The sequence below is a fragment of the Acinetobacter sp. B51(2017) genome, assembly GCF_003711395.1.
In the GTDB taxonomy this organism is placed as follows: Bacteria; Pseudomonadota; Gammaproteobacteria; order Pseudomonadales; family Moraxellaceae; genus Acinetobacter.
In genome coordinates this window covers 57672-110787 of sequence record NZ_PJRJ01000007.1, presented here as the reverse complement: position 1 = coordinate 110787, position 53116 = coordinate 57672, and the positions used below count along the sequence as shown (strand labels likewise).

Below are 53116 nucleotides of genomic sequence, written 5' to 3'. Positions count from 1 at the left end.
CAATTACTGACAAAAAATTTGCTCAAATAAACTTCGAGAAATTCTTACCAATTATCAATGAAAATATATTCGATTGATCAACCAGTAAAAATCCACACAAGTTGTTCTTCATAATCTCTTAATGATTTTCTTACTTCTTCGTCAGAAGTAAGACGGTTAGCAAATCTCGTTCCTACCGATGGATGAGCATTATAGAGAGATTTAAGGAGCTTGCAAGACACGCACACAAAAATAATCACTAAAACACGAATGAGTGATTAATTATTAATCAATTTAGCGTTTTTTCGATTTTTTAAGGCTAAAAATTGTAAATATCTTACTCATAGTACTTATGAAAAGTAGAAAAGTAGAAAAGTAGAAAAGTAGAAAAGTAGAAAAGTAGAAAAGTAGAAAAGTAGAAAAGTAGAAAAGTAATGCAAACAGGTTTCATTAAATTTTAGGCATAAAAAAACCGCTTAACGCGGTATCTTTTATTCTGACCATTAAAGTAAATGGTCGGAGCAGTAGGATTCGAACCTACGACCCCCTGGTCCCAAACCAGGTGCACTACCAGGCTGTGCTATGCTCCGTTTTTCAACTTTAAAAGTTGGGGTGAATGATGGGATTCGAACCCACGACAACCGGAATCACAATCCGGGGCTCTACCAACTGAGCTACATCCACCATCATGTGATGCTATTTACTTTTAAGACATAAAAAAACCGCTCTATGCGGTATCTTTTATCCACCACTTTTTAAGAGTGGTCGGAGCAGTAGGATTCGAACCTACGACCCCCTGGTCCCAAACCAGGTGCACTACCAGGCTGTGCTATGCTCCGTTCTTCAACTTTAAAAGTTGGGGTGAATGATGGGATTCGAACCCACGACAACCGGAATCACAATCCGGGGCTCTACCAACTGAGCTACATCCACCGTCATAAAAGCTTTCAGATTCTATACATCGAGCGACCAAATGGCGCGCCTGACAGGATTCGAACCTGTGACCATCCGCTTAGAAGGCGGATGCTCTATCCAACTGAGCTACAAGCGCTTAACTGATGTTACCATCATTTGGCCTTGAAGAATTGGTCGGAGCAGTAGGATTCGAACCTACGACCCCCTGGTCCCAAACCAGGTGCACTACCAGGCTGTGCTATGCTCCGATTCATCTCAGCTTTTGTATCGAACTTATCGTTCGGTACGGTGTGCATTTTAGGCGTGACGCACAGGTACGTCAACACCTATATTTAAAAAAAGTTAAAAAAACGCATCAAACGTATAAATAAACATCATTTATACTATTTTTTAAGCATTTTTGTCTAATTTTCAACGTTTTAACTGAGCACTAAAGGCCAACATTCGATCAAGGGGTAGCTTAGCGCGCTCTGCTAAAGCAGGATCTACATGAATTTCTTGGTCGCCTCGTTGTAAAACCTCTAAAATTCCATCAAGTTCGTTCATTGCCATCCAAGGACAATGTGCACATGAACGACAAGTTGCGCCCTCACCTGCAGTTGGTGCCTCAATTAAAATTTTGTTGGGCACAGCTTGTTGCATTTTATAGAAGATGCCACGATCAGTGGCTACGATCAGACGTTCATGTGGCAAAGTTTGTGCAGCTTTAATCAGTTGTGAGGTACTGCCTACAGCATCGGCAACTTCTACTACAGAAAGTGGCGACTCAGGATGGACTAAAACTGCCGCATCTGGATAAAGCGCTTTCATATTTTCGATGCCACGGGCACGGAATTCTTCATGCACAATACAAGCGCCATCCCAAAGCAGCATATCTGCACCAGTTTTATGCTGAATATAACGACCTAAATGTTGATCTGGTGCCCAAATAATTTTTTCACCCAGACTATCAAGATGTTCAATAATTTCTACTGCACAGCTTGAAGTCACGACCCAATCGGCACGCGCCTTCACTGCAGCCGAGGTATTGGCATAGACCACAACGGTATGATCAGGATGCGCATCACAAAATTCAGCAAACTCTTTTTCTGGGCAACCTAAGTCCAAAGAACAGGTAGCTTCCAAAGTGGGCATTAAAATCGTTTTTTCAGGCGATAAAATTTTTGAGGTTTCGCCCATAAATTTAACCCCAGCCACTACCAGAGTTTGTGCAGCATGATCACGACCAAAACGTGCCATCTCTAAAGAGTCAGATACGCAACCACCGCTCAGTTCTGCTAACTCTTGCACTTCAGGATCACAATAATAATGTGCCACTAACACTGCATCGCGCTTTTTCAGCTCAGCTAAGATCTGTGCAAATTTTTCTTGCTTCACTGATTCAGACATGTGTGCAGTTTTTTGCTCTCCTAAACGATCTAAATGTGCCTGTACGATACTTTTCGCTTCATTGGCAATTAAATTAGTCGCATTATTCATTGTGTATTCCCTACATCCACTTGCAGTATCTGATCAAAATGGCGTTGTGCTTTTTTGACCAGAAAGTAAAAAAACAATACTTACAAAAAAGCCTCACGAATGAGGCTTTACAAAAAAATCTTGAATTATGAACGATAGTCAGCATTAATCTTGACATAGTCATAAGATAAGTCACAAGTATAGACCGTATCTTTAGCATCACCACGTCCAAGCGCTACACGAATGGTAATTTCGGTTTGTGCCATCACGCGGGCACCTGCTTCTTCGGTGTAATCTTCTGCTGCACCGCCATCTTTACAGATTTGTACATCATCTAACCACACTTGGATTTTTTCCACATCTAAGTCTTTAACACCCGCATAACCAATCGCAGCTAAGATACGTCCCCAGTTTGGATCTGAAGCAAAGAGTGCTGTTTTGACCAATGGTGAATGCGCAATGCTATAGGCAATATCACAACATTCTTGCGTATTGGCACCGCCTTCTACGGCAACGGTAATAAATTTAGTGGCACCTTCACCATCACGCACGATTAGCTGTGCTAAACGCTTCATGACGCGAGTCAAGACTTCAGCCACTTGGGCAAAACGTGGATCTTCAGTAGATGTGATTTCTGCACCGCCCGCTTGACCAGTCGCGGCAAAGATACATGAATCATTGGTGGAAGTATCACCATCAATGGTGATGCGGTTAAAAGACTGATTTACAGCAGTCGATAACATTTGCTGCACAAGTTCACGCGCAATTGGCGCATCGGTTGCAACAAAGCCGAGCATGGTTGCCATATTCGGACGAATCATGCCTGCGCCTTTGGAAATACCCGTCATGGTATAGGTCACACCATCAAGCTCAAACTGCTCAGAAGCACCTTTTGGGGTGGTATCTGTGGTCATAATACCTGTGGCTGCATCGACCCAAGCATCATTGCTTAAGCTGTCTAGCGCGGGTTGTAAGCCTGACAATAAACGCGGCATTGGCAGTTGCTCACCAATGACCCCAGTCGAGAATGGTAAAATTTCTGCTTTGCTCACGCCTGCTAATTCAGCTAATTTTTCGCAAGTTGCTTCGGCATTCGCCATACCGATTTTACCTGTGCCTGCGTTGGCATTGCCGGTATTAATCACCAGATAACGAGGATTACCTAACTTTAAATGCGCTTTAGAAATATGCACAGGGGCAGCGCAAAATGCATTTTGGGTAAATACACCCGCAACATTCGTTCCCGGGCTAAATTCAAAAATGACAAGGTCACGTCGATTCTGATAGCGCACATACGCTTCAGCTGAACCAATTTTCACCCCTTGTACCACATGCATCTGTGGCATCGTTACGTCACCAACTGCCATTTTTAAACTTCCAATTTGATTTTATATAAAAGAACAGCTTATTAGATATTGATAAAAAAATCGAGCCTAAAAGGCAAAATGCTAAGTTTTTATCCAAAGACAAAAAAACCAGTCAACAGACTGGTTTTACTCAGAAAGTTAGCCGTTATTTGGCTGCCTCTAATAAAGCTTGTTTGGCTTTTTGTTGGCTTTCTGCTGAAACTGCAGGATTGGCTGCCACAATACGCTCTGCATTGGCACTGTTAGCAGCTACAATCGCCTGTGTTTGTAGCACAATGGGTTTATTTTCATTATTAAAGGTATAGCTAATACCAGTACGCGGGCTAATCACCGTTACTAGATTATCTTTAACAATTGCTTGAGCTGTTTGTGGGCCAAGCGCGGCTTTTACTTTTTCTGGTGTGGTGGTGAGTTGCTCTGCCATCGCGAATGTAGATACTGTGCTTAAGGCTACCAAACCAATTTGTAATGCTTTTTTCATTGTGTTGTCCATAAATTTCTTGATGAGCAACTAAATAACATTGAATAGCAACAACTGCAAATACTATTCACACAACAATAAAAAAGCCACTCAATCGAGTGGCTTAGGCTTGAGTAAAACTTAGATTTTACCGTGACATTGCTTGTATTTAAGCCCCGAACCACATGGGCACGGTGCGTTACGACTCGCAGGTGGCTCAAACTCAGCTGTTGGCTGCACAGCATCAAACTGAGCCTCAACCACAGGTGCTTGTTGTACTTCAGCTAAATTCAGCTGTAATGCTTGCGCTTGTGCCTCAGCTTGCGCTTGTTTTTGCGCTTCCATTTCTGCGATTTCTTCTGGCGTTGGAACATGGATCCGTGATAGATCCGTCACCACATCCGATTTAATCACCGCAAGCATGTTGACAAATAAGTTAAAGGCTTCTTTTTTGTATTCTTGCTCAGGGTTTTTCTGCGCATAACCACGCAAGTGAATACCTTGGCGTAGGTAATCCATGGCAGCCAAATGTTCTTTCCAATGGCGATCAAGCGAACTTAAAGTAAAGTGACGCTCTAGCATGGCTGCCGATTCACTGCCCATTTGTTCACGGCGTGCATTATAACGACCGACCACTTCATCCGTAATACGACGCGCTAAGCCTTCTTCATCTAAACGACGGTCTTGCTCTAACCATGCATGAATCGGTAAATCAATCGAAAATTCTTCACGTAATGCTGCTTCTAAACCTGGCACATCCCATTGGTCATGAATCGACTCAGGTGGAATATAGGTTTCAATCACGCCTTTCATCACTTCACGATGCATTTCTTCTAAATAATCGTGTAGTGAGCTTTCGGCTAAAATATCATCACGTTGTGAATAAATGATCTTACGTTGTTCGTTGTTGACGTCATCGTATTTCAACAAGTTTTTACGAATATCAAAGTTACGTGCTTCAACTTTACGCTGTGCATTTTCAATTGAGCGTGACACCATTTTGTGTTCGATCGCTTCATCTTCAGAAAGCCCCATCGCTTTCATCATATTGACAACACGGTCACCCGCGAAGATACGCATTAAATCATCTTCAAGTGACAGGTAGAAACGTGATACACCTGGGTCACCTTGACGACCGGCACGACCACGCAATTGGTTATCAATACGACGTGATTCGTGACGTTCTGAACCAATAATGTGTAAACCACCCGATGCCAATACCGCTTCGTGGTTTTTCTCCCACTCGGCTTTTAAACGTGCTTCGTCATCTGCTGTTGGATTTTCAATTTTAGCCAGTAATGCTTTCCAGTTACCGCCCAATAGAATGTCGGTACCACGACCTGCCATGTTGGTGGCGATGGTCACAGCTCGCGGTGCACCTGCTTGTGCAATAATATCGGCTTCACGTTCGTGTTGTTTAGCGTTGAGTACTTCATGATGAATACCTGCCGCTTTTAATTTTTCAGATAAAATTTCTGAGGCATCAATGGTTGCTGTACCAATTAGAATTGGCGCGACACCAGACTCATGCACGCGCTGAATTTCTTGAATAATAGCGTTATATTTGCCTTCGCGATTTAAATAAATTAAATCGTCATGGTCTTTACGTACCATTGGGCGATGCGTTGGAATTAAAACAACATCTAAACCATAAATTTCTTTCATTTCCGCAGCTTCGGTATCGGCAGTACCCGTCATACCCGAGAGCTTTTTATATAAACGGAAATAGTTTTGGAAAGTCGTGGTTGCCAGTGTTTGATTTTCAGGCTGAATCTCTAAACCTTCTTTGGCTTCTACCGCTTGATGTAAACCCTCTGACCAACGGCGACCTGGCATGGTACGACCGGTGTTTTCATCCACAATGATGATTTCACCCTCATGAATGATGTAATGCACATTGCGTTGATATAAGAAATGCGCACGAATCGCTGCCGAAACATGATGTACCAGATTTAAATTAGCTGCCGAATATAAGCTTTCGCCTTCAGCCAATAAACCCATGGCAATCAATTCTTGCTCAACCGTTTCATAACCAATTTCGGTCATTTCTACTGAGCGTTGTTTTTCATCAATCCAAAAATGTCCGCCATCTGCGACTTTTTCTTCTTTTTGCGGAGTCAATTTTGGTGGAATAGTATTGATTGCTGCATAAAGCTGCGATGAATCATCCGATTGCCCTGAAATAATCAATGGCGTACGCGCTTCATCAATTAAGATCGAATCGACCTCATCAATAATGGCATAAGTTAAACCACGTTGTTTTTTCTCTTCTAAAGAAAACACCATGTTGTCACGAAGATAGTCAAAACCAAATTCGTTATTGGTACCATAAGTGATGTCGGCACGATATGCTTCTGACTTTTCGGTTGGATCTTGCATGGAGTAAATCACGCCAATGCTCAAACCTAAAAATTCAAATAATGGACGGTTTAACTCAGCATCACGCTGTGCCAAATAATCATTGACGGTAATGACATGTACACCTTGACCACTTAAAGCATTTAAATAAGATGCTAAAGTACCCATTAAAGTTTTACCTTCACCGGTACGCATTTCTGCGATTTTACCTTCGTGCAAGGTAATACCACCAATGAGCTGTACATCATAATGACGCATGCCCATAATACGTTTACCTGCTTCACGGCACACCGCAAAAGCTTCAGGCAAGAGTTGGTCTAGGCTTTCACCATTGTTATAACGTTGTTTGAATTCTTGGGTTTTTGCAGATAAGTCTGCATCGTTTAAGGCAGATATCGTCGGCTCGAGCGCATTAATCTTATCTACGATTTTACGCATGCGTTTGAGTTCACGCTCATTTTTGGTACCGAAGATTCCTCCGATCAGACTTGCCAACATGAATAGACTCTCTAAATCTTGCTTGTCAAAAGAAAAAATTTGTTCTTGGTTGTTATTATGGTGCTAGAAATTTCAAGTACAAGGCTTTTAAGCAGTTCACTGTAAAAAAAAGTCATTCTCAAGCCGTGTGGCACTGGTAAGCTATTGAGCGACAGCTATCATCTTACGCCCAATCATTTAGCATTTTTACTCATAAAAACATCTTAAAACACTATTTTTAATTATATAAAAACTGCGGCATAGTCATTGGTATAGACAACAAGATTAAAATTTATTGAGGTGAGTATGAGTTTACGTTTAGGTGATATCGCCCCTAATTTCCAACAACAATCGAGTGCTGGTTTAATTGATTTTTACGAGTTTTTAGGCGATAGCTGGGGAATTTTATTTTCACATCCTGCCGATTACACCCCTGTCTGCACCACAGAACTTGGCTTTACTGCCAAACTCAAGAGCGAGTTTGAAAAACGCAACGTAAAAGCCATCGCACTGTCGGTGGATGATGTGGATTCTCACCATGGTTGGATTGAAGATATTAATGCTACGCAAAATACCACGGTGAATTTCCCCATTATTGCTGATGAAGATCGTAAAGTGTCGACCTTGTATGACTTTATTCATCCCAATGCCAGCGAAACCCTCACGGTGCGTTCTTTGCTGATTATTGATCCCAATAAAAAAGTGCGTTTAATTATTACTTACCCTGCGTCTACAGGACGTAATTTTGATGAAGTGTTACGTGTGGTAGATTCACTGCAACTCACTGATAACTATAAAGTGGCCACGCCTGCCAACTGGCAACATGGTGATGATGTAGTGATTGTGCCTTCATTACAAGATGAAGATGAAATCAAACAACGCTTCCCTAAAGGCTATAAAGCGCTGACTCCCTATTTACGCCTGACGCCACAGCCTGAGCGAGGATAAAACGGAACATCGTTCCGTCCGAGCGCAAGATTCACAGCTTAGCTGTGAATATAAGGATAAGGGAAGCACTGCTTCGCCCTTGTGCAAGACGAGAAGCTATGCTTCGAGTGGCAAAACCCAAAGCACTGTCTTAGTTTGGCGCAAGACAAGCGCAGCGCGTAGTGATATAAGCAAAACTCTGCTTGGTTCGTGCACAAGATTCACAGCTAAACTGTAAATGTAAGGATAAGCGCAGCGCGTAGCTATGCGATGGCTAGCAAGTTTTGTACACGACAAATAAAAACAATCACTCCAAAGACTAAAAATATAACCATAACGCTTTACGTTCAGCTCATCTTTGGATGGGCCTTTTTTATGAACTAATGCAAGCTGCATAAAAAATGGATGCCTGTTTAGCATCCATTATTCTTTTGATGAATCAGATTAGCGTTTATCTAAAGGTACCCAATCAATTACCCATGCTGACTTGGTATTTAAGCTTGGATCAGAATTGACTTTTTTACGTAGATCGTCAGCAGCTTCGCGGCTCTTGGCAGGTCCAACCATAATCCGTACCCCTTTAGAAGTTGGACTCTTGGTGACCTTATAGCCTTGGGAACGTAGTTTAGCCGCGATTGAATCGGCATTGGCTTGGTTAGCAGCTAAAGCTACTTGTACCATCCATTGTCCATTTGGTTTGCCTTCTTTTTTCACTTCAGCCTTGGCTTCTTCGGCTTTTTTCTTTTCAGCCTCTAATTTACGTTTTTCCTCAGCTTTTTTAGCTTCTTCGGCTTTGCGTTTCTCTTCGGCTTTTTTCTGTTCGGCAGCTTTCTTCTCAGCTTCTAATTTACGTTTTTCCTCAGCTTTCTTGGCGTCTTCAGCTTTCTTTTGCTCAGCAGCTTTTTTCTCAGCTTCAGCCTTTTTTGCGTCATCGGCTAAACGTTTTTGTTTGGCTTTTTCATCTTCCACTAATTCAGGTGGAATGTTGTCAGAGCTTTGCTGACTAGCACGGTGCGCATTTAAAGCCGCATATTCTTCAGCTGCTTTACGTGCTGCTTCTGCCTCAGCTTGTTGCTGCATGGCTAAAAATTCTGCGGCACGCGCTTCTTGTTCAGCTACTGCCTTTTCACGGGCACGGCGTTGTTCTTCTAATAAACGTTGTTCCGTGGCAACATCGACCGTGAGCGGTTGCAGTTGCATTACAGGTTCAGCTTCGGGTTGTGGATTTTTCTTTTGCTGTTGCACTTGCTCCACTAAATCCGAACTACGAATGTTATTTTGGTGAATTTCTTCTTTACCTTTAAGTAATAGCGCAGCAAGTAATACCCCACCACCTAATAAAACAACACCACCCATCCAACGTTGTTTGCTATTCATTAACATGCTTCCAAATACTCCCATACCGCTTCTAAGGTATGAAACGAGCCACATACCAAAATCAGCTGATTATTGTTTGTTTCATCGAGCGCTGATTTAAAAGCGAGTTTTACACTGTCAAAATGCTGCACGTTCTGATTACCCAATGCGACATCGAGCTGCGTAAGGGGTGCAGCACGCGGTACATCAAGTGCTGCAATTTTCCACAAAGCGATATGATCTTTCAACATATCACAGACAGATTTAATGTCTTTATCGGTCAACATTGAAAAAACTGTGACCACTTCTGTGTATTGCGGATGATGGCTTAAGTATTGTTGTAGCTGCTTGAGTAAAAATTCCACGCCATGTGGATTATGTCCCGCATCAAAAATGACGGTTTTATCTTGAATTTGACGGATTTCAAAACGACCCTGTAATTTGGCATTTTGAATCCCTTGACTTAGAGCTAATTGGCTAATCTGTAAATCACTCACCAATACAGCAGCTACTGCGGTTGAAATATTGTCTAAAGCTAAACTGCCTGTCGGGAGTTTTAAGGTCGTGGCACTAGAAGCAAAATTCCATGTTTGACCGTTGTTATCAATTTGGTAAAAATAATCATGATTTAAAGCATAAAGTTTAGCATTGCACTCAGCTACTTTATGGGCAATAGCTTGGGGTAGTTGTTGTTGCCCGCCAAAAATTACTGGAATATTGGGGCGAATAATTCCTGCTTTTTCAAAAGCAATCTTTTCAATGCTATCGCCTAACCAATCGGTATGATCCAGTCCAATATTGGTAACTACTGCAATATCTGGATTGACCACATTGACCACATCCAAACGTCCACCTAAGCCAACTTCTAACACCCAAACATCGCAATGTTTGTGCTTAAAAATCACAAATGCCGCAAGTGTAGTGGCCTCAAAAAACGAGAGGCTTAAACCACATTCGCGGCGTGCTTGATCCACTTGTACAAACGCATCAATTAAGCTTTGGTCATCTACCTCAAGCCCCGCAATTTTTACGCGCTCGTTAAAACGGTAAATATGCGGAGATTGATATAAACCGACATGATAGCCAGCGGCATTTAAAATGGCGGCTAAGGTGGTGGTGGTAGAACCCTTCCCATTGGTGCCCGCGACAGTAAAGACTTTGGCTTGAGGATGGGTAACACCCAGTTTTTCAGCCACTGGAATGACACGTTCTAAACCTAAATCAATGCCTGTAACGTGAACATGGCCCCAATAATCGAGCCATGTTGCTAAAGAATCTGTTGCAAGTGGAGCTTGTGTGTTCAAGGTAAATTCATTAACTTGGTGATGATGCGATATACAGTATCACGTAATGCATGACGATGAACAATTTGATCGACTACACCATGCTCAAGTAAGTATTCCGCACGTTGGAACGGTTCTTCTAACTTTTCACGCACAGTTTGTTCAATCACACGCTTACCAGCAAAACCAATCATGGCTTTAGGTTCAGCAATATGTACATCACCAATCATGGCAAGCGATGCAGTTACACCACCGTAAACTGGATGCGTTAACACCACGATATACGGTAAACCCGCATCTTTCATGCGTTGAATCGCTGCTGAAGTACGTGCCATTTGCATTAACGACAACATACCTTCTTGCATACGTGCACCACCTGATGCGGCAAAGCATACTAATGGTTGACGCTCTTGAATGGCTTTTTCAGCCGCTTGCACAAAACGGTCACCAACAACCGTACCCATTGAGCCGCCCATAAAGTCAAACTCAAAGGCACATGCGATTAATGGTAGGTCTTTTAATAAACCTTGCATCACCACTAAAGCTTCAGTTTCACCAGTTTTCTTTTGTGCTTCAGCCATACGCTCTGGATACGCTTTGCTATCCACAAAATTGAGTGGATCTTTGGCTTGGAATTCTTGACCCAGTTCAGTTTGCACTTGATCAAAGAACCAAGTTAAACGATCACGCGCTTTCATGCGTAAATGTTCATCACATTGTGGACACACATAAGCATTAAAGCTCATTGCAGTACGTGTGACCAAAGCATGACATTCGGTACATTCAACTGTAGGTTCAGTTGAAGTCGCTTTTAATGTTTGTTGTTCATCGGGAACTTGGATACCTGGTACGCCGCGCTCGGTCCACGGCGTCGATGGGCTCAGAACTTTCCCTGCTTTCACTTGTTGATTCATACTAACTCATCGAGCGCAGCTCGAAGCTCCTTGACTTTATTAACCGTTTCAATCACGGCTTGTTCTGGTGCTAAAGTGGCAAATTGTTTAACAAATGCACTACCCACAATCACAGCATCAGCTGCTACACCCATCGCTTTGGCAGAGGCGGCATCGCTGATACCAAAACCAACGCCTACAGGTACATCTGTTACTGCTTTAATTTTTTGGATACGTTGTGCCGCTTCAGAAACATCTAAAGTTGCCGCACCCGTTACCCCTTTTAACGACACATAGTAAATAAAGCCACGCGCTTGCTTGGCGACATGCTCAATACGTGCGTCGGTTGAAGTCGGTGCAAGTAAGAAGATTTGATCCATGTCGTATTTTTTCAATACTGCATTAAAATCGCTAGCTTCTTCTGGTGGTAAATCCACCAACAACACACCATCTACACCACATTCGTTGGCAATAGATACAAATTTTTCGTAACCAATGACTTCAACAGGATTTAAGTAGCCCATTAACACCACTGGCGTGGTTGTATCTTGCTCACGAAACGCTTTGACCATGTTTAAAGCATCCAAAGTATTGGTGCCCCCTGCTAAAGCGCGTTCTGCAGCTAAAGCAATCACTGGACCATCTGCCATAGGGTCGGAAAATGGCAAGCCTAGCTCAATCACATCCACCCCAGCAGCCACCATTTGATGTAATAAATCAACCGTGACTTGAGGATGCGGATCTCCTGCCATAACATAAGAAACTAAGGCTTTTTGCTGTTGTGACTTAAGCTGGGCAAATCGGCTGGCTAAACGTGACATAGGGTTGCACTTTCCTTGAATATTAAAACGGAGACGTTAGTTTTGTATCAATACAAGACCCAAGCATTGTAACGCTATTTTTTACTCATTGGATAGAGTACAAATCAAGCAACTTTGTTGGGTCTGTTTGCGGGTTTAAATCAGAACAAACCTATGCCCTACATTTACTAATATTTGCTTTTTTTTCTCAATGATCAAAGATTCCTAATTTTAGCTTTAAAAAAATTGCCTTGAATTAGACCAACTTAGTTTAAATTTTAAAAATTTGATATAAAAAGCCAAGTTAGCATTTACATTTAAACTTGGCCTAAATTGCAAAAGCTGCATTATACTAGGCATATTCTTGTATATTTTTTATCTCCCTATGACTTTTGATGCAGCTCAGAAAGTGCAAGCCCGTATGCTTGCGCTGTTGCCGCTTATTGTTTTTTTAGCCATTTTTTTAGGCAGCGGCATCTATCATACTCTTATTGGCACTGAGTTTGCCTTTTATCAAATGAAAGCGCCTGTCGCTGCAATTCCTGCTGTTATTTGTGCAGTATTGCTGTATCGCGGCAAACTGAATGATGGTATTGATGCCTTTTTAAAAGGTGCTAGCCATCCCAATCTCATTTTAATGTTTATGGTGTTTATGCTGGCAGGTGCTTTTGCCAGCGTTAGCTCCACCATTGGCAGCGTGGATGCCACGGTACAACTGGGTTTATCGGTGATTCCACCTAGCTTAGTGTTGCCGATGCTGTTTTTGATTTCAGCTTTTATTGCCACAGCGATGGGCACCTCAATGGGCACCATTGCAGCATGTGCCCCAATCGCTTTTGGCTTTTCGCAAGCGACTGATATTGCAGCAGTGTATGCTATTGGGGCAGTCGTTGGCGGTGCCATGTTTGGCGACAATTTATCTATGATCTCAGACACCACCATTGCCGCGACCAGCAGTCAAAAAGTACAACTACGCGACAAATTTCGCGTCAATGTGTGGATTGCAGTGCCTGCAGCGTTCGCTACGGTGGTGATTTATTTTTTACTGACCAATTCATCTCAAGCGATCAGCTCTCAAGCGTTTAATGCGTGGCTTATTCTGCCTTATGTGGCAGTTTTTATTTTAGCTTTTAGTCGTTTACATGTCTTGGCTGTTTTGACTATAGGTGTATTACTATCAGCATTAATGGGATTATGGGCAAATCCAGAATTTAATCTACTTAAAATCAATACAGCAATCTATGATGGCTTTGTTGGGATGCTGGAAGTGGCTTTATTGTCGATGTTCTTAGGTGGCTTATCGGCAATTATGCAGCGTGAAGGCGGCTTGCAATGGTTGATTGAACGCATTTATAGCATTACCCGTTTATTTAAAGTAGGACGGCAACGTGCCGGTGAAATTGGCATTAGCTTCTTAGTGGTTTTCTCGAATTTATTTGTGGCCAATAATACCGTGGCGATTATTTTATCAGGTGATATGGCGCGTGAAGTCGCAAAAGAATATGGGGTTGATCCTAAACGTGCTGCGGCATTAATGGATATTTTCTCCTGCGTGATTCAAGGTTTAATCCCTTATGGTGCGCAATTATTATTAGCTTGCTCAATTGCCAAAATGTCACCAGTCGAGCTGATTAGTAGCGTGTATTATTGTTGGGTGTTGGCACTCATGGCAATTATCGCAATTGTACTGCGCTATCCGCGTATTCGCACAGTCTAAGCAAGCTAAACAAAGCCTATTCAAAAAGCGACTTCAAGGTCGCTTTTTTTATGGCGATTATAATTTTCGTGCGTGTCGTTCAAAGCTACCATATTCAGCATTCAGTTGAATACAGCGCTCTGCTAAACGGATCGTGCCAGAAATTTTACTCAAATACTGCTGGAATTGACTGCCACTAAAACGGAAATTAACTTTTTCTGCGCGTGACCATTGTGGACAGATCGTTAAGTCAATATGACCATCTAAAGAACGTACACGCCATTGCTGTGCCTCAATGTGTTCAAAGATAACGTCACCTAAAGCATAAATGACTCCATCAAGCCATAGGCTATTTTCTGCTTGACGATGATCACCTGCAGCTAGATTTAAACCAACCCGATGCTGACCCTGTAGCCAAAAATTACAGCTTAACCAATACCATGTGCTTTCAGGTTTAAAAAAACCACAGGTATCATCAAGGCTGGCAAAGCTCTTAGCATTAAACTGAATCGTTTGACCTTTTTTATTAATAAAATAACCTTCACAACCCAATGTCGTGAGCTTTTGGCTATAAATCCAACCATTTTTACCCACAGGAACACAGCTACTTAGAGGATCTGTGCCAGCACAAAAAATTCGCGCACTGAGCTTCACCTCACCGTATTTGGTGGCACGTAAATAACGTACCCCATGGGCATGATCAATAGTCAATTCAAAAGGTGATTTTTGGAAATTACTATGATTAAACAAGGGCTGTTCATCAAGCTCAGTATTGCGCGCCAATAAAGTAGAGCCCTGCCACTCTAAAACTTCACCGCTTTCATGATCATAAATATAAATTAAACCATAGCCAGCCCACGCTAAGTCCGCAATTGCAAGACCAATACTGTAATGTTGATGCTGAATGCTACAAAATTTAAATTTTTTATATTTTAATCGTTTACGCCAACCGAGCAATTCAATCCCCTGCTCAGTTTTATATTGAAACAGCTGATAATTGATTCGAGTGGGAATCGTATTAAAACGGCCGTACTGTGGCTGTCCATTGGACTGAATTAGATCCATTTATCCCCACTCATTTAAAGACGCATTATCTTAAAGTATATTATGCCAATAAAACTTAACCTGCATAGAGGTTGTCCATTTTTTATTTGATGCAATACTAATCAACACTTAAAGGCAAATAGGTATTTTCCCAGCGATTAGAACTAAACTCACCAGCCACCAATTGTACATAGCGTCCATGCACATGATCAATGGCAATACAATCATCAATATCTAACACACGATCGGTGTGTTGTTTTTGCCAACTTGCTGCAAAATAATTTTTGCCACGTTGCTTGGCCACCATGGCATTTTGTGCCACCACCAATACATAACGATGTAATTCGCCAAATTCACGCGGGCTATAACCACCTAAATTAATTAAATACAGTTTATCGTCACTTTGCTTAGGCGCAGCATCGGTAAATTGGATTTGATAAGATTGTCCTTCAAACTCAATGCCATTAATTTGTGCCCATGAATCAATATGTAAACCTTTTTGTTCACCAAACCATGCATTTTTGAGTTGTGGGTAGGTCTCTTTTAAGTCTTCACCGACCGCTAAGACCACATCATGCACTTCGGTATTGGCACGCGCATGGCGACCACCTAACATCACAATAAATAAACTTGGCATAAGCAATCCTTTGAGCGAGTTAAGATCATCATAACGAGATATAAGCCAACTGTCGTCTAAACACTTCAGCTTTTTACGACTTTATTTTTATAAATAAAAAATCGCACTCAATTGCTTGAATGCGATTTTTTAAGTTTTAACCTCTCCCAAACCCTCTCCTATTAGGAGAGGACTTAAGAGCATTTACATCTCAACCATTTCTACGCCATCAATATGCGCAACGGTCATTAAATCTTTATCACCACGACCTGAAACAGTGGCAATAATAATTTGATCTTTAGACATGGTTGGCGCAAGTTTGGTCACATACGCCATGGCGTGTGAGCTTTCAAGCGCAGGAATAATGCCTTCAATTTGGGTTAAATCACGGAAACCTTGTAAAGCTTCAGTATCATTAATTGGCACATATTCCACACGGTTCATATCTTTTAAGAAACTGTGTTCAGGACCCACCCCCGGATAGTCTAGACCAGCAGAAATCGAATGCGTTTCAATGATTTGACCTTGCTCATCCGACATTAAATAAGTACGGTTACCGTGTAAGACACCCACATGACCTGCATTTAAAGGTGCTGAGTGTTTACCTGTTTCAATACCATGACCTGCAGCTTCTACGCCATACATTTTCACATCTTGATGGTTTAAGAATGGATAGAACAAGCCCATCGCATTTGAACCACCACCCACACAAGCCACCAATGCATCTGGTAAACGACCTGCTTGGGTTTGAATTTGTTGACGTGCTTCACGACCAATGATCGATTGGAAGTCACGTACCAATTGCGGATATGGATGTGGGCCTGCCACGGTACCAATCACATAGTAAGTGCTATCAACATTGGTGACCCAATCACGCATCGCTTCGTTCATGGCATCTTTTAAGGTTTTAGAACCACTTTCCACCGGTACAACAGTTGCGCCCAATAAACGCATACGGTACACGTTCATGGCTTGACGTTTGACGTCATCCGCGCCCATATATACCACGCATTCTAAACCTAAACGTGCAGCGATGGTTGCGGTTGCGACCCCATGTTGACCCGCGCCAGTTTCGGCGATAATACGCTTTTTACCTGAAAGTTTAGCCAATAAAGCCTGACCAATAGTGTTATTCACTTTATGTGAGCCAGTATGGTTTAAGTCTTCACGTTTGAGGTAAATTTGCGCACCGCCAAGGTGCTTCGACCATCGCTCAGCATAATATAAAGGACTAGGACGACCTACATAGTAGGCGAGATCACGGTCGAATTCTGCCAAAAACTGAGCATCATCTTTCATACGGAAATAGAGTTGCTCTAAATCCTGTAAGGCTGCCATTAGAGTTTCTGACACAAAACGTCCGCCATGGATACCGAAATGCCCACGCGCGTCGGGGAATTGGGTATAGTCAATCACATTATTTTGCTGATCCACGTTGGACTCCTTGCATAAAGTGTTCAATGAGTTGTCGGTCTTTAATACCTTTTGCGGACTCTACGCCTCCGCTAACATCCACCGCATAAGCACGGGTGATATCAATAGCGTGTGCAACATTGTCAGGGCTTAAACCCCCTGCCAAAATTAAAGGAATATCGAGTTTTGGGAATTTTGTCCAGTCAAAGGCATGCCCTGTACCACCTTTTAAGGTGGGATGCCATGCATCAAGTAACATCGCACTTGCACCTGCTGCTTGATAACTTTTTATCACAACCTCTATATTCATATCAGATTTAACCTGAATGGCTTTATACCAACGTCGCCCTGTCGCTTTGGCAATCGCTTGACATTGTGCAGGGCTTTCATCGCCATGAAACTGTAATACATCGAGTGGAACTTGTTGTAAAGTGGCTTGAATCTCTTCAAGCGAGGCATTTACAAACAAACCTACTAGTTGTACATAAGCAGGAATATGTTTTGCTAATTCAGCAGCTTGGGCAATAGTCACACTTCGAGGACTCGGTGGATAAAATACCAAACCAATGGCATCAGCACCGCTATCAACAACGGCTTGAATGTCTTGACTTCTGGTAATACCACAGATTTTGGCACGCGTTCGCATATCTGGTTCTGGCTTTAACTCATCCTGATTTATAGCCAATCTATAAATTCTAACAATCCGCATTGTAAAGCAATTTTGCGATGTTGCGTAAAGTTCATCCAGATAATTATTCACGCGCATTGTTTAAGCAATAGGCAGACCGTATACTCTGCCGCACTTGCACATTGGTTAGGGAAGTTGGTGCGAAACCAACACTGCCCCCGCAACGGTAAAATGAAAAGCATATCTTTATAAATCAACACGATTTACACCACTGCATCTGATGTGGGAAGGTGGATATGTAGCATACGCACATTTAAGTCCGGATACCTCGCCTGTGCCCCACAACTCAATCATTCACGGGGAAGTGAATGTATGGAGCCTTTTATGTCAAACTTTCAGCCTGCAGCACTTGCGGGTGCTATTGCTCTCGCCAGCAGTTTTTCTGTATCTGCCAATGATGTAGCAGCCACCACAGCAACACTGGATACCTTAGTCATCACGGCGACGCGTTCTGAAGAAAAAATTGAACATGTGCCTGCACGTATTTCGATTATTGAGCCGCGTATTCTTGAACAATCTGCTATTACTGCCCTTCCCGATTTACTGAAAATTGATCCTAGTATCAATGTGGTTCAATCTGGTGGTTATGGACAGCAAACTTCTCTCTTCTTACGTGGTACAAACTCTACTCAAACCTTAGTTTTACGTGATGGTGTTCGCCTCAATAGCGCGACGACTGGTGCAGCATCCATTCCATTTCTAGATACGACCGACATTCAACAAATTGAAGTCTTAAAAGGACCTGCTTCTGTCCTCTACGGTACAGATGCTATTGGTGGTGTGGTTCAATTTGTGACGAAGACACCTCAGAAAAGCGCTGCCTTTGTCACAAGTGAAATTGGCGAGAGTAAGACTTATAAATCCTTAGTCGGTGCCGACCTTGCCGAAAATGGCATCTATGCTCAAGTACGTGGTCAAATTTTAGAAAGTGATGGCACTTCGGTATTTAACCTGAATGACCATCGCAACTATAGTTTTGATCAAAAAGGTTATAGCGCAAAATTTGGTGTTGATCGTGAGCAATATGCAGCATCACTTGATTACAGCCAAAATCAAGGCAATAACCAGTACAACAGTTGGGGCACATTTATGAGTCAAGACTTCGAAAACGAAGTCGTTAATTTTAAAATGCGTGTCAATCCAACCAAAACTCTTGAAATCCATACACGTCTTTCACAGTTTAAAGATAATTTAGACCAAACAACGACCGCAAACAGCAACGTACATAGCACAACACAAGAAGCCGAGTTATATAGCAAATGGCAAATCAGCCAAGTACAAAATATTTTAGCTGGAGTGACTACACGGAGCACTGCTGCCAAAACCAATGCGCTGAATGAAGATATTCAATCCACAGGTTATTACTTACAACACCAGTACCAAGCCAATGGTTTAAGTACACAACTCGGGGTACGCCTAGAAGATAACGAAAAATTTGGCACGCACAGTGTCGTACAAGGTGGGGTACGTTATCAACTCCTCCCTAACACCAGTATTTACACCAATATCGGCACAGCATTTAAAGCACCGACTTTAAATGATATGTACGCTTGGGGTGGCAATGATTTGCTTGATCCTGAAGAAAGTATTTCTTATGAAATCGGGATAGATCAACGTATTACAGCAAATCTATTGGTTGGCGCATCGATCTTTTATACCGAAGTGGACAATATGATTAATTCAACCTGCGTTAGCATATGTGATGGCGATTGGGAGAATACTTTCCCTGTATATCAAAATAAAAATATCGATCAAGCATCCATGCAAGGTGCTGAACTGACCGCAAAGTGGACACATGAAGACTATTTTCTTTCTACAGGCTATAGCTATGTGAAAACTGAAGATCAAGACAAAGGCACTGAATTACTGCGTCGCCCACGTCAGTCCCTGAGTCTATCCACTGGTCTAGAAAATGCCGATTACGGTATTAGCGCAACATTGACAGCAAAATCTAAAGCCAAAGATTTCAGCCAAGATATTCCAGGCTATGCACGTATTGATTTAAATGCATATTGGAATATTCACCCTCATGTGAAATTGTTTAGTAACATCGAAAATATTGCTGATGTGCAATACAAAACTGTACATAGCAGTGGTGCTCAATACTATGTCAACGGTGGTCGCCTTGCCTCTGCTGGTGTCACCTTTAAATACTAAGCTCAGTCTTTTGATAAATACCTTTGAGAATCATGTCATGGCTATGGCATGATTCTTTTCATATTCAGCATTTGAAATTTTAAGGAACTCACATGGGACACCGTTTAAGTAAAATTTATACCCGTACAGGTGATGCAGGTACCACAGGTTTAGGCGATGGCTCACGCGTGGCCAAAGATGATTTACGCATTGAAGCGCTAGGCGATGTTGATGAGCTTAACTCAAGCATTGGCATCTTGCGTTCACACATTAGCCTGAGTGATTTAACAGAAGCGCAAAAAGCCAAATGGGATAAATCATTAAGCTTAATTCAACATTGGTTATTTGATTTAGGCGGTGAAGTCTGTATTCCAAACTTTCATTTGGTGCAGCCAATTTCAATTGAATATCTAGAAAATGATATTGATGACATGAATGAAGCCCTACCAATGCTCAAAGACTTCATTTTACCTGCGGGAAGTTTAGCCTGTAGTTTTGCACATCAAGCCCGTAGTGTCTGTCGCCGTGCCGAACGTCGTTTAATGGCAGTCCATACACGCGATCAAAATATTCAAGCGCCATCTTTACAACTACTCAATCGTTTATCAGATTGGTTATTTGTCGCATCGCGCACGCTACAACTGCAAAGCGGTGGCAACGAAGTGCTATGGCAAAAAAATATTAACCAAAGCATCTAAATTTAGCCCCTCAACATAGATGACATTTCATCCGATCATGCTTGCAATTCCCCATGATTGGATCAAAATAGCGTCACTTTTTTGTCATTTGTCTTGTTTAATATGTCCTTTTCACCGTTACGTATAGGTTTAACATGCGCATAATTGGTCATCGCGGTGCGCGTGGTGAAGCACCAGAAAACACGCTCGGCGGCTTTCAATATATTCAAGATTTAGGCATTCGTGGCGTAGAATTTGATGTAAGACAACTCAAAGATCATGCCTTGATTGTTATGCACGATGATCAAATGCTACGTACCACAGGACAAGAGAAACAATTATACGAATGCGATGCCACCGATTTAGCCCAATATAACCATGCCGTAACATGGTCGACATGGAATCAGTTTGAGCCTACACCACTGTTACAACAAACCCTAAAAGTGATTTATAACTTTGATCATATTGAAGTCGAAGTGAAAGCTGTGGCTTCAGAACAACATGCTTTTCAACTCACTCAAACCCTACAACAGCAATTGCGCGGTTTTGAACAAAGCGCAATCATTACCAGTTTTGACCCTAAAATTCATACTGCTCTACAACAACAAAATTCAAATTTTAAACGCGGTTTACTGATTGAAGATACCCGTGGCGCACAAGCCATTGAAGATGCTTTAGCTTTAGGATGTTGCCAAATTGGTTGGATGAATGAACTAGCCACTGATGAGCTCATTCAAGCCACGCATGATGCCAAACTCAATATCAGTGTTTGGACAGTAAATGAACCTGAACGTGCGAAAAAATTGCGCGACCTTGGCGTACAGGGCTTAATTACTGACTACCCAAAGCTGATGTTAGAGCAGCTCTAAAACCTAAAAAAGCCCTGATGCATCGCGCTTTATGCTTAGGGCTTTTGCGCCACAATCACGCTACGACCACGTTGATCCAATAAAATTAATTGCTGACCACTGACTTGATAGCGTCGCACACTGGCTAAAGCATCTGCTAATTCTGCCTCCTGTGCTAAGGCTTGATCACAACTGTAATGTCCAGCTTTGGCCTCTAAAGACAGACTTTTTTGTGCTGTTTGTAAGACATAGCGCCCATGAATACTATTACAGCCCGTATGCCCTTGTAATACTCCCAATTGTGAATTGAGCTTTAAGCTTGGCATTTGTCCGTAAAAACGCGCAGGCTTACCGTGAATTTGCTTAATTTGCCAAGCAATGTCTTGTAAGCCATCGCTACTACGAATCACGTTTAATGGTCGCTCTTGGCTGCTGCGATATGTGGTGTTTTTTTGGGTTGTTGGGGGGCTACTTTGACAAGCAACCAAAATCAGACCTAAACACAAAAAACCATTTACTTTTAAAAACTTAGATTGCAACATACGACGTTCATCCTTTTTTTATCTGTCCCTGCAAGGCTATGCTTTTACTGACATAGATGAGGGTGGATATTCTGTTACTGTTTCCTACAATACAAACGTATAATAATACTAGAGTCTAGCTCTTGGCTCATGCTAATATGCTTAGCATCTGCACCGATTTAGGTGAGCCGCTGGTCCTAGGAGCGTTGTTGGAGATGAATCCTCCCCTACCCCAAGCCCCGATTAACTGGGTTGCCGTTTTTGCTTTAGTCTTTTTACCTATTGTTGCCGTCATTGCCATTCCTTTATATGCCATGAACCATGATTTTAGCCTTGCAGCTTGGATCAGTATGGTTGTGCTTTTAGGCGTCAGCAGTTTAGGGATTACAGCAGGTTACCACCGTTTATGGGCACATCGTGCTTATGAAGCCACTACACCATTAAAGATTATTTTAATGCTGATGGGAACCTTTGCGGTACAAAATAGTATTTTGTATTGGGGTTCAGGACACCGTACTCATCACCGTCATGTCGATGATATCGAAAAAGACCCGTATTCAATTAATAACGGCTTTTGGTATGCACACTTAGGTTGGATGTTACGCGACTATCCTGCGGCAGAGCCAAACTATAAAAATGCACCTGATTTACAAAACGATAAAATCGTGATGTTCCAACATAAATACTATGTGCCTTTAGTGATTGCCGTACATGCTGCGATTTTACTGCCGCTTGGTTGGGCAGTCGGTGATGTATGGGGCGTAGTGTTGTTGGGTGGTTTAGTACGTTTGATTTTAAGCCATCATGTCACGTTCTTTATTAACTCATTGTGTCATATGTGGGGTACACGTCCTTATACCGACGAAAATACCGCACGCGATAACTTCTTCTTAGCTGTGGCAACATGGGGCGAGGGTTATCATAACTATCACCATATCTTCCAATACGATTATCGTAACGGGGTAAAATGGTGGCAATATGACCCAACTAAATGGTTGATTTGGAGCTGCTCGAAACTCGGTTTAGCCAAAAACTTACGTCGTATTCCAAGCTTTAATATTAAAAAAGCTGAACTGGCGATGAAGTTTAAATATGCCGAGCAAGATTTAGCGGTCTACGGTCACAATGTGACAGATGATATTGCCCAAGCCAAGCAACGTATTTCGCAAGAATACGAAGCCTTTAGCCAAACTTTAAATGATTGGGCTAAGCTCAAAGAGCAAGAAATTCAACATAAAAAAGCGGCTGTGGCGGAAAAAATTCACCAAATGGATGACAAACTGAAAGCTGAATTCCACCAAGTGGAACAACGCTTGGCACAGCATCGTGAAGCATTAAATCACGTCATGCGTAGCTTAAAAAAGAATAGCGCAGCCTAATTGCATAAGCCCCGAAATCGGGGCTTTGTTTGTTATAGTGGCGCTTAAATTTATGAGTATTTTACTTTATGCAATTTAATTCCCGTTATCCAACTCTCAATCCTAAACTGTACCATCAGCAAGACCCTAGCCCTTTGCACGGTGCCAAAGCGGGACACTTTAATCAGGCTTTGGCTGAACAACTAAATTGGTCAGAACAAGATCAAGCAGCATGGGTAGAGATTTGTAGCGGGCAAAAAACCTTTGCTGAGTTTCCCCCTTTAGCCATGGTCTATGCGGGTCACCAATTTGGTCAGTGGGCCGGACAATTAGGCGATGGTCGTGGGCTACTCATCGCGCAAATCCTAGATAAAAATAATCAAACCATTGACCTACATTTAAAAGGTGCCGGTTTAACCCCTTATTCACGTATGGGCGATGGCCGTGCTGTACTACGCTCGACCATTCGTGAATATTTAGCCGGTCATGCCTTAAATAGTTTAGGGATTCCTGCAAGTAATGCGGTCGGGTTCACCTCATCAGATCAAGGTGTGCAACGCGAAAAATTAGAACGTGGCGCGATGTTGCTACGCACCTCAGATTGCCATATTCGTTTAGGCCATTTTGAATGGATTAATCAGTATCAAGCTGATTTACTGCCTGAATTCACACAAAAATGTATCGAATGGCATTATCCTGAATGCTTAAGTGCAGAACAGCCGATTTTAGCTTTTGCTACTCGTGTGATTCAGCGTACTGCGGTGATGATTAGTCACTGGCAATTGGTCGGTTTTGCACATGGCGTGATGAATACCGATAACTTAAATATCACTGGTTCAACGCTTGATTTTGGCCCATTTGGTTTTATGGAACGCTTCCGTCCTCATTGGATTAACAATCATTCTGACCATCAAGGGCGTTACGCGTATCAAAATCAACCGAGTATGGGACATTGGAATCTTTGGCAATGGCTGAATAATCTGGTACCTTTGTGTCCTGAAGGCTATGATAAAGAGCAGTGGAAACAAGATTTAGCTGCCTGTTTAGAACACTTTGAACCCACTTTCTTAGAACATTATAAGTTTGGCTTAGCGGAAAAAATGGGCTTGCCAAGTTTCCATAAAGACAGCTTTGATTGCGCCATGGCATTTTTACGTATTTTGCAAAGCGAGCAGCTTGATTACACGCAAAGCTTTATTCGCTTGCAAAACCAAGACTACACGGCGCTGCTTGATGATTGTCTAGATCGTCGTCAATTTGAAAGTTTCTTAAGCCAATATCACAGTATTCGTGAACATCAAGATATTGAGGCTTTAAATCAGCGTATGACTGAAGTCAATCCACACTATATTTTGCGCAACCATATGGCGCAAAAAGCAATTGAACTGGCGGAAGGTAATGATTTTTCTGAAGTCGAACGTCTGTTTAAGTTACTCAGCACACCATTTAGCCAACAGCCTGAATTAGAACGCGCCGAAGATTTAGCACCTCTACCGAGTGATCAACCTGAATTAGTGGTCAGTTGTTCTAGCTAGGTTTAAAGATAAAAAAATGGACTCTATGGAGTCCATTTTTTATTACGCTTTTTGCTGATTTAGCAGTTTAAATAAGATAAATAAAATCCCTATCCACACAGGTAGCATCAGTACAGAGAGCATAAAACCTTGCATCCACATCACATATAAAATCACCGCCATAAAAGCTAAAACTAAATAGTTCGTGAACGGCGCAAATAATGCCGGAAACTTAGATTGAATTCCCTGCTTGCGCATCGCTTGTCTAAATTTGAGATGAATTAGACTAATCATCACCCAATTCAGCACAGCCGCTGCCACTACAATATAAATTAAATAACTTAAGGCTTTTTCTGGCACAAAGTAGTTGAGTAACACGCAACCAAAAATCAGTAAGGCAGAAAACAGGACCGCTGGTACTGGAATCCCTTTGCTATTGACCTGTTTAAAGAGTTTAGGCGCATTGCCTTGTTCTGCGAGTCCCAACAGCATACGGCTATTGGCATACATGCCACTGTTACATACCGAAAGTGATGCGGTTAAAATAATAAAGTTGAGTAAATGTGCTGCCCAATCAATGCCCATCAGATTAAAAATCATTACAAACGGACTATGTTCTAAGTCACCTAAATTCAGCTGATTCCAAGGCACTAACGACAGTAAGATCGCCAACGAGCAAATATAGAATAAGAACACCCGAATCACAGTTTGATTAACTGCTTTAGGAATATTGTGATCTGGATTTTCGGTTTCTGCTGCGGCCATACTAATTAGCTCGATGCCGCCAAAAGCAAACATCATAAAGGCCAACATATAAAATAGCCCTTCGAAGCCATTAGGGAAAAAGCCGCCATGTGCCCACAAATTACTGATCGATGCGCTTGAGTTGACATCGGCAGTAAAGAGCAAATACACCCCAAACAAAATCATCATCACAATCGCGAGGACTTTAATCAGAGAGAGCCAAAATTCGGATTCTCCGTAAATTTTGACATTGGCTAAGTTCATCACTGTCACTAAGACAAAGAAAAACAACACCGACGCCCACGCTGGAATTTCTGGCCACCAATAATTGATATATTTACCAATGGCGGTCAGTTCCGTCATGGCGACTAAAATATATAAAATCCAGTAGTTCCAACCAGTTAAAAAGCCTGAAAATTTACCCCAATATTTAAAGGCAAAATAACTAAATGAACCAGTCACGGGTTCATGTACGATCATTTCGCCCAATTGACGCATAATTAAAAAGGCAATTAAACCACCAATCATGTAGCCCAAAATAATCGATGGACCTGCTGATTGGATAATATGTGCTGAACCTAAAAAAAGCCCCGTACCAATTGCCCCACCCATGGCGATGAGTTGGATATGACGGTTCTTTAAACGGCGCTGCAGCTTTGGCGTCTCGCTGTCCAAAACACACTCTCAAGGTTAAAAACCTAAATTGTAAAGCCTGTGCTTCTATTCACCTAGCGCCCATCGCTCATGTGTTGAGTGGTCATGCTGAAAAGCAAATTAATTCTTTGATTATTATTTATAATTTTTTTAAAGATAAATAAAAAAGCGAACCAGTGAATCAGTTCGCTTTTTATATGCAGACTTAAAGTTTAGTCTTCAGGATATTCAAAACGGTAGCCCACGCCATACACCGCTTGAATCCATTCATGACGGTTGCCTGTTTCGGCAGCATCAGAAATTTTACGGCGTAAGTTTTTGATATGACTATCAATCACGCGGTCTGCCACATCAAAACTGTCTGGATTAATATGATCTAGCAATTGGGCACGCGAATAGACTTGTCCGACATGCTCTAAAAACAGTTCCAATAAACGGAATTCGGTTGGCGTTAAGTTCAGTGGCTTTTGTTGATACCAAATACGCTGCTGACCTTTGTCCATGCGGAATAAGCTGTTTTGTTCTGGTTCCGCTTTACGGTCTAAACGACGCAACACTGCTTGCACGCGCGCCACCAATTCTTTCGGGCTAAATGGCTTACACACGTAATCATCGGCACCCATGTTTAAACCCAGTACACGGTCAATTTCTTCGGTACGTGCTGTGGTCATGATAATCGGTAAATCCGACTGTTCACGCACTTTACGGCAAATGGTTAGGCCATCCATGCGTGGCACCATCAGATCTAAAATCATTAAATTCGGTTTACGTTGTAAGAAGCTATCGTAAGCTTCTTGACCATCATGAAACATACTGACCTCTAAGCCGGCTGCTTCTAAATAGTCACGTACCAACTGGGCGAGTTCAACCTCATCTTCCACCAGCATAATATGTTTCATGTTGAGTTATCCTTGATTTTGCAATGTTTTTGGAAAGGTCAATTTGCAACGCAAACCACCTAAAGGAGAATGTTCAAAACTTAATGTACCCCCTAGGGCCTGTGCAATTTGGCGTGATAATGCCAAACCTAAGCCCGTACCGCCTGTGGCACGCGTGCGTGAATCATCCACGCGATAGAAACGCTCACCCAAACGCACTAATTGTTCATCACTCAGACCAAGCGGACTATCATCGACATATACTGTCCATTCATCAGCGCTTTCATGCGTGTGAATCTGCACTTGGCCTTCGGCATCGGTATAACGCAAGCTATTGCCAATTAAGTTGACCATAATTTGCTTAAAGCGGTCGACATCTAATTGTAACGTAGCATCTTGCCCTGTCGCACTGAGTTGAATATTAGCCTGTGCAAAACTTGGCTTAAAGTTTTCAACTTCTTGCTGAATCACTTGCCAAGGATTAACACTGGTAAAGTAACAACTCAGTTGCTGCGCATCAGCTTGGGCTAAATCGGCTAAATCTTTGGTGAGTTTCTTTAAACTTGTCACTTGACGCAACATGGCACCTAAATGTTCTGGTGTGGCTTTACGAATCCCATCTTGCATCGCTTCAATTTGCGCTTGTAATACCGCAAGCGGGGTTTTGAGCTCATGTGAAGTATCTGCGACCCACTGACGACGTGAGGTTTCATGTTGGTCTAAAATAGACGCCAATTGATTAAGTTGCTGCGATAAATCACCCAGTTCATCATTACGATTCACCATCACTTGATGCTGATAGTTGCCTTTGGTTAATTCGCGTGTGCCATTTAACAAACGTTGAATCGGCTTTTTAAAATAAGTGGCTAATAACAGCGCCACAATTAAACTGGCTAGGAAACTTAAGCCATAGATTAAAAATAAATAGCGTTTTTGATTACTAAAGAAATTAATACTTAAGGCATCGTCTTGTTCTAAGACAGGTTTTAAGGCTAAATAACCCACCACTTTTTGATCTACAACAATCGGTCGCCATGAGGTTTGTGCGGGCGATGGTTCACCGACAATAAATTGTTTTTTAGCATCGTATAAACCTAAACGCGTTCCCAAACCTAAACGGTCAGGCATGGAAATAAACTGTTTTTTGCCATCATTGTTTTGTTTTTGATCGCTACGAAAACTACTCATATTGAGTGGAAAGTTTAAACCCTCAAAAGGCACATATTCTGAAGGCAAATTCAGCTCAATATGGCGTAGCTCTTCTGGGTCAATTACACTTTGAGTTTGGCTGTTGCTATTTACCGCAGCTGCGACATTCATTAAGCGGTGTTCTTCAAAATAGCGTTGCTGCTGGGCAATATCATACTGACGCCTTAACCACCAACGTGACAAACGATCATAGTCCTCTGGCCCTGCTTCGCCTTCAATTTGAAGAATTTGTGCTTGAATGGCATTGCCCCAATCATGGTGCATACTGTAGACACCACTTAAATTATTGACTAATAAATCAAGCTTTTGCATCTCTACATCTGCGACATAACGCGCAAAGTTTTTTTGCATGGTCCAATGCAACACGCCTAAACTCACTGTAGTAATCAGCAAGGATGCAAATAAGACGGTCAAAAATAAGCGCAAGGCAATTGGAACGCGACGAATGTTCACAGGAGGCTCTCTAAACTGGAGAGAGCTATTGTACCCAACAGCATAATAAAAAACTCTCCATTGTTTCTTCATCTTTATTATTTAATCTTGAACGCACAAAAATTGGGTTTTAGGGGCAACACAATGAAAAAGTTAGCAATTGCAACAACGGTTATCGCAGGTGCATTGGCACTCACTGCCTGTCAATCACAGACACAAGTACAACAGCCAAAACACGAACGTATGATGAAACATCATCAAGACGGACGTATGGCCAAACAGCATATGCGCGGTATGCATCAAGCGATTAATCAAGCCTGTGACGGTAAAAAGGCGGGTGAAAATGTGAGCATTAGCGCTGGTCAACGTAGTATTAACGGTAGCTGTGAAATGGTGTTTATGCCAGAACGTGGTCAACATGCTTTAAAATCAAACTATAAAATGTCAGAGCGTGCCGCACCGCTAAAACGTGATGCCGTGTTAACAGATGCACAACGTGCCGAAATGGTGAAACAATTTGATTTACGTTTAGCCGAACGTCAAGCCAAACAAAAAGCCATTCAAACTGCGTGCCAAGGTCAAACCACAGGTAAAGCCGTACACATTAAATTTGCTGAACAGAGCATCAAGGGTCAATGCCAACTCAAATTTAAGCCTAATCTTCAAAGCAAAGCAGCTTAATGCTTTAAACTTAGATCAAAAGACGTGCCTGCCGCGTCTTTTTTTTTACATAATTGCCACTTAAATTGACTATAAGGGCTGTTTTTTTAGCTTAAAATTTTTATAAATTAAAATACTTAGAAGTGCTGCAAATTTTTTCTTTGACTTTAAAGTCATGCTTTCAACTGGATCAACTTTTTCATCTCAGTATATAAAAGAATCAAATTTCAATATGTGTATAAGTACATAACTCAGCACCAGTGATGGTCCTGATCAAGGGAGAATAATCATATGCCACAATACAAAGCGCCATTACGTGATATGCAATTTGTACTGCATGAAGTATTAAATGCTGAGCAACACTATGCTGCTTTGCCTGCCTTTCAGGATACGGTCAGTCGTGAATTGATTGACCAATATTTACAAGCTGCTGCGGATTTTTGTGAAAATGAATTATCCCCATTAAACCAAGTGGGTGACCAAGAAGGTTGCACATGGAAAGATGGTGTGGTGACAACACCAAGCGGTTTTAAAGCAGCCTATCAAAAATATATCGAGCTGGGTTTCCCTTCGCTTTCTGCTGACCCTGAATTTGGCGGTCAAGGTTTACCCAATTCTTTAGGTATTACCATTTCTGAAATGGTGGGTACAGCCAACTGGGCGTGGGGGATGTATCCAGGTTTGTCACACGGTGCAGTACGTACCCTAGAACATCATGGTTCGGATGAACAAAAAGCCACGTATTTACCTAAATTAGTTTCTGGTGAATGGACTGGGACGATGTGCTTGACTGAAGCACATGCAGGTTCTGATTTAGGTATTATCCGTACCAAAGCTGAACCTCTCTCAGACGGCAGCTATGCGATTAGCGGTGAGAAAATCTTTATTTCTGCTGGTGAACATGACATGGCAGAGAATATTATTCATATTGTGTTAGCACGCTTACCCGGCGCTCCAAAAGGCACCAAAGGCATTTCACTCTTTATTGTGCCTAAACTGATTGATGGTCAGGCCAATGGCGTACGCTGTGGCTCGATTGAACATAAAATGGGTATTCATGGTAATGCCACTTGTGTGATTAACTTTGATGGCGCCAAAGGCTACTTAATTGGCCCCGAAAACCGCGGTTTAAACTGCATGTTTACCTTTATGAATACGGCACGTATTGGTACAGCGGTACAAGGTTTGTCAGCCGCAGAAAGTTCATTCCAAGGTGCATTGGCCTATGCCAAAGACCGTTTAGCCATGCGCTCACTGTCTGGGATTAAAGCCCCAGAAAAAGATGCCGATCCTATTATTGTGCATCCTGCGGTACGTAATATGCTGCTTACGCAAAAGGCCTTTGCTGAAGGTGGTCGTGCTTTAATTTATGATTTAGCCCAATATGCCGATGTAGTGGAAAAATCAGCAGATACAGCAACGCGTGAAAAAGCCGACAATATTTTGTCGCTACTCACCCCAATTGCCAAGGCATTTTTAACCGAAACTGGTTATGAAGCTGCCAACAAAGGTGTACAAGTATTTGGTGGGCATGGCTTTATTGCTGAACATGGCATGGAACAAATTGTGCGTGACACACGAATCTCATGTTTATATGAAGGCACCACAGAAATTCAAGCGATTGATTTATTAGGACGCAAAGTTTTAGGTTCTAAAGGTAAATTGCTGAAGGATTTTGCCAGCATCATTGAAGAGTTTATTCATAGCCATCAAGATGATGCTGCGATGCAAGCCTTTACCACACCATTGGCCAAATGGGCACAAAAGTTAGCTCAAATCACGCAAGAAATTGCCGAACATGCGCAGCAAAATCCTGAGGAAGTGGGTGCAGCAGCCGTTGATTACCTACACTTTGCCGGTTATGTCACTCTGGCTTATTATTGGGCGCGTATGGCATTTACCGCACAGCAAGCCTTGGCGGCAGGCACCAGCGAAACTGCTTTCTACCAAGCCAAAATGAGCACAGCGCAGTTCTACTTTAATAAACTGCTACCACGGGTATGCGCCCACATTGCCGTGATTGAAACCGGTGCTGAGTCATTAATGCAGTTAGATGCCGAACATTTTGCGTTTTAACTGATTTTCCTTCACAGTTCTAGGGACACTCATTGCAATGAGCGTCCCTTTTGTTTATAAAAAGCACAAAACCAATTAAATACAACAACGAGGTGAGTCAATAATGCCAATCTATAATGCACCACTTGCGGATATGAAATTTATTCTCAATGATGTTTTTCATGCGCCTTCTTTTTGGCAAGCCACTCCAAAACTTTCCCATGTGGATGCTGCAACCGCAGAAGCCATTTTAGAAGAGATGGCTAAATTTAGCCAAAATGTCACATTGCCGTTAAACCGTACAGGCGATGAACAAGGTGCACAAATTAAAGATGGTGTGGTGACGACACCTGAGGGATTTAAGGCCGCTTTTGAACAATATGCGCAAGGTGGTTGGCTAGGTTTAGGTGCCGATGAACAATGGGGTGGACAAGGCATGCCTAAAATGCTGACCGTGCTTAGCGATGAAATGCTGTTTGCCACCAATCCCGCCTTTACCTTGTATTCACTACTTTCTGTTGGTGCAGGTTTAGCCTTAGATAGTTATGCCTCACAACAACAAAAACAAACCTATTTACCTAAAATGTATAGCGGCGAATGGGCCGGCACTATGTGCCTAACCGAACCTCATGCCGGCACCGATTTGGGCATCATTAAAACTAAAGCCGAGAAAAATCCAGACAGCTCTTACAATATTACTGGCACTAAAATTTTCATTACTGGCGGTGATCACGATTTAACTGAAAACATTATTCATCTGGTTTTGGCTAAAACGCCTGATGCCCCAGCAGGTTCGCGTGGTATTTCGCTATTTATTGTGCCTAAAATTTTAGTCAATGAGGATGGCTCCTTAGGGGAGCGCAATCATGTCGCAGCAGGTTCGATTGAACATAAAATGGGGATTAAAGGTTCTGCGACTTGCGTGATGAATTTTGATGGCGCCAAAGGTTTTATTGTCGGTCAAGAAAATGAAGGCTTGGCAGCAATGTTTGTGATGATGAATTACGAACGCTTATCGATGGGTATTCAAGGTTTAGGCGCATCTGAATTTGCTTACCAAAATGCCGCACAATATGCCACCGATCGTTTGCAAGGCCGCAGTGCCGAAGGGGTTCAATCTCCTGACAAAGCTGCTGATTCCATTTTAGTGCATGCCGATGTACGTCGTATGTTGCTGAATACGCGCGTTAATAATGAAGCTTCGCGTGCCTTTGCAGTATATGTGGCGCAGCAACTGGACATCACTAAATTTTCTAACGACCCAGAAGCAGTCAAAGCCGCCAACGAGCGTGTTGCCCTGTTGACACCCATTGCCAAAGCCTATTTAACCGATACCGCTTTTCAAGCCGTTTTAGATGCACAAATGTGTTTTGGCGGACATGGTTATATCCGTGAATGGGGCATGGAACAATGCGTACGCGATTTACGTATTGCGCAAATTTATGAAGGCACCAATGGCATTCAATCGCAAGATTTAATTGGCCGTAAAACCATTAAATGCCAAGGCAAATTCTTAACTGCCTATATTGATGAAATACGTGATTTTGCCAATCAACTCGATGCAGAACTGAATTTTATTAAAGATGCGACCTTAGATGCCGCCACAGAACTAGAATCGGTGACGCAATTTATTTTAGAGGCTGCCGAAGAAAATCCAAACTTTGCCAATGCCGTGGCGGTGGATTATTTACATGCCGTAGGCTTACTGAGCTTTAGCTATATGTTGGCGCGTATTGCCCATGCAGCACAAGGCAAAACTGGTGATTTTTATCAAGATAAACTCACCCTAGCGATTTACTTTGTACAACGCATTTTGCCGGAACTGGCGATGCGCATCAACAAAATTAAATCTGGCGCAGATGTGATTATGAGCTTTAGCCCTGAATACTTTACTCGTCAGGCTTAAAGTTTATATCTCTAAAATACCTGCCTTGAGCAGGTATTTTTTTAGCATAATATGCATCAAAATTGCATGATTTTTCTTATAAAGCTATCCGGCAATTAAGAGATAAAATCATGGCCAAATCCGCAAAGGGTGCGCTTTGCTTTATGCTATTAACCTTCGGTCATGCGCAGCAAACGACAAGATCGGCCGTTAGCACAAGCTAAAAATCCACGCCCTGAAGATGATGAATTGGCTTAACGCTGCGGCACTAAAGCATAACGCCCATTTTCATAAATCCAATACATACCGCTTGGTGGCGTAGGTAAGCCCAAACGCTGCCAATCGGAAATAAAAACATAGTTGGAACTTTGGATATAAGACGTGGCTGGCTGACCATTTACAAAGCTATAACTTTGGCTATTTTGAGTAACAGTCGTGGGGCCTTGATATTGAATAGAAACATGCGGCTGTGGACGTGGCCACTGCGCTGGATGTGGTGGTTTAGGGCGCATCGGGCGCTGCACTTTTTTCTCTACACCACGGTAGCCTGCCCAAGGACTCTCTGCCCAGACTTGCGGAGTCATCAAGGCAAGTAATAGCGTATAAGTCAGAAATTGACGCATGTAATGCTCCTTATTTGCTTTGACCCTAGCATAACAACTTGGCTTTTAAAGCAAAACCAAGTTTATGTTAAGATAGCTTTTTTTCTGGCTGAGTGAAGTATTGTGGCTGAACAATTAAGTTTCGACCGTCTCTATGAGTATTTCTGCAAAGTACCAAGTGTGCGTAAGGCGTTAATCGAAAGCTATGGCACCGATGGTCAGCATGCATGGTGGTTTAAGTTTCAAATTAATGTTGAACATCCATTGGCATGGCAAACTGTGCAAGAATTGGGACACGTTTTAAACTATATTTCTAAAAATGAACGCTTACCGACGCAATTTTTACCGGTTTCGCCACCACCCTATATGAATGGTGAAGCGAAAGATTTCTTATGTTGGGTAATTCAATGTAACCATGCTGATTTCCCACCAGATGTGGTGTGTGATTGGTTAGAAGCACGTTTACCCAATCCTGTAGATGATGCAGAGAAATGGAAAATTAAAACCAAAATTGAAGAGCTTGATCAAATGACCGATAAAGAACTCGATCAGATCGTACCGCCAAATCCACAGCCATAAAATCAACACCTCTCCCTTGCCCTCTCCTCAAAGGAGAGGGAAATATTCTCTCTTTATTTAGAGTGATGTTTCCTCCCTTTTTTAAAGGGAGGTTAGGAGGGATTTAAATTAAAACGTCCCGATCCCACTCCATTCCATCAAGCGATAGAGCGCATATTTTAATGTAGACTCATCAGCATATTTGGCATAGTCGACACTGATTTGCTTGCCGTCTAAATTTGACCAAGCCGTGTTAAAATACTGCGCTGCATCTTTAAAGACCTGTGCATCACGACCGCCAATTACACGTAAATTACTTTCTAAATTATAATTTTTTAAATTACGTGCCGTGTAATTCGCTGAACCTAAAATGATCTCTGTATTGTAAGCATCGCGTTTAATTAGCATTTTGCTATGACATTGTTCACCTTGGGTATTACACCAACGTACATCAATACCCGCTTTATGTAATTCTGCTGCCACAGGACGATTCGGAATACCATTTTTAGTGCGACCAAACGCATCTTTATTCGGATCTAATAAAACCCGAATTTTCACCCCACGCGCATGGGCTGCAATCAGCTCTTCAATCACACGGCGATCAGATAAATAAAACATCGCTAAATCCAGTTCTACACCAGCTTTTTTGCTACTGGCAATACTCTGTAAAACCGCATCATAAATGGCTTTTTCAGTCAGTAATTGTACTTGGGGCTGAGTTTTTTCGGCTTCAAAATCACCCACAATCACCATCGGCATATTGGCTTTGGACATCTGCCCTACGCTGTGTTCAGTATTCAGCACATCAATTGCGGTATGCCCTTTGACCCATAACGCGACATTAGAATGACGTGAGCTACCATCATGGGTATTCATGGAGGTGACTAAACTTTGCCAACCGGTTGCTGAGTCCACCACCAAAACTTTACGATGATTGGCTTTAAAGTTGGCTAGATTTAAATAGCTACGTAAAGTGACTTTGCCTGCGCCAACAGGATTGGGTAACCAACCGCCTTGCGCGTTATTTTGAATACCTTGGCAACATAAATACCAAAAACTTGACCATGTTGGATTAGAGGCACGTAACGGGGTTAAATCGGTTTCAATCACATCAATACCGGCTTGGCGCATTTGTCGATAATGCTCAGGCTGCACACCACCATAAACTGAGTTAATTGGATCAGTAATCACTTTAATTTCGATATTTGGATTGAGGTAACGCTTTTGAATTAAGGCTTGAGTAAGCTGCTGGGTTAATGGTCGATGCTCAAGCTTCGACTCGCCAGTTTCCGCATTCAATAAAAACATATCCAGCACAATCAAGCTTTGTGCATCATCAATCATTTTCAGCATACGCTCAAAAATCATCTGCTGCGTGTGTGGCTTACCATGTTGATCAACATAAGTTTGATCACTTAGAAATTCCACTTCGGCATGACGTAATTTGCCGGTGTAATTGAGACCTTCAGGCAAGGGTTTATAGATATGATAAACACCGGATGCTACAAGGCTGAGCAATAAAATCGCAATCACCACAGCAATATAACGACGAAGTGACCAATTTAACTTGGTGTGAATTCTCTGGAAGATACGCATAACAAAAAACCTAGTCCAATGCGCTCAGACTAGGTTTTATTGTATGAATTTTCAAGGGCTTTTCTGTGTATTTGGCTTAGAAGTCAAACTCTAGGCCTACAGTAAAGTTACGTCCCACCTGTGGAATATTGGATAAGAACGAGGCATGAGAATAGACTTGATCATCCAATAAATTGTTGGCTTTTAAATACACACGGTAGTCTTGATCATTGCCATAACGACCGCTGTAATTTAAGCCCACATTGACCATATTGTAGCCTTGGGTTTGTTGTTCAAAATCAGCAAATTTATCTTGTTTAAACACATGATAATACTCTGCACTACCCGACCACTGATCATCAAATTGAGCATTGACTTTGGTGCCTAAACGACCAGCAGGAACACGCGGTGCATTATCGCCATCAATTTTTCCACGCACATAGTCACCAAATACACTCAGATGATAGGTGTCATTGAGTTTATAACCTGCTTGTGCTTCTGTACCGTAAAATTTAGCTTTATCCTGAGTATATTCAACTAGGCGGAAGTTCTCAAAGCGATCTAAAGTTGCACCGTAAATGTAGTTATCAAACCAATTGTGGTAAACATGCACGTGATAATCTAACTGATCCCCTTGGTAATGCAGTCCCACTTCTAAGTTATTAGATTTTTCGACATCTAGATTCTGATTGCCTAACTCGTAAGTGTTGGTGGCAAAGTGTTTACCATCGGCATATAGCTCTTGTGCCAAAGGCAGACGTTGTTGATGTGAACCCACTACAGAAAGTTTATAACTTGGTGCAAATTCCCAATTGGCTGCCATAGAGCCTGAGAAAGCCGTGTCGTCATGATCTTTTTGTGTTGAATCAATTGCAATCTTTTGCTGATCCACACGCGCACCAACTTCTAAATGTACATCACCCACTTGCTTATGTTCTAAGCCAAAGATGCTCCATTTTTTAGTTTTACTTGGTGCCAACAAGGTTTCTGTACCGGTAATTTCTAGATCTTGCTGACTATATTGCGTACCAATCACACCTTCCCAACCTTTTATCGGTTGGTGGACTAACTCTAAACGACCGTCATAACCCTGATTTTTAAAGTTAGTTAAGACTTCGCCGCCTTCAATTTCGTCATGTTTATAGTCGGTGTAGCTGGCGTGGGCACGTAACTTGTCAAAGCCTTTAAAGGGCTGTTCTAATTCAGCACGTAAATCATAACGCTCTGATTTGAGGTCGACCCATGGGCCGGCATGTGCATGCTCGTGATCGTCGTGTCCATGCTCATCATGGTCGTCGTGATCATGATCGTCATGACCATGGCCGTGATCATTGCCAGCACAGTGTAGATGATCACCATGTGGATGACAGCTTTCGTATTCATGGCTGTGCCCCGGCAAACCATATTGGTCTTGACGATTGCTATAGGCCAGCCCGACAAAGCCACGCTCATGAATCCAAGAACCCCCAATATTTACCGTTTGTCCTTCAGCAAAAGTATTACCGACACGGCGCTCTTTCTCGAGTTCACCATCATGCTCATGGAAATAATCCGGTGCAATATAGTCATTGGCTTTACGCTTTAAGCCTTCTACACGTAAAGCAAACTGATCACCTAAAGCAGCTGTCACACCAGCACTGGCCAGTTTTTCGTCACTTCCTGAGTTATAGCGTAGACCTACTGTGCCCTCTAAACCTTCTTCAGGCATTTGGGTTGGAATTTTTTGATCTGTGACATTCACCAAGCCACCTACCGTGCCTGCTGCATACAGGAGTGTTGACGGGCCACGAATCACTTCGACTTGCTTGGCCAGTAAAGGATCTACTGTGACTGCATGGTCAGGCGATAAGCTTGATGCATCCGCCGGTTCTGAGGCATGTTGTAATACTTTAACGCGTGCGCCATCTTGACCACGAATCACAGGACGACTTGAGCCTGAACCATATTGATTCGAATATACCCCCAACTCACCAGCCAAAGCATCACCAATAGTGGCTGCACGTTGGCTCAGCTGTTTTTGATCAATCACATGATCCGCCACGGCAAAATCAGCCGCTGTTTGTACCAATGGATGCGCGGTCAATTGAATGGTATCTAAAGTTGCAGTTGCTTGGTCAGCAAGACTCAGTGGCGCCACTGAGGCAAAAATTGCAAGTGTAATCAGGTTCTTATGTAGGGACATGACTTAAGGCTCAAAGTCGGTAAAATCAGAATAATGTTATAATATAACATTTCATTATTTTTGCAATAAAAAACAGTGCTGTTTGGCAAGTTCAGTTAAGCTAAAAGCAAAATCTCAATTAAACTGAGTTGGAATGCCGTTTACTTTATCGCATGCTGTACTTGCGCCAATATTAGCCCGTGTGAGCAAACAAACCCTGCCGCTTGCAGCACTGGCGATTGGTTGCATGCTGCCTGATTTATACCGCTTATTTGTGACTGATGCTGGACGCATTGCGCATAGTTGGTCGGGGCAAATTTATCCTAATTTATTCATTGGTTTGGGCTTTTGTGCACTGTGGTATTTAATTTATCGCCCAATGTTGTATCGGTTATTCAATTTAATCGACCCTATTCAAATTTATAATTTATTTAGTGCGTTCAAGTTTATTGTTTGTATGTTAATTGCGTTACTTGTCGGCAATGCCACTCATATTTTATGGGATGGCTTAACCCATGTAGATTTTCGCACCCTGATTTTACACGATTTTTTAAGTCAGCCTGTACATTGGTTTGGCTCTGGTTATCCGCTACATTTTATCTTGCAAATCACCAGTTCTGTGGCTGCGCTACCTCTCTTGGGCTATTGGATCATGCGCTATATTCAGCGCTATCACGTCTCAGATTTGCACAGCTTTACCCTACGTGCGGTCATTGCAGCAATTTTTGCACTTGCCACGTTGCTGGCTGCCTATTGGAGCTATGATTATTTGACACAGTTCCCACTCCAAGCCCTGCAACAGCATCGCTATTATTTTATTGGTCGAGCTTTTAACGAGTTTAGCCAAATTTTCTTACTGCTTTCGACCTTTGCTTTAACGATTTTAAGCATTTGGCAGCAACTTTTTCGCGATAAATATCAGCTTTAGCTCAATTTAGCGCTGTTTTTTGTTGTAGTTCTTGTGAGGCATGACTCAAAGAGGCATAATCCTAGACTTTGAATAAAAGCTTACGCTGTTTACGTAGTAGCTTTTTTGTAACCCATATAGTTGGATTTTATACGCCATGATGCGAACTCATTACTGCGGTTCTTTAACTGAAGCGCAAATCGACCAAACAGTAACTTTATGCGGTTGGGTACACCGTCGCCGTGACCACGGTGGTGTAATCTTCCTTGACATGCGTGACCGTGACGGTCTTGTGCAAGTGGTTATCGATCCAGATACACCAGAAGCTTTCGCAACTGCGGATAAAGCGCGTTCAGAATTCGTATTAAAAATCACAGGCCGCGTACGTCGTCGTTACGAAGGCACTGAAAACGCGAATATTACCAGTGGTCAAATCGAAGTACTTGGTAAAGAAATCGAAGTACTTGCGGCGTCTGAAACTCCGCCATTCCCATTGAATGACGAAAACACCAATATTTCTGAAGAAGTACGTTTAAAGTACCGTTTCTTAGACATCCGTCGTCCAGAAATGCTTGATCGTTTACGTTTCCGTTCTAAATTAACTAACTTGATTCGTAACTACTTCGAAGACAATGGTTTCTTAGACGTTGAAACACCAATTTTAACGCGTGCAACACCTGAAGGCGCGCGTGACTATTTAGTACCAAGCCGTGTATCAAATGGTAGCTTCTACGCACTACCACAATCTCCACAGCTATTCAAACAGTTGTTGATGGTTGGCGGTATTGATCGTTACTACCAAATTGCTAAATGTTTCCGTGATGAAGACTTACGTGCTGACCGTCAGCCTGAATTCACCCAAATCGACGTTGAAACATCGTTCATGAGTGACGATGACATCATGGATTTAATGGAAACTTTAACAGTTAAGATGTTCAAAGAACTTCTAAACGTTGAGTTCGACAAATTCCCACGTATGACCTATGCAGATGCAATGCGTGATTATGCGTCTGACAAACCAGATATGCGTATTCCTTTGAAATTGGTTGACGTTGCAGACATGATGCAAGACGTTGAGTTCAAAGTATTCGCAGGTCCTGCGAAAGATCCTAAAGGCCGTATTGTTGCGCTTCGCGTACCAGGTGCGGGTTCTCTACCACGTTCTGCAATTGATGAATACACGAAATTTGTGGGCATCTACGGTGCACGCGGTTTGGCTTACATCAAAGTTAACGACATCGAAAAAGGTATTGAAGGTCTTCAATCACCAATCGTTAAATTCATCGAGCCAATCGTACTTGATCTATTAAAACGCGTGGGTGCTGAAAACGGCGATATCGTATTCTTCGGCGCAGACAAAGCGAAAATCGTCAATGATGCAATGGGCGCACTTCGTGTGAAAATTGGTCATGACATGAAACTTGCAACTTGCGAGTGGGCACCGCTTTGGGTGGTTGACTTCCCAATGTTCGAAGAAACGGATGATGGTAAGTGGACATCTGTGCATCACCCATTCACACTTCCAAAATCAACTGTTGAAGAAGTGAAGAATAACCCAGGTGAAGCGTTGTCTGTTGCTTACGATATGGTATTAAACGGTACTGAAATCGGTGGTGGTTCTCTACGTATTTACAACCTAGAAATGCAAAAAGCCATCTTTGAAGCGCTTGGCATTTCTGAAGAAGAAGCAGAAGAGAAATTCAGCTTCTTACTTAACGCGCTTAAATACGGTGCGCCTCCGCACGGTGGTTTAGCATTTGGTCTTGACCGTCTTGTGATGTTGATGACTGGTGCATCTTCAATTCGTGACGTGATTGCGTTCCCGAAAACCAAGACTGCTGAATGTCCATTGACTCAAGCACCTGCGCCAGTTGAAAGCAATCAATTGCGTGACCTTGGTATTCGTTTACGCGAAAAACCAAAAGCTGAAGAAGCGAAGTAATTTTTTAATCTCTCTTTTTTCTCCCGCTGAGAAAAATACAAAGAGAGAATAAAAACGAAAAGCCCTGCATTTGCAGGGCTTTTTTTGTGTCATTGAGCCTGCTTGCTAACAGTGGCATAATAGCCTTAGTTTAATTTTTGGGTAAGCAAGCGATGGCTATGCGTCCTGCAGTTCGTAATAAAGGCATTATGCTGATTGTATTTTCAGTCGTGCAATGGTTATTTATGCGCTATATCTTAGCCAATAACTTATTTAGCTTAGATACTAATGAGCGAATTTTGTATTTTTGCGTGAGTAGTATTGCTGGTGCATTTGTAATTTTTATTGCCTTAATTTATATGGTCTTGATGGGCAATCCAGACAAATATAAGAATTAATTTCTTTAAAGCCTTTAATTTTTAAAGGCTTTAATCTTCTCCCGCCTTTTTTTTGTTTTTATCTTTATGCTTTATTATTTTTTAAAAGTCATAGCACGTTTGCCTTTGACTTGGCTGTATACGCTTGCCCATTGTTTAGCTTCATTGCTGTACTTTTTACCCTCTTCTTTTAAAAAGATTAGCCAAGCCAATCTTAAGTTGGTTTATCCCAGTCTGTCTCATCAAGCGCACACCCAACTCCTCAAAAGCAGCTTAAAAAGTCAGTGCTATACCTATGTTGAGTCGATTAAATGTTGGGGCATGCCCAAAGCCTATAGCTTAGATTTACTCCGTAATGTACAAGGTGCAGCTTTGCTTGAAGATGCTATTGCCAATCGAAAAGGCGTGATTGTGGTGGTGACCCATTTTGGCAGTTGGGAATTACTCAATGCTTGGCTGAGTCAATATGCTATGCCTGTGATTATGTACAAACCCAATAAAAACAAAAGTGTAGATCGTTTTGTTTTAAAAGCGCGTGAAAATTTCAATGCCACACTAGTCGCCACCGACAAAACTGGCGTCAGTGCTATCTTTAAACATTTAAAGCAAGGCGGCTTAACTGTGATTTTGCCCGACCATTTACCTAAACCTTCCGGTGGGATTTATGCCAAGTTTTTTGCACAAGATGTACTCTGTACTACTTTGGTGTCTAAATTGGCGCAAAAAACCCAATGTAATGTACTAGGCTTAAGCTGTATCCGTGAAAAATCAGGCTTTAAAGTCATTTGCCAAAGCATGCATGATGATATTAATGGCCAAGATTTACAGCGCTCGGTGGATTGCCTAAATCATGATATGCAGGACATGATTAACCAAGCACCTGAACAATATATTTGGTCATATAAACGCTTCCGTCGTATGCCAAGTCACCCACATTTATATAAAGGTTGTTAAGCTGCTCATTGCTAAAAAACCTTCATTGCTGAAGGTTTTAGTCTTAAGTCATGCCATGCTGTTTTAAGTGAGCCAATATATTGTCCGCCACGGCTTGATGTCCTTTGCCCGACAAATGAGTTGGATCATCATAATAATCACTGTTTAAATGAGCTTTTAACAAGTCAAAATGCTTGATCACAAACACACGTTGGCCATCGTGCAATTTAGCTAAAGCTTGGTTATAAGCCTAAATACGTGGTTCACGGCTTAAGTCCTGATTTGGATAAATTTCTGGCAATAAAATATATTGAGCTTGGCTATGCTCAATCATGTATTGAATATTAGCGATATATTCTTCAACGGGTACCACATTGCGTGTACCAAATAGAGCATGAAAATTCAATTTTCGACCATACTTTTTAATTTTTTTCACGATCTTACGCAAAAATTTACGCCATTTGGTATCTGGGTAATACAAGACAAAGGGCGCACCTTTAAACGTTTGCCAAGAATCTAAAATACCGTATTGAATGGAGAGTACATCTGCACTTTGTACATCTGGTTTTTTAAAATATTGTAAACCTTCACGCGTACTCGACATGGTATGACCATAGTTGGTCACTTGCCAACCCATCGCTTTGGCAACCCGTTCAGGATAGGCATTTTGTTGTTGTAGGGGTGCACCTAAAGTCACGCAATCGCCAAGCGCAACATAACGAAGTTTTGAATTTTGCATGTTGAATCTATCTTAGTGAACCAATAATTGTTGATAAAGTGCTGCTGTTTGCTGCGCCATACTGCCCACAGTCAGTTGTTGTTGCGCGCGTTTAAATAAAGTCGCCCAATGTGGTGCTTGCTGTGGATTGCTGGCTAAAGCTGTTTTTAGCGCTTGATGTAAACCCTGCATATCATTTAAATCTGCTAAGGCTTCAGTAGGCAACCATTCCACTACACCATTGACCTTAGTAGAAACCATAATTTTTTCTGCCTGTAAAGCCTCAACCATCACCAATGGGAAACCTTCACGTTCCGAGGAAAGTGCAACCACATCCGCAAGTTGTAGTAAATCACGCGCATCGCTACGAAAACCTAAAAACGCCACTTGCTGGCTCATATTTAAGTCTTTAACTTGCTGTTCAAGTGCCGCACGTAATGAACCATCTCCCACAATCCACAGATTTGCATGAATGCCCTGCATGGCTTGAATCAACAAAGCAATATTTTTTACAGGTTCCAAGCGACCAATACATATCACGGTTTTTTGACTTGGATCTAAGGCAGAATGCTGCGCTAGCACTTGTGCTTTTAATGCTTGTGCTTGCGTAGCCGTTAAACTGGGCTGTGGATGTACTCCATTATAAATCACATGCGCTTTATGCTCAGGAATGCCGGCAGTTAAAGCAGAACTCACCGCAATTACAGCATCGGCATGTGCATAAATGGCTTTATTTTTTTTGGTACCATGCACTGTCGTCACGACTTTAGCTTTTTTGGGTAAATAGCTACGAATACGTTTGATCAATTCAGCAGCTTTACCCGCTTGCGCATGCACAATATCGGGTTGAATTTGCTGAATCAGTCGCGCCAGTTGCCACCACAACAATGGATTTAAACGACTACGCGCAAAATCAAAAGCATGGAAATGTACCTTGCTATGTACCTGTTTAGCGTACACATCTAGCGCAATAAAATGCACTTCGTGCTCTTGGGCTAGCGCATTAACAAGGTTAAAGGTATGTTGTTCTAAACCACCTAAGCCACCACCACTGGTTGCCATAATTTGTACAATTTTCATGGGGCTTTCTTCTGAATATGACGTTGAATCAAAACTTTTAAGCGTGCAATACGGCGTTTAATCTTGTTATGCATCAGCTTTTTAAACCAATAAGACACTGGAATAATTTCTTTACTACGCAGTACCGACTTTACATCAATACATTTGAGCTGTAACTGTTGCCCTTGGCGTTGCACCACTAAATTACCTGAGTTTAAATCAAACAGTGGAATATTATATTTAATCAACCAAGCTTGGAACTGATCGAGCGCTGCACATAACGCATCAGGGTTCATCTCATCTGGATGCTGCATATAATGAAATAAGCTTTTTGCAACTTGACCATCGGCACTTTGTACCAATTCACAGCGTAGTATTAAGCCTTGGGCACTGGCATCTAAACTAATACAACGCGCCATATAAGGATCAAGAATGTCGTGACCTAAACGCTGGACTAGACTTTGATAGGCCTGCCACTCGATATAATTTTCATTAAATAGACTCAAGCGATCACTCAATTCACGGCGAATACGTTGGCGAAAATTTTTGACGCTACGCTGATGCTTAGGTAAATCAATTTTGAGGCATATGGCAGGGTCTTGTACATCGCGTACACAAATACGGTTTGCACCTTTACCAATCACATCTGCAGCTGACCACTGCACTTGTTGCTCTGCCATTATTTAACCTAACTTTTATACGACTTGCGCATTATAAGACAATGCAGCCTTGGAAAAATGGATTTTCATAACAAGATGGCTGCCACACGATCTGCTTCTTTAAATTGAGCGGCTTTTGGCAAATGCAGGCTTGAGGTGACCTGACTGACCTGTTTTTGTTGCAATAAAAAATCAACTGATTGTGTAATCCGGTCTTGTTTTAAACGATCAATGGCAATTAATCCCACCTTACAGCCTGCTGTTAAGGCTTCATAAATCATGGAAACGCTGTCTTCTGTGACCCAAACCGCTTCAGCCAATTGCATCTGTTCAAAAATCCAGCCTTGTGGCGTATCTTCGACAGGGAAAATCTGTAATTTTGCTGCAAAGCTGTGTGTGTTGAGTTGGGTTAAGAATTGTTTTGGGGTGCGGCGTGAGGTGGTTAAAATAATGTCCGATTTTTTGTTGTCTTGTACAATTTTTTCAATGGCTGCTAAAACCTTGGCGTCGTTCCATTTGTGACGTTTAGAGTCACCACCCAAAGCAATTAAAATCCGTTTAGATTGATGGCGCTTTTCATTCACAATCGGGTTTAAAGCTCCTTCTGTCACAATCACGTTGTTTTCTGCCGTAATTCCATCGTGTTTTGGCACAACCACATAGTCAAACCATGCCAAAGGAAACTTGGGCTTCATCAACACCAAAGTCTTGGCTTTTGGAAAAACTTGCCCCAAAAGCAGCGCTTTAAGTTGAGTCTGACTCCCCACACTAAAAATATAATCAGGTGTTTGTTGGATCAATGGATGCTGCTGATTGCCACGCGCTAAAAATAAGTTAAACGCAGATAGAGATTCAGCAGCCACCTCTTCAAAGGTCACTTGCTGCGTGCTTAAACGCTGCATAGCTTTATATAAACCCAAAGCCTGCGAACGATGCCCTGCTTTTCCATCTGTCACATAAACAATATGCATGTATCAACCTACTTCAACCACAATAAAAAAGGCGAAACTTTCGTTTCGCCTCTCATACTACCCGATTGACTTATTTTACGTAAGTTAACCAGTGTGCATATTTAGGATCTTTACCTTGTACTGCATCAAAGTATGCTTTTTGAATTTGAGTTGTGATTGGACCACGTACACCTTCACCAATTTGACGGTCATCGTATTCACGAATTGGTGTTACTTCTGCCGCTGTACCTGTGAAGAATGCTTCATCAGCAATGTAGAATTCATCACGCGTGATACGACGTTCTACAACTTCGTAACCTAAGTCTTTAGCAATCGTAATGATGGTTTGACGTGTAATACCATCAAGCGCACCACCTGCGATATCAGGGGTGTGAATCACGCCATCACGCACTAAGAATACGTTTTCGCCTGAACCTTGGCATACATAACCTTGTGGATCAAGTAACATTGCTTCGTCATAACCTGAGTGAGCCACTTCTTGATGCGCAAGAATCGATAAAGTGTAGTTACCCGATGCTTTGGCTTTACACATGGTCACGTTTGGATGGTGATGCGTAAATGATGAAGTTTTTACGCGAATACCTTTAGCCATCGCTTCTTCACCAAGGTAAGCACCCCAGCTCCATGCCGCAACCACTGCATGAATGGTATTGTCTGTTGCAGCAATACCTAATTTTTCTGAACCAATAAAGATAATTGGACGTAAGTAGCAAGATGCTAATTTATTTTCACGAACCACATCAATTTGAGCTTGCTCTAATGCTGCTTGATCAAATGGAACTTTCATTTGATAGATTTTTGCAGAATTCAAAAGACGCTTAGTGTGTTCTTTTAAACGGAAAATAGCCGTTCCATTTGGGGTTTCATAGGCACGGACACCTTCAAACACACCCATACTGTAATGCAAGGTATGTGTAAGTACGTGAGTTTTTGCCTCACGCCAATCAACTAATTGTCCATCTTGCCAAATAAAACCATCACGATCAGCCAAATTCATGACACACACTCCAAATTGTTATACACAGTCATTTTTATCCAAGGCAAACACTGCACTTGGATCAATTAATCTTTGCCATAACTTGCAAACGACCTCTCGGGTATCGTGCCAATCATCTGCCAAAACTTGCATGGATTGATTTGCAAGTGCTAGACGATGGCTCTCGGCTCGTTCACGAAGATAAGCTTGAATCAATGCTGTCGCGTCGGCGCTGGATAAGCATTCCGTTCTTGCGGCATCCTCAAGGATTCGTACGTTGTCAGAGTAATGGGCGAGATCGGGATTCGACCCACTCCATGCTAATACAGCATACTGTGCCATAAATTCGATATCAACGATACCACCTGCATCCTGTTTTAAATGAAAAATTCCATCTTTTTGTTGCTCTTTTGATGAACCTAAATGCTGTTTCATTTTTTGGCGCATTTTCAGCACTTCGGTACGAACATTGGCTTCGTCGCGAGGCTGAGTCAAAATAAGGCAACGTAACTCCTCAAATTTTTGGCAAAGGCTGGCCTCACCTGCAATTGAACGAGCCCGCACTAAAGCTTGATGTTCCCACACCCATGCACTTTTAAACTGATATTGTTCAAAAGCTTTAAAGCTGGTGACCAGTAAACCTGCCTCACCTGATGGACGCAAACGGGTGTCAATTTCATAGACGCGGCCATCTAAGGTTTGCGTGGTCATCAGGGACATAAATTTTTGTGCCACGCGCATCGCAAACTCAAAACCGCTAATGGGTTTTTTACCATTGGTATCAGCTTGTTCATCCATAGCATGAATAAACACAAGATCTAAATCAGACCCATAACCCAGTTCAATGCCACCGACTTTGCCATAACCAATCACACTAAAGGCAATATGATCGAGCGAACAACGCTGCCCCTCTAAATCCAGTGGATCACCATGTTTTTTAGCGACCGTTTGATAAGCCAAATGCAAAGTGGCTTTCACTGAAACTTCGGCAATATCGGTTAAGGCATCGGAAACTTTCATGAGTGGGCTTTCAGCAAGCACGTCACTGGCCGCCACAGTCAATACATTGGATTTTTTAAACAAACGTAGCACACGCATTTGATCTTCAACTTGATCAATCTCAATCCGCAATAATTGCTGACGCAGTGAATCCTCTAAATCTTGGCGTTTAGGTAATTCAAAATCCATAGATAAAAATTCATCCAGTAACACTGGGTAATGCGTGAGTTCTTCACAAATCCATGGGCTAACAGTCGCCATTTTCACTAAACGCTGCAAAGCACCTTTGCTTTCAATCAGCATGACCAAATATACGGTACGGCGCATCACCGATTCCACCAAAGGCATTAAACGTACCAAAGCCATTTGTGGGTTATCAGATTGCAACACCGCTTCAATTAAATGCGGCCAAAAGGTTTTAAGGCGTTGAATGGCTTTAGCCGGTAATTTTTTTAAGGCGTGTCCATGCCAAAACTCATGTACTAAATTCTTCGCGTTTTCATCTAAAACTTCATGTAAACGTTGTTCGAGTTGGCTCATGCTTTCAACTGAACTGTCTAAATCCTTTTCTTTAATCAGATGTTCAAATTGATACATGACTTTGGCGCGTTTGGCATTTAAGCACTGTAAAAATGCTTGCCAATCAGCGAAACCAAGCGTGTCTGAAATACGGGCACGTAGTTCGGGTTCTGTCGGTAAAGACTGGGTTTGTTGATCATTTAAAGCCTGAATAGCATGTTCAACACGGCGTAAGAATAAATACGCGTCTTCTAAATCAATAACTGCTTGTTCATCAAGTAATTCAGCATCATCTAAATGACTTAAGCTGACTAAACACTGGCGATCTTGCAGTTCTAGGCGGTAACCACCATAGATCAGCTGAAAAACTTGGACGATAAATTCAACTTCACGAATACCACCTGCACCTAATTTAATATCATCTTCGATATTACGCCGTGCCACTTCGCGTTCAATCATGGCTTTCATTTCACGCATGGCTTCAAAGGCGGTGTAATCGACGTATTTACGGAACACAAATGGGCGCGTCATCTCTAATAATTCATCACCCTCAGGGCTTGGATTGACAATACGCGCTTTAATCCATGCATAACGTTCCCATTCACGTCCATGCTGACTCAAATATTTCTCTAACGCGACATGGCTAATCGCAAGTGCTGAACCATCGCCCCACGGACGCAGACGCATATCGACACGGAACACAAAACCATCTGCGGTGATGTGATCCAATAAGTAGATGAGTTTTTGTCCCCATAAAATACAAAACTGCTGCACATCTATGCATTTACGTCCACCTTCGGTTTCACCTTGTTCATCAAAGGCAAAAATCAGGTCGATATCACTGGATAAATTCAGCTCTTGCGCACCGAGTTTACCCATGGCAATGACAATTAAATCTTGGACTTTGCCGTTATAACCCATGGGTTGACCATATTTAGCCACTAAAGGTGCTAAAGCAAAATCTTTGGCGGCACAAATTGCAGCATCAGCAAAATCAGACAGTTCACGAGTCAGTGTCACTACATCGGTGAGTTGATTGGCATCTTGCCAAATCCAGCGAAACATAAGGCGCGCGCGCAAAATACGCATCTGACGCATCCAACCACTTTCATCAGTCACATCATGTAGGGCTTGATCCACATAAGCATAAATTTGCGCCGTGCTTAGAGATGTTAAAAATGCATCTGTTGCATAATCTTGTTGTAATAATTCAGGATGCACGCTAAGCACTTGTTCTGCGTACTGACTGGCACGTAAAGTCTTTTGTAACTGTGCGGTATTCATTCCTAACTCTTCTCAAGCCCTATTTTTATCTGTTATAACAGTAAGCTTGGGCTTTAGAAAACTTTTTTATCAGCATACCTGACTTTGCCGCTGCTCTAGCACTTGATGACTATTGTTAGCAGCGGGTAAAGTAACTTTAAACACAGTGCCTTCACCTTCTTTAGACTGCACACTAATCTGCCCTTGGTTGAGGTCTATAAAGCGCTTACACAACACCAAACCTAAACCCGTGCCTTTTTCACCTAAGGTACCTTGACGACTAAAAGTGATTTTTGGCTCAAATAAGGTCTCTATTTGATTTTTGGTCATGCCTAAGCCAGTATCTTGAATATAGATATGAACTTGTTCTTGCTGCATTTCAGCACGTAAAATCACTTTACCTGTGCCATCGGTATGAGTAAATTTCAGTGCATTCGAAACCAAATTCTGAATCACTGAAGTAATCATATTAATATCAGCGTATACCTTTATCTGCTCTTCAACTTGATTAATCAGTTGAATGTTCTTTTTGACCGCTAAACTGCCTAATACATCTGTCACAATTTTAGTGGATTGTGATAGCGCAAAATTAATCGGGTGATAGACAAAACGTCCACCTTCTGCCATCGCCCAATTGAGTAAGTTTTCCAATAAATTATAAGTCGACTGCGCAGTATCAAACACATAATCACTAATATCTTGAATGCCCTTTTCATCGAGTGTGTCACGCTCTTTGGCCAAGATTTCTGAAAACCCCAATAAACCATGAAATGGGGCGCGTAAGTCATGTGCAATAATTTGAAAAAATTTGGTTTTACTAAAATTGAGTGCCGCTTGTTGTTCAAACTCTTCTTTAAGTTCGGCATTTTCTAAACGTAAACGAATCAGCCCCATGAGGCTTTGAATAAACTCGCGCACAATGACAATACTTTTATCATCAAAAGCTGTATCTTTTTGATCAAATAAATACACATGACCCACAGAATCTTCGCGATCACATAAGTCAACGGCCAACATACGCCGATGATGCATGCCTAAGCTTTGCATATAAGCTGAAGCTTGCGGGTAAATCGGGTGATCGGGCGTGATTAAATCGCTTTCTTTAAAAAATTCATTGACCTGTGCATCGGCTTCAGATAAAAACGGGCGGCAGCCCTCATCTGATGAAAACCAGATATATGGCTCATCTTTAAACGCCAAAATGGCATAATCAGTTTGCAGCATACTACGCGCAAACTTTAAAAAATCTGCAATACGATTATCTTGACCAAATACGCCAAGTAATAATGATAGTTTACAGGCACTGAGCTGCTCAGTTTCTGAGCCAATTTCTAATAATTTGAGTTCCATATTCTCAGCCTCGTAATTCTTTCTCATATTTCTCATATAAAGAAAAAATTAGCTTCTTTATCCCCATTATTTAGCACGCTCTTTATTAAAATGACAATAACAAAACATACAAAATACAGCTAAATCTTAACATAATATATAAGTTTTATTTTACCAATCGGTATAAAATTAAGCGAATCAAAAACTTATAAAAATAAATTTTAAATTTTATTTACATTAAACACAGACATAAAAAAACCCCAAACCTTTAATACCAGTTTGGGGTCTTCAAAATTTGGTCCCGAGGGTCGGACTCGAACCGACACGTCATCTCTGACAGCGGATTTTGAATCCGCCGCGTCTACCAATTTCACCACCTCGGGAGAGATGTTGTGAGGGCCATAATAAACTAATTTTCTAAGCTGTCAACGCTTTATCTTTGCTTTTGTTTAAAATTAAAGCAGATCGCTTTTTTTTGTCGTTAAAATCAGCAATTTCTGCCATTTTAAGCAAAAAGGCATATACTAATGCCAGTTTTTTTAAGCCTTTATGTTCAACATGCAACTGTCTGATTTTAATTTTGATCTCCCTGATGAACTCATTGCTCGTTATCCTTTAGAAACACGTAGCGCTTCACGTTTACTACATTTAGATAAACACGGTCAGCATCATGATCATCAATTTACCGACATTTTAGAGCTACTCAATCTAGGTGACTTATTGGTGTTAAATGATACCAAAGTCATGAAAGCACGCCTAAAAGGTAAACGTGCGTCTGGCGGTGCGGTTGAAGTCTTGGTTGAACGTATGCAAGATCAATTTATTGCGCATTGTCATATTAAAGCCAGCAATTCCCCAAAAGCAGGGGCAGAACTTTTTATTGGGCCAGACCAAGTCAAAGTGACCGTACAAGGTCGTCATGAAAACTTGTTTATTGTTGAATTTTCACAGCCCATTTTAGATGTGTTAGATCAATATGGTGCCTTGCCTATTCCGCCTTACTTTAACCGTGAAGCTGAAGCCATTGATACCGAACGCTATCAAACCGTGTTTAATGACCCAACTAAAATTGCCAGTGTGGCAGCACCGACCGCCAGCTTGCATTTTGATGAAGAATTACTGCAAAAATTAGCCGAAAAAGGCATTCAAACCACTTTTGTCACCTTGCATGTCGGTGCAGGCACCTTCTTACCAGTGCGTACCACAGATATTGAAAACCATATTATGCATAGCGAATGGTGCCAAGTATCTGAAGAAGCCATGCAAAAGATTCGTGATACTAAAGCACGCGGCAAACACGTCATTGCTGTGGGTACGACTGCAACGCGTGCGACTGAAAGTGCAGCGCAAGCCAATGGCGGTGAACTCAAAGCATGGACAGGTGATACGCAAATCTTTATTTACCCAGGTTATGAGTTTAAAGTGGTAGATCGTTTAATTACTAACTTCCATTTACCAGAATCCACCTTATTAATGCTCGTTTCAGCGCTGTCTAATCGCGACAACATCTTAAGTGCCTACCAACATGCGGTTGCAAATCGCTATCGCTTCTTTAGCTATGGTGATGCTATGTTAATCGATAACATCGCAAAATAATAAAGACCCATGCCGATCGAGACCAGTCAACGCATTTTACATTTACGCAGTAAGCAAAATGCTGAGGTAGAGGACAATCTCGCTCGGCTATGGCAGATTGGTCGCAATAGCCATTCCGCACAGGATATTCTCGATCAATTGCATCCATGGGGTGCATCTAGACGCTTAAAATTTGATAATGCTTTGGCATTCATGCTGGTGGGTATGGGTACGCTATTGCTATTGCTGCTATTGTTCCAACCTTATGCCTTACTTAGCCAAAGCATTGCTTTTGTGGGTGGCTGCTTGATCTTTTTAAGTTATTTGTTATATGCCCCTCAACGTCCAATTGATGAGGTGATTGTCTATTTGCAAGACAGCATCATTGCAAAAAGATATCAGTTAAACTACCACAAAGTTCCCGAAGCTTTAGGGCGCCCGTTAAGACCGACTTTATTAATTTCACAACTCAAACAACAATTTCCAATTTTTAATCGCGGTCGTGTCAGCAACGAGATTCCATTTTTTGCCAGTTGTGTTTGGCAAGAAGATAACGGTCAAAGCCATCAGGTGTTAATTTTTGAGTATCATTTTGTCAATCAATTTGCCAGCCCCGACCCAAACACTAAACATATTCGCCCTAAAGAAATCCATCAAAGCTTATGGGGGGTATTTGTCTTTAACCTAGAGCATGACTTTGCCACCTTTGCCGC

At 42.0% G+C, this 53116-nt stretch carries 43 protein-coding genes, 7 tRNA genes and 1 riboswitch (1 of these 51 running past the window's edge); of the genes, 17 read left to right on the top strand and 33 right to left on the bottom strand.

The window, feature by feature from the left end; all coding sequences use genetic code 11:
* Positions 1-492 precede the first annotated feature (492 nt).
* The 10 genes from CYK47_RS05265 to secA all read right to left on the bottom strand — a co-directional run bounded on the left by CYK47_RS05265 (position 493) and on the right by secA (position 7035).
* A tRNA-Pro gene (locus tag CYK47_RS05265) sits at positions 493-569 on the bottom strand.
* Between the two features lie 18 nt (positions 570-587).
* A tRNA-His gene (locus CYK47_RS05260) sits at positions 588-663 on the bottom strand.
* A gap of 78 nt (positions 664-741) precedes the next feature.
* Positions 742-818 (bottom strand) — tRNA-Pro (locus CYK47_RS05255).
* 18 nt (positions 819-836) lie between these two features.
* Positions 837-912, bottom strand: a tRNA-His gene (locus tag CYK47_RS05250).
* Positions 913-953: 41 nt separating this feature from the next.
* Positions 954-1030 (bottom strand) — tRNA-Arg (locus CYK47_RS05245).
* 35 nt (positions 1031-1065) lie between these two features.
* Positions 1066-1142: transfer RNA gene (locus CYK47_RS05240), tRNA-Pro, on the bottom strand.
* Positions 1143-1305: 163 nt separating this feature from the next.
* Positions 1306-2373 carry a quinolinate synthase NadA gene (gene nadA, locus CYK47_RS05235; RefSeq protein ID WP_122899597.1) on the bottom strand — a complete coding sequence of 356 codons (1068 nt, stop codon included), beginning with the start codon at positions 2371-2373 and terminating at the stop codon, positions 1306-1308.
* Positions 2374-2498: 125 nt separating this feature from the next.
* Positions 2499-3719, bottom strand: coding sequence for a bifunctional glutamate N-acetyltransferase/amino-acid acetyltransferase ArgJ (gene argJ / locus CYK47_RS05230; protein WP_122899595.1), 1221 nt, complete (start codon positions 3717-3719; stop codon positions 2499-2501).
* Positions 3720-3864: 145 nt separating this feature from the next.
* Complete coding sequence (locus CYK47_RS05225; RefSeq protein WP_122899593.1) at positions 3865-4200, bottom strand: hypothetical protein; 336 nt, start codon at positions 4198-4200, stop codon at positions 3865-3867.
* Between the two features lie 120 nt (positions 4201-4320).
* The gene (gene secA / locus CYK47_RS05220; RefSeq protein ID WP_122899591.1) at positions 4321-7035 is read right to left on the bottom strand and encodes a preprotein translocase subunit SecA; all 2715 of its coding nucleotides are present in this window, start codon (positions 7033-7035) and stop codon (positions 4321-4323) included.
* 285 nt (positions 7036-7320) lie between these two features.
* On the opposite strand from secA, the gene CYK47_RS05215 reads away from it, so the two are divergent.
* The gene (locus tag CYK47_RS05215) at positions 7321-7962 is read left to right on the top strand and encodes a peroxiredoxin (RefSeq protein WP_122899589.1); all 642 of its coding nucleotides are present in this window, start codon (positions 7321-7323) and stop codon (positions 7960-7962) included.
* Between the two features lie 423 nt (positions 7963-8385).
* Here the strand turns inward: CYK47_RS05215 and CYK47_RS05210 are convergent, their stop codons facing one another.
* Genes CYK47_RS05210 through trpA form a run of 4 tightly spaced genes read right to left on the bottom strand, consistent with a single transcriptional unit; the run spans position 8386 to position 12294 of the window.
* Positions 8386-9318, bottom strand: a complete 933-nt coding sequence (locus CYK47_RS05210; protein ID WP_122899587.1) for an SPOR domain-containing protein — start codon at positions 9316-9318, stop codon at positions 8386-8388.
* Positions 9318-10601: a bifunctional tetrahydrofolate synthase/dihydrofolate synthase gene (folC, locus tag CYK47_RS05205; RefSeq protein ID WP_122899585.1), complete on the bottom strand. Its 1284-nt coding sequence runs from the start codon at positions 10599-10601 to the stop codon at positions 9318-9320. The genes CYK47_RS05210 and folC overlap by 1 nt, the downstream gene beginning before the upstream one ends.
* Positions 10598-11494, bottom strand: coding sequence for an acetyl-CoA carboxylase, carboxyltransferase subunit beta (gene accD, locus CYK47_RS05200; protein WP_122899583.1), 897 nt, complete (start codon positions 11492-11494; stop codon positions 10598-10600). Before accD ends, folC begins: the two co-directional genes overlap by 4 nt.
* Positions 11491-12294, bottom strand: coding sequence for a tryptophan synthase subunit alpha (gene trpA, locus CYK47_RS05195; RefSeq protein WP_122899581.1), 804 nt, complete (start codon positions 12292-12294; stop codon positions 11491-11493). Before trpA ends, accD begins: the two co-directional genes overlap by 4 nt.
* Before the next feature lie 364 nt (positions 12295-12658).
* Between trpA and CYK47_RS05190 the strand changes: the two genes are divergently transcribed.
* Positions 12659-13990 carry a Na+/H+ antiporter NhaC family protein gene (locus tag CYK47_RS05190; protein ID WP_122899579.1) on the top strand — a complete coding sequence of 444 codons (1332 nt, stop codon included), beginning with the start codon at positions 12659-12661 and terminating at the stop codon, positions 13988-13990.
* Between the two features lie 57 nt (positions 13991-14047).
* Here CYK47_RS05190 and CYK47_RS05185 read toward each other — a convergent pair whose 3' ends face one another.
* The 4 genes from CYK47_RS05185 to CYK47_RS05170 form a co-directional block, all read right to left on the bottom strand.
* Complete coding sequence (locus CYK47_RS05185; protein ID WP_122899577.1) at positions 14048-15034, bottom strand: DUF2804 domain-containing protein; 987 nt, start codon at positions 15032-15034, stop codon at positions 14048-14050.
* Positions 15035-15131: 97 nt separating this feature from the next.
* Positions 15132-15650 (bottom strand): DUF1543 domain-containing protein, encoded by a 519-nt coding sequence (locus CYK47_RS05180; RefSeq protein WP_122899575.1) that lies wholly within the window; start codon positions 15648-15650, stop codon positions 15132-15134.
* Positions 15651-15833: 183 nt separating this feature from the next.
* The gene (gene trpB / locus CYK47_RS05175) at positions 15834-17063 is read right to left on the bottom strand and encodes a tryptophan synthase subunit beta (protein ID WP_122899573.1); all 1230 of its coding nucleotides are present in this window, start codon (positions 17061-17063) and stop codon (positions 15834-15836) included.
* Positions 17047-17688, bottom strand: coding sequence for a phosphoribosylanthranilate isomerase (locus CYK47_RS05170; protein ID WP_122899571.1), 642 nt, complete (start codon positions 17686-17688; stop codon positions 17047-17049). Before CYK47_RS05170 ends, trpB begins: the two co-directional genes overlap by 17 nt.
* 141 nt (positions 17689-17829) lie before the next feature.
* A riboswitch (cobalamin riboswitch) is annotated at positions 17830-18019 on the top strand.
* 35 nt (positions 18020-18054) lie between these two features.
* Between CYK47_RS05170 and CYK47_RS05165 the strand changes: the two genes are divergently transcribed.
* The 3 genes from CYK47_RS05165 to CYK47_RS05155 all read left to right on the top strand — a co-directional run bounded on the left by CYK47_RS05165 (position 18055) and on the right by CYK47_RS05155 (position 21412).
* Positions 18055-19887, top strand: coding sequence for a TonB-dependent receptor plug domain-containing protein (locus CYK47_RS05165; RefSeq protein WP_122899569.1), 1833 nt, complete (start codon positions 18055-18057; stop codon positions 19885-19887).
* 92 nt (positions 19888-19979) lie between these two features.
* Positions 19980-20564 (top strand): cob(I)yrinic acid a,c-diamide adenosyltransferase, encoded by a 585-nt coding sequence (locus tag CYK47_RS05160; RefSeq protein ID WP_122899567.1) that lies wholly within the window; start codon positions 19980-19982, stop codon positions 20562-20564.
* A gap of 134 nt (positions 20565-20698) precedes the next feature.
* A complete protein-coding gene (locus CYK47_RS05155) occupies positions 20699-21412 on the top strand; it encodes a glycerophosphodiester phosphodiesterase (protein WP_122899565.1) in 714 nt (237 codons plus the stop codon).
* Positions 21413-21447: 35 nt separating this feature from the next.
* Here the strand turns inward: CYK47_RS05155 and CYK47_RS05150 are convergent, their stop codons facing one another.
* Positions 21448-21933, bottom strand: a complete 486-nt coding sequence (locus CYK47_RS05150) for an META domain-containing protein (protein ID WP_122899563.1) — start codon at positions 21931-21933, stop codon at positions 21448-21450.
* A gap of 194 nt (positions 21934-22127) precedes the next feature.
* On the opposite strand from CYK47_RS05150, the gene CYK47_RS05145 reads away from it, so the two are divergent.
* Positions 22128-23291 (top strand): acyl-CoA desaturase, encoded by a 1164-nt coding sequence (locus tag CYK47_RS05145; RefSeq protein ID WP_122899561.1) that lies wholly within the window; start codon positions 22128-22130, stop codon positions 23289-23291.
* A gap of 68 nt (positions 23292-23359) precedes the next feature.
* Positions 23360-24805: a protein adenylyltransferase SelO gene (locus CYK47_RS05140; protein ID WP_122899559.1), complete on the top strand. Its 1446-nt coding sequence runs from the start codon at positions 23360-23362 to the stop codon at positions 24803-24805.
* A gap of 42 nt (positions 24806-24847) precedes the next feature.
* On the opposite strand, the gene CYK47_RS05135 is transcribed toward CYK47_RS05140, so the two are convergent.
* The 3 genes from CYK47_RS05135 to baeS form a co-directional block, all read right to left on the bottom strand.
* A complete protein-coding gene (locus CYK47_RS05135) occupies positions 24848-26203 on the bottom strand; it encodes an amino acid permease (protein WP_122899557.1) in 1356 nt (451 codons plus the stop codon).
* Positions 26204-26394: 191 nt separating this feature from the next.
* Positions 26395-27081, bottom strand: a complete 687-nt coding sequence (locus CYK47_RS05130) for a response regulator (protein WP_122899555.1) — start codon at positions 27079-27081, stop codon at positions 26395-26397.
* 6 nt (positions 27082-27087) lie between these two features.
* Complete coding sequence (gene baeS, locus CYK47_RS05125; protein ID WP_122899553.1) at positions 27088-28722, bottom strand: sensor histidine kinase efflux regulator BaeS; 1635 nt, start codon at positions 28720-28722, stop codon at positions 27088-27090.
* 123 nt (positions 28723-28845) lie between these two features.
* Between baeS and CYK47_RS05120 the strand changes: the two genes are divergently transcribed.
* From CYK47_RS05120 to CYK47_RS05110, 3 genes are all read left to right on the top strand, one after another.
* Positions 28846-29382 carry a hypothetical protein gene (locus tag CYK47_RS05120; RefSeq protein ID WP_122899551.1) on the top strand — a complete coding sequence of 179 codons (537 nt, stop codon included), beginning with the start codon at positions 28846-28848 and terminating at the stop codon, positions 29380-29382.
* A gap of 270 nt (positions 29383-29652) precedes the next feature.
* Positions 29653-31437 carry an acyl-CoA dehydrogenase C-terminal domain-containing protein gene (locus tag CYK47_RS05115; protein WP_122899549.1) on the top strand — a complete coding sequence of 595 codons (1785 nt, stop codon included), beginning with the start codon at positions 29653-29655 and terminating at the stop codon, positions 31435-31437.
* Positions 31438-31540: 103 nt separating this feature from the next.
* Positions 31541-33322, top strand: coding sequence for an acyl-CoA dehydrogenase C-terminal domain-containing protein (locus CYK47_RS05110; RefSeq protein WP_122899547.1), 1782 nt, complete (start codon positions 31541-31543; stop codon positions 33320-33322).
* A 233-nt stretch (positions 33323-33555) separates the two neighbouring features.
* Here the strand turns inward: CYK47_RS05110 and CYK47_RS05105 are convergent, their stop codons facing one another.
* Positions 33556-33924 (bottom strand): RcnB family protein, encoded by a 369-nt coding sequence (locus CYK47_RS05105; protein ID WP_122899544.1) that lies wholly within the window; start codon positions 33922-33924, stop codon positions 33556-33558.
* A gap of 102 nt (positions 33925-34026) precedes the next feature.
* Here CYK47_RS05105 and CYK47_RS05100 point away from each other — a divergent pair, with 102 nt between their 5' ends.
* Positions 34027-34482, top strand: a complete 456-nt coding sequence (locus CYK47_RS05100) for a hypothetical protein (RefSeq protein WP_122899542.1) — start codon at positions 34027-34029, stop codon at positions 34480-34482.
* 108 nt (positions 34483-34590) lie between these two features.
* Here the strand turns inward: CYK47_RS05100 and CYK47_RS05095 are convergent, their stop codons facing one another.
* Positions 34591-36057, bottom strand: coding sequence for a phospholipase D-like domain-containing protein (locus CYK47_RS05095; RefSeq protein WP_122899540.1), 1467 nt, complete (start codon positions 36055-36057; stop codon positions 34591-34593).
* A gap of 76 nt (positions 36058-36133) precedes the next feature.
* Positions 36134-38218: a zinc piracy TonB-dependent receptor ZnuD gene (znuD, locus tag CYK47_RS05090; RefSeq protein ID WP_122899538.1), complete on the bottom strand. Its 2085-nt coding sequence runs from the start codon at positions 38216-38218 to the stop codon at positions 36134-36136.
* Between the two features lie 133 nt (positions 38219-38351).
* On the opposite strand from znuD, the gene CYK47_RS05085 reads away from it, so the two are divergent.
* From CYK47_RS05085 to CYK47_RS05070, 4 genes are all read left to right on the top strand, one after another.
* On the top strand, positions 38352-39125 hold the full coding sequence (locus tag CYK47_RS05085; RefSeq protein WP_122899536.1) for a DUF4184 family protein: 774 nt from the start codon (positions 38352-38354) through the stop codon (positions 39123-39125).
* Positions 39126-39261: 136 nt separating this feature from the next.
* Entirely contained in the window at positions 39262-41046 is a 1785-nt protein-coding gene (gene aspS, locus CYK47_RS05080; protein ID WP_122899534.1) for an aspartate--tRNA ligase, read from the top strand.
* Between the two features lie 152 nt (positions 41047-41198).
* Complete coding sequence (locus tag CYK47_RS05075) at positions 41199-41423, top strand: hypothetical protein (protein ID WP_122899532.1); 225 nt, start codon at positions 41199-41201, stop codon at positions 41421-41423.
* Between the two features lie 66 nt (positions 41424-41489).
* Positions 41490-42356, top strand: a complete 867-nt coding sequence (locus CYK47_RS05070) for a lysophospholipid acyltransferase family protein (RefSeq protein WP_122899530.1) — start codon at positions 41490-41492, stop codon at positions 42354-42356.
* A 229-nt stretch (positions 42357-42585) separates the two neighbouring features.
* On the opposite strand, the gene CYK47_RS05065 is transcribed toward CYK47_RS05070, so the two are convergent.
* From CYK47_RS05065 to CYK47_RS05030, 8 genes are all read right to left on the bottom strand, one after another.
* Positions 42586-43074, bottom strand: a complete 489-nt coding sequence (locus tag CYK47_RS05065; protein WP_252150247.1) for an SGNH/GDSL hydrolase family protein — start codon at positions 43072-43074, stop codon at positions 42586-42588.
* A 12-nt stretch (positions 43075-43086) separates the two neighbouring features.
* A complete protein-coding gene (locus tag CYK47_RS05060) occupies positions 43087-44133 on the bottom strand; it encodes a glycosyltransferase (RefSeq protein ID WP_122899528.1) in 1047 nt (348 codons plus the stop codon).
* Positions 44130-44792, bottom strand: a complete 663-nt coding sequence (locus CYK47_RS05055; RefSeq protein ID WP_122899526.1) for a YrbL family protein — start codon at positions 44790-44792, stop codon at positions 44130-44132. Before CYK47_RS05055 ends, CYK47_RS05060 begins: the two co-directional genes overlap by 4 nt.
* A 65-nt stretch (positions 44793-44857) precedes the next feature.
* The gene (locus CYK47_RS05050; RefSeq protein WP_122899524.1) at positions 44858-45742 is read right to left on the bottom strand and encodes a mitochondrial fission ELM1 family protein; all 885 of its coding nucleotides are present in this window, start codon (positions 45740-45742) and stop codon (positions 44858-44860) included.
* A 70-nt stretch (positions 45743-45812) separates the two neighbouring features.
* Positions 45813-46739, bottom strand: a complete 927-nt coding sequence (locus CYK47_RS05045) for a branched-chain amino acid transaminase (protein ID WP_122899522.1) — start codon at positions 46737-46739, stop codon at positions 45813-45815.
* Between the two features lie 18 nt (positions 46740-46757).
* Complete coding sequence (gene glnE / locus CYK47_RS05040) at positions 46758-49520, bottom strand: bifunctional [glutamate--ammonia ligase]-adenylyl-L-tyrosine phosphorylase/[glutamate--ammonia-ligase] adenylyltransferase (protein ID WP_122899520.1); 2763 nt, start codon at positions 49518-49520, stop codon at positions 46758-46760.
* A gap of 69 nt (positions 49521-49589) precedes the next feature.
* The gene (locus tag CYK47_RS05035; protein ID WP_122899519.1) at positions 49590-50849 is read right to left on the bottom strand and encodes a sensor histidine kinase; all 1260 of its coding nucleotides are present in this window, start codon (positions 50847-50849) and stop codon (positions 49590-49592) included.
* Positions 50850-51124: 275 nt separating this feature from the next.
* Positions 51125-51211: transfer RNA gene (locus tag CYK47_RS05030), tRNA-Leu, on the bottom strand.
* Between the two features lie 175 nt (positions 51212-51386).
* Here CYK47_RS05030 and queA point away from each other — a divergent pair.
* Positions 51387-52424 carry a tRNA preQ1(34) S-adenosylmethionine ribosyltransferase-isomerase QueA gene (gene queA / locus CYK47_RS05025; protein WP_122899517.1) on the top strand — a complete coding sequence of 346 codons (1038 nt, stop codon included), beginning with the start codon at positions 51387-51389 and terminating at the stop codon, positions 52422-52424.
* Between the two features lie 9 nt (positions 52425-52433).
* Positions 52434-53116 carry the 5' portion of a hypothetical protein gene (locus CYK47_RS05020; protein WP_122899515.1) on the top strand. It continues 355 nt past the right edge of the window, so the window shows 683 of its 1038 coding nt (coding positions 1-683); it begins with the start codon at positions 52434-52436; the stop codon falls past the right edge of the window.

What these genes read in the sequence shown, in the direction of transcription:
- nadA (WP_122899597.1), bottom strand. Translation starts at nt 2,373, where the DNA reads ATGAATAATGCGACTAATTTAATTGCCAATGAAGCGAAAAGTATCGTA.
- argJ (WP_122899595.1), bottom strand. Translation starts at nt 3,719, where the DNA reads ATGGCAGTTGGTGACGTAACGATGCCACAGATGCATGTGGTACAAGGG.
- CYK47_RS05225 (WP_122899593.1), bottom strand. Translation starts at nt 4,200, where the DNA reads ATGAAAAAAGCATTACAAATTGGTTTGGTAGCCTTAAGCACAGTATCT.
- secA (WP_122899591.1), bottom strand. Translation starts at nt 7,035, where the DNA reads ATGTTGGCAAGTCTGATCGGAGGAATCTTCGGTACCAAAAATGAGCGT.
- CYK47_RS05215 (WP_122899589.1), top strand. Translation starts at nt 7,321, where the DNA reads ATGAGTTTACGTTTAGGTGATATCGCCCCTAATTTCCAACAACAATCG.
- CYK47_RS05210 (WP_122899587.1), bottom strand. Translation starts at nt 9,318, where the DNA reads ATGAATAGCAAACAACGTTGGATGGGTGGTGTTGTTTTATTAGGTGGT.
- accD (WP_122899583.1), bottom strand. Translation starts at nt 11,494, where the DNA reads ATGAATCAACAAGTGAAAGCAGGGAAAGTTCTGAGCCCATCGACGCCG.
- trpA (WP_122899581.1), bottom strand. Translation starts at nt 12,294, where the DNA reads ATGTCACGTTTAGCCAGCCGATTTGCCCAGCTTAAGTCACAACAGCAA.
- CYK47_RS05190 (WP_122899579.1), top strand. Translation starts at nt 12,659, where the DNA reads ATGACTTTTGATGCAGCTCAGAAAGTGCAAGCCCGTATGCTTGCGCTG.
- CYK47_RS05185 (WP_122899577.1), bottom strand. Translation starts at nt 15,034, where the DNA reads ATGGATCTAATTCAGTCCAATGGACAGCCACAGTACGGCCGTTTTAAT.
- CYK47_RS05180 (WP_122899575.1), bottom strand. Translation starts at nt 15,650, where the DNA reads ATGCCAAGTTTATTTATTGTGATGTTAGGTGGTCGCCATGCGCGTGCC.
- CYK47_RS05170 (WP_122899571.1), bottom strand. Translation starts at nt 17,688, where the DNA reads ATGCGAACGCGTGCCAAAATCTGTGGTATTACCAGAAGTCAAGACATT.
- CYK47_RS05165 (WP_122899569.1), top strand. Translation starts at nt 18,055, where the DNA reads ATGTCAAACTTTCAGCCTGCAGCACTTGCGGGTGCTATTGCTCTCGCC.
- CYK47_RS05160 (WP_122899567.1), top strand. Translation starts at nt 19,980, where the DNA reads ATGGGACACCGTTTAAGTAAAATTTATACCCGTACAGGTGATGCAGGT.
- CYK47_RS05155 (WP_122899565.1), top strand. Translation starts at nt 20,699, where the DNA reads ATGCGCATAATTGGTCATCGCGGTGCGCGTGGTGAAGCACCAGAAAAC.
- CYK47_RS05150 (WP_122899563.1), bottom strand. Translation starts at nt 21,933, where the DNA reads ATGTTGCAATCTAAGTTTTTAAAAGTAAATGGTTTTTTGTGTTTAGGT.
- CYK47_RS05145 (WP_122899561.1), top strand. Translation starts at nt 22,128, where the DNA reads ATGAATCCTCCCCTACCCCAAGCCCCGATTAACTGGGTTGCCGTTTTT.
- CYK47_RS05140 (WP_122899559.1), top strand. Translation starts at nt 23,360, where the DNA reads ATGCAATTTAATTCCCGTTATCCAACTCTCAATCCTAAACTGTACCAT.
- CYK47_RS05130 (WP_122899555.1), bottom strand. Translation starts at nt 27,081, where the DNA reads ATGAAACATATTATGCTGGTGGAAGATGAGGTTGAACTCGCCCAGTTG.
- CYK47_RS05120 (WP_122899551.1), top strand. Translation starts at nt 28,846, where the DNA reads ATGAAAAAGTTAGCAATTGCAACAACGGTTATCGCAGGTGCATTGGCA.
- CYK47_RS05115 (WP_122899549.1), top strand. Translation starts at nt 29,653, where the DNA reads ATGCCACAATACAAAGCGCCATTACGTGATATGCAATTTGTACTGCAT.
- CYK47_RS05110 (WP_122899547.1), top strand. Translation starts at nt 31,541, where the DNA reads ATGCCAATCTATAATGCACCACTTGCGGATATGAAATTTATTCTCAAT.
- CYK47_RS05105 (WP_122899544.1), bottom strand. Translation starts at nt 33,924, where the DNA reads ATGCGTCAATTTCTGACTTATACGCTATTACTTGCCTTGATGACTCCG.
- CYK47_RS05095 (WP_122899540.1), bottom strand. Translation starts at nt 36,057, where the DNA reads ATGCGTATCTTCCAGAGAATTCACACCAAGTTAAATTGGTCACTTCGT.
- znuD (WP_122899538.1), bottom strand. Translation starts at nt 38,218, where the DNA reads ATGTCCCTACATAAGAACCTGATTACACTTGCAATTTTTGCCTCAGTG.
- CYK47_RS05085 (WP_122899536.1), top strand. Translation starts at nt 38,352, where the DNA reads ATGCCGTTTACTTTATCGCATGCTGTACTTGCGCCAATATTAGCCCGT.
- aspS (WP_122899534.1), top strand. Translation starts at nt 39,262, where the DNA reads ATGATGCGAACTCATTACTGCGGTTCTTTAACTGAAGCGCAAATCGAC.
- CYK47_RS05075 (WP_122899532.1), top strand. Translation starts at nt 41,199, where the DNA reads ATGGCTATGCGTCCTGCAGTTCGTAATAAAGGCATTATGCTGATTGTA.
- CYK47_RS05070 (WP_122899530.1), top strand. Translation starts at nt 41,490, where the DNA reads ATGCTTTATTATTTTTTAAAAGTCATAGCACGTTTGCCTTTGACTTGG.
- CYK47_RS05065 (WP_252150247.1), bottom strand. Translation starts at nt 43,074, where the DNA reads ATGCAAAATTCAAAACTTCGTTATGTTGCGCTTGGCGATTGCGTGACT.
- CYK47_RS05060 (WP_122899528.1), bottom strand. Translation starts at nt 44,133, where the DNA reads ATGAAAATTGTACAAATTATGGCAACCAGTGGTGGTGGCTTAGGTGGT.
- CYK47_RS05055 (WP_122899526.1), bottom strand. Translation starts at nt 44,792, where the DNA reads ATGGCAGAGCAACAAGTGCAGTGGTCAGCTGCAGATGTGATTGGTAAA.
- CYK47_RS05050 (WP_122899524.1), bottom strand. Translation starts at nt 45,742, where the DNA reads ATGCATATTGTTTATGTGACAGATGGAAAAGCAGGGCATCGTTCGCAG.
- CYK47_RS05045 (WP_122899522.1), bottom strand. Translation starts at nt 46,739, where the DNA reads ATGAATTTGGCTGATCGTGATGGTTTTATTTGGCAAGATGGACAATTA.
- glnE (WP_122899520.1), bottom strand. Translation starts at nt 49,520, where the DNA reads ATGAATACCGCACAGTTACAAAAGACTTTACGTGCCAGTCAGTACGCA.
- CYK47_RS05035 (WP_122899519.1), bottom strand. Translation starts at nt 50,849, where the DNA reads ATGGAACTCAAATTATTAGAAATTGGCTCAGAAACTGAGCAGCTCAGT.
- queA (WP_122899517.1), top strand. Translation starts at nt 51,387, where the DNA reads ATGCAACTGTCTGATTTTAATTTTGATCTCCCTGATGAACTCATTGCT.